The organism is Bacillus sp. FSL P4-0334, assembly GCF_038004825.1.
GTDB classification, from domain to species: domain Bacteria; phylum Bacillota; class Bacilli; order Bacillales; family Bacillaceae; genus Bacillus; species Bacillus velezensis.
On sequence record NZ_JBBORX010000001.1, the window covers coordinates 2,734,169 to 2,791,839 of the forward strand.

Genomic DNA, 57,671 nt, shown 5'->3' on the forward strand with positions numbered 1-57,671 from the left:
GACTGGAATGACCGGGGGTTAACATGAATCGTACTCTAATGCAAATGAAAACCAAAACGGCAGCGTTTTGGAACAACAGATCAAAAACACAGAAGATACTCATGGTAAGCGGCTTGGCCGCATTCATTATTTTACTCATCGTCGTTATTATTTTTACTTCGTCTGAAAAGATGGTGCCTCTTTATAAAGATTTGTCCGCGGAAGAAGCGGGGAAGATTAAAGAAGAGCTCGATACGAAAAAGGTGTCTTCTGAACTTGCTGACGGCGGCACGGTCATTAAGGTTCCTGAGAGCCAAGTGGATTCGCTTAAAGTCCAGCTTGCCGCGGAAGGCCTGCCGAAAACGGGATCAATTGATTATTCGTTTTTCGGACAAAATGCGGGCTTCGGCCTGACGGATAATGAGTTTGACGTTTTAAAGGTTGAGGCGACTCAGACCGAATTGGCAAACCTGATAAATGAAATGGACGGTATTAAAAGCTCGAAGGTCATGATCAATATGCCGAAAGAAGCCGTGTTCGTCGGTGAAGATCAGCCGGCAGCGTCCGCATCAATCGTTTTGCAGATGAAACCGGGCTACTCGCTTGATCAAAACCAGATCAACGGGCTGTACCATCTCGTTTCTAAAAGTGTTCCGAACTTAAAAGAAGATAATATCGTCATAATGGATCAAAATTCTACATATTATGACAAAAGTGACAGCGGTGCAGGGTCCGTTTCTGACAGTTATGCTTCTCAGCAAGGTATTAAGTCGCAGGTCGAAAAGGACATTCAAAAACATGTTCAGTCACTGCTCGGCACAATGATGGGGCAGGATAAGGTCGTTGTTTCCGTGACGGCGGATGTTGACTTCACGAAGGAAAAACGCACTGAAGACACTGTCGAACCTGTCGATAAAGATAACATGGAAGGCATAGCGGTAAGCGCCGAAAAAGTTGCGGAAACGTATAAAGGCGACGGCGCGGCCAACGGCGGCACGGCCGGAACGGGAAGCAATGACACCGCGAACTATGCCGAGACAAACGGCGGTTCAAACAGCGGGGACTACGAAAAAAGCAGCAATAAAATCAACTATGAAGTCAACCGCATTCATAAAGAAATCGCTGAAAGCCCGTATAAAGTGCGTGATTTAGGCATTCAGGTCATGGTGGAGCCGCCTAATCCGAAAAATGCCGCTTCCTTATCAGCACAGAGACAGGCTGATATACAGAAGATTTTAGGAACGGTCGTCAGAACGTCTCTTGATAAAAACGAAACGCAAAATCAAAACCTGACAGACAATGATATCAACAATAAAATCGTTGTATCCGTTCAGCCGTTTGACGGAAAAACAAGCCTGAACACAGATTCGGCACAATCTTCAGGTCTTCCGATCTGGGTATACATTACAGGCGGCGTACTGCTTGCGGCCATTATTCTGCTTATTATTCTCCTCATCAGAAAGAAACGCTCACAAGAGGATGAATACGAAGAATATGAATATGAAACACCGCCCGAGCCGGTTCGATTGCCTGATATCAACGAAGAGAAAATTGAAACGGAAGAAACAGTCAGACGAAAACAGCTTGAAAAAATGGCTAAAGAAAAACCGGAAGACTTTGCTAAATTGCTTCGAAGCTGGCTGGACGAGGATTAGGGGGAATGGAAAATGGCGAAACGTGATCAGAACAAGCTTACAGGAAAACAAAAAGCAGCCATCCTCATGATTTCCTTAGGCCTTGATGTATCAGCTTCTGTGTACAAGCATTTGTCTGAAGAAGAAATTGAAAGATTGACACTCGAGATTTCGGGAGTCAGAAGCGTCGATCATCAAAGAAAAGATGAAATCATTGAAGAATTTCATAATATCGCAATCGCTCAGGACTATATTTCACAAGGCGGTTTAAATTACGCCCGCCAAGTGCTTGAAAAAGCGCTCGGAGAAGACAAAGCGGTAAGCATTTTAAACAGGCTCACCTCTTCTTTGCAGGTAAAGCCGTTTGATTTCGCGAGAAAAGCGGAGCCCGAACAGATTTTAAATTTCATTCAGCAGGAACATCCGCAAACGATGGCGCTGATTTTATCCTACCTTGACCCGGTGCAGGCCGGACAGATTTTGTCTGAGCTGAACCCGGACGTTCAGGCTGAGGTGGCAAGAAGGATTGCGGTTATGGACAGAACGTCTCCTGAAATCATAAATGAAGTGGAGCGGGTCCTTGAACAAAAGCTGTCCTCCTCCTTTACGCAGGATTATACGCAGACCGGCGGCATAGAAGCCGTTGTTGAAGTGTTAAACGGCGTAGACAGAGGAACGGAAAAAACGATCCTTGATTCATTAGAAATCCAAGATCCTGAATTGGCGGATGAAATCAAAAAACGGATGTTTGTCTTTGAAGATATTGTCACCCTTGATAACCGTGCGATTCAGCGCGTGATCAGAGATGTTGAAAACGACGACCTCCTGCTTTCATTGAAGGTTGCGAGCGAGGAAGTCAAAGAGATCGTCTTCAGCAATATGTCACAGCGTATGGTTGAAACGTTTAAAGAGGAAATGGAAATTATGGGGCCTGTGCGTTTGCGTGATGTGGAAGAGGCGCAATCAAGAATCGTGGGCGTCGTCCGCAAGCTGGAAGAAGCCGGAGAAATTGTAATCGCGCGAGGCGGAGGAGACGATATTATTGTCTAATATCATTAAACAGCAATCATCATTTTCTCCTGAACAAAAACGGCGCAAGCTTTCCTTGCAGGAAGTCAGGAAAACACATTCCCATCCAGACCGGGAGGAACCCGAAAATCCGGAGGCTCTCATGGCTTTTGCCAAGGCCGAAGCCGACAGGGTGTCTGAAGAAGCGAAAAATCAATTAGAGCACACTCTTCTGCAGATTGAAGAAGAGAAAAACCGCTGGGCGGAAGAAAAACAAAGATTGATAGAAGAAGCAAAGGCAGAAGGATATGAAGAAGGCATGGCATTGGGAAAAGCCGAGGCTCAAGCTGAATACGCCAATCTCATCAGCCGGGCCAATGCCGTTATGGAAATGGCGAGACAGTCAGTCGAGGAAAAACTGGAAAGCGCTGAGGAAGAAATCATTGAGCTTTCCGTTGCGCTCGCTAAAAAAGTATGGCGGCAAAAAAGTGATGATAAAGAGGCTTTCCTTCTGCTGGTCAAACAGGTAGTAGCCGAAGTAAAAGATTATGATGACATCTCCATCTATGTGGACCCTGAATATTATGAGACGGTTCATCAGCATATGGACGAAATTCAGCAGCTGTTATACAAAGAATGCAGATTAAGCTTATATGCCGATGAAAAAGCCGCGAAGGGAACGTGCTCGATAGAAACTCCGTTCGGACGGGTTGATGCAGGCATAGACACCCAGCTGATGCAATTAAAGCAAAAGCTTTTAACGGCGCTTGAGGCGGGAGCGGAGCAATGAAGACACAGTATTTAATAGACTCAATTGAAACAGCGGATCCGTACAAACGCTACGGCAAGGTTAAACGGGTCATCGGGCTGATGATTGAATCAAAAGGGCCCGAAAGCTCAATCGGAGATGTTTGTCTCATTTATCCGAAAGGCCATGCGAGAAAAGCGATTAAAGCTGAGGTTGTAGGCTTCCAAGATGAAAACATTCTGTTAATGCCTTATCTGGAAGCGGCCAGCATCGCGCCGGGCAGCATTGTGGAGGCCACTGGCGAGTCGCTCCGCATCAAAGTAGGCGCGGGTTTAATCGGACAAGTTGTCGACGCGTTCGGCGAGCCTCTTGACGGCCGGGCGCTTCCGAAAGGTTTGTCCCCCGTTTCGACGGAACAGCCGCCGCCAAACCCGATGAAACGCCCGCCGATACGGGAAAAGATGGGTGTCGGTGTCAGATCGATTGACAGTCTGCTGACGGTAGGAAAAGGGCAGAGAATCGGGATTTTTGCCGGAAGCGGAGTCGGAAAAAGCACCCTGATGGGAATGATCGCGAAGCAGACTGAAGCTGATTTAAACATTATCGCACTCGTCGGGGAACGGGGGCGCGAGGTGCGTGAATTCATCGAGAAGGATTTAGGTGAAGAAGGCCTGAAACGCTCGATAGTCGTAGTCGCGACCTCTGATCAGCCTGCCTTAATGCGTTTGAAAGCGGCGTATACGGCCACCGCCATTGCAGAGTACTTCCGCGATAAAGGCCGGAATGTGATGTTCATGATGGACTCTGTCACGAGGGTCGCGATGGCTCAGCGGGAAATCGGCCTGGCAGCGGGAGAACCGCCGACAACAAAAGGATATACACCTTCTGTGTTCGCTATTTTGCCCCGTTTGCTGGAAAGAACGGGCGCGAATGAACAAGGAACGATAACCGCTTTTTATACGGTTCTCGTAGACGGAGATGACATGAACGAACCGATTGCCGATACGGTGCGCGGAATATTAGACGGGCATATCGTTCTCGATCGGGCGCTTGCCAACAAAGGGCAGTTCCCGGCCGTGAACATCCTGAAAAGCATCAGCAGGGTCATGTCTAATATTTCAGACACATCGCATATAGAGGCGGCCAACAAATTCCGCGATCTTCTGTCAACTTATCAAAACTCTGAAGATCTCATTAATATCGGAGCTTACAAAAGAGGATCATCAAGAGAAATTGATGAAGCGATTCAGTTTTATCCGCAGCTTATTCAATTTTTAAAACAAGGAACGGAAGAACCTGCTCAATTGGAAGACAGCATTGCGGCATTGACGAGTCTGACAGGAAAAGAGGAATAAACATCGTGGCATACCAATTCAGATTTCAAAAGCTGCTGGAATTAAAAGAAAATGAAAAAGACCAAACATTGACTGAATACAGACAATCGGTTTCTGAATTTGAGACAGTGGCTGAAAAACTATATGAAAATATGAGCAAAAAAGAATTGCTCGAAAAAGACAAAGAATCAAAGCTGAAATGCGGGATGAGTGTTCAGGAAATGAGACATTATCAGCAATTCGTTTCCAATCTTGAGAACACCATCTATCATTATCAAAAGCTTGTCATCATGAAACGAAATGAAATGAATGAGAAGCAGGAACAGCTCACCGAAAAAAACATTGAAGTAAAGAAATTTGAAAAAATGCGGGAAAAACAATTTAATATGTTCGCACTTGAAGACAAAGCTGCAGAGATGAGGGAAATGGACGACATTTCAATCAAGCAGTTTATGATTCAGGGGCATTAGGAGCGAATGAAATGGCCGATAAAGAAAAGAGATCTGGAAAGTTCGGTTCAATCCTGCTTTTTATCATGATCCCGCTGATTTTTCTGATCATCGTCGCAAGCATCATCCTTTGGGCTGCCGGCGTTGATGTAATGAAGCCGATTCAGGAAACAGCCGCTAAAACGCCTGTTTTAAAAGAATTGGTTCCCGAAACGAAAGAAATGAAAAGCGCGGCGGAAAAGCAGAAGGAAGACAGAACGGCTTCTCTTGAAAAGACCATAAAGGAACAAAAAAGTGAAATTAACATTTTGAATAAAGATTTAGACACAAGCAAGTCCGAAATCGATAATCTGAATCAGAAAATCCGTTCACTGAAACAGGAAGCTGAACAGCAGCAGAAAACGAAGACGGATGAAACGAAAAAAGACGCTGCGGATTCAGCCGGAAAAGATAAAATGATCAACATCTATAAAAGTATGGACAGCGGTAAAGCGGCAAGCATTATCGTAAAGCTGAAAGAAAAAGAAGCCCTCGATATTTTAAACGGATTAAGTAAAAAGCAGCTTGCTGAAATCTTGACGAAAATGACTCCTGAACAAGCGGCTAAATATACAGAAAAACTATCCGCTGACGGAAATAAGGAGTGATGTAAGTTGAAGCTGCTTGAATTAACGGGTAATCGTACGCAGACTGTGCAAAACAGCAATGTGAAGATGAATGTAAACAGCTTAGGTCTATTTCAGAACTGGCTCCTGTCGGAAATCACTTCTCCCCGGCAGCCCGGAGATGAAACAAAAACAAGTGACGCTGAGCTGAATGATGCCCTATCGAAAATCGGTGATTGGCTGAAAGCCGGCCCGGAAGATAAAGAATTGCGGCTAAAACAGCTGCTTGAGGCGTTAAAAGCTCTTGAAGGAAAGCAGACGGCTGAAACAGCTCTTCCTTTATTGAAACAGCTTGCCGGATCTGTTGAAGACATGTTAGCGGGAAAACAGCATGGGGCGAAGCCTGAAACGGATGAGACGGATTCTTCCGCAAAAGACGGGGATTCCGTCAAGGATGCGCTTGAGAAGGGGCTGCTTTTCATTCAAGAAGCCGTATCCCAGCTCTTCACATCTCAGCAGGAACTGCCTGACAGCGCGCAGGCAAAGGCGGTTTACCAGGAAGGCGCCCGTTTATTAGAGGCATTGAAAAAACAAGGCGTTCCGGACCGCGTGATTCAAGACCTGCGGCAGACATTTTTTCCGAAAAACGAATCTGCATCTAAACTTTACTCCATGACAGCCGCTGAGCTGAAGAGCTTTCAAAGCGTCGCGGAGCAGCTTGCGGGCCTTTCTCAAAAGGGAACAAAGGAATGGGATATGGCTGAAACTGAGCTGAAAGCTTTTGTGTTATCTCAATCATCTGAATCATCCCAAGAGTCAGCCGGGAAAACAGAACAGCAAAACGGCGGCACGGTTTCTCACGCAAAGGCGCCTGACAGCAAATTGTCTGCACATATACTGTTTTCGGGAACGAGAAGCCTTGCCGGCATTCAGCAAACGTCCGCAGGAGCTGAACAGCAGCCGGCAGAAAATAAACCGTTAACGGAACAGGTCATCAGCGGCTGGAAACAGATGAAATACACGCCTTTCGGGAAAACAACCGGAAGCTTTACGATTCGTCTTAATCCCGAGAACCTCGGATTTGTCACAATTAAGGTGACAAATGAAAACGGGATGTTTCAAAGCAAAATAATCGCATCCAGCCAGTCCGCGAAAGAGCTGCTGGAACAGCATCTTCCTCAGCTGAAACAGTCGCTTCCGAATATGTCGGTCCAGGTCGACCGTTTTACAGTCCCGCTTCAAAGCGGGGATCAGCAGCCTGTTTACGGGCAGACGGCCGATCACAATAAACAGCAGCATCAGGGACAGAGAGAGCAGAAGAACCAGCAGCAGTCAGGCGATTTCGGAGATATGCTGGAGGAGCTTTCTCTCAATGAAATGGAGGAAGAATAGTTGACATCAGTAAACTCGGATTATGCCGCGGCGGGCGCTTCAACCACTTCAAGCGCGAAGAGCACCTCCGCAGTAAACAGCAGCACGAATTTAGGGAAAGACGAATTTCTGAAGATCTTAATGACACAGGTTCAAAACCAGGACCCGCTCAATCCGGTTGATGACAAAGAATTCATCAGCCAGATGGCGACATTTTCTTCATTGGAGCAAATGATGAATATGAATACGACGATGACTAAATTTGTAGAAAATCAAGATCCGTTTACGATGTATGTGAACTGGATCGGCAAAAATGTCACATTCAGCGACAGCGACGGGAAGGATCAGACAAGCCCAGTCAATTCAGTCAAGCATTCAAACGGCAATTACGTGCTCGTGCTTGAAAACGGCAAAGAGGTCAGTCCGTGGAATGTCACGGCCGTCAGCGAAACATCTAAATAATAAGAAACTCAGGGGGAATTTAACATGTTACGTTCATTATATTCCGGTATCAGCGGCATGAAAAACTTTCAGACAAAACTAGATGTAATCGGCAATAATATCGCCAACGTCAACACAGTGGGATTTAAGAAAAGCCGCGTTACATTTAAAGATATGATCAGCCAGACAGTCGCCGGCGGTTCAAACGTGACCAATTCAAAACAAATCGGCTTGGGTGCCGCGACTTCTTCCATTGATGTTGTTCATTCAACCGGCGCCCCGCAGGCTACACAGAATAAAACCGATCTAGCCATTGACGGAGACGGCTACTTTCAGATTAATACAGGTGCGGGAATTGTTTACACACGTGCGGGGAATTTCGGAAAGGACAATCAAGGGAACCTTGTTACGACTGACGGGTACTATCTTGAAAAAATCGGCGGCGGCAAAATCAATATTCCGACTGATGCGAAAGATTACAGCATCGGTGCAGACGGAACCGTTACATACACTGATGCAGGGGATGAGGTTCATGATGCCGGACAAATCGGTCTGGTCACGTTCCCTAACAGCGCCGGTTTGGAAAAAATCGGAGGAAACCTTTACAGAGAATCATTAAGTTCAGGAGCTGCAAGCGCAGTCACCACTCCGGGCGAAAACGGAACGGGTAAGCTTTTGGCAGGCTATCTTGAAATGTCAAACGTAGATCTGACAGATGAATTTACCGAAATGATCGTTGCTCAGCGGGGTTTCCAATCAAACTCAAAAATCATTACGACTTCAGATGAAATCCTTCAGGAGCTGGTTAATCTGAAACGGTAAGGAGGGAGGAGAGGCGGTTAGGCCGCTTCTCCGGATTGCATGATTCAAGTCACCCGTTTAAACGGCCAGCCTTTTACGCTGAACGCGCTGTTTATCGAACAGATTGAGTGCTTCCCCGACACGACGATTACACTGTCCAACGGCAAAAAGTTCGTAGTGAAAGAACCGGAAGAAGCAGTTCTCAAAAAAGTCATATCGTTTTACCATAGCATACAAATATTTTCACTGGATCAGGGAATAGAGGAAGAAGAATGAAGAAAAAATTAGTCATCATTTTGCTGATTATTTTAATTGTCATCGCCGGCCTCGGAACGGCAGCATATTTTGTCGTCAGCGGACATTCCGGCAAAGATAAAAAGCCGACAATTGACGAAGTCGTTGCAGCCACTGTGTCTGTCGACGATATCACGACAAACTTAAAGTCTGACAGCATCATCCGTATCGGCATCAAGCTTGAAACCGACTCGGCTAAAGCGAAGGAAGAACTTGAAAAACGCGATTTTCAGGTGAAAGACAACATCATTTCCATTTTAGCCGGCACAAGCGCCGGAGAGATTGAGGGAGATAAAGGAAGAGAAGCGTTTAAACAATCATTAAAAGAGAAAGTAAACAGCTATCTCCAAGAAGGAAAAGTTCAGAAAGTGTACATTACCTCCTTTAATCTGCAATAAAAACAAATTTGACAGAATACGGAGGTGAAGAAAATGTCAGGAGAAGTTCTCTCCCAAAATGAAATAGACGCACTGCTTTCCGCCATTTCCACGGGTGAGGCGGATGCGGAAGAGCTGAAAAAGGAAGTTAAAGAGAAAAAAGTAAAGGTATATGATTTTAAACGGGCTCTCAGATTCTCGAAAGATCAGATACGCAGTTTAACCCGGATACATGATAACTTTGCGAGGCTTCTCACAACACACTTTTCCGCCAAGCTCAGAACGTATATTCATATATCCGTCAGCTCAGTTGACCAGGTGCCGTATGAAGAATTTATCCGTTCCATACCGAACATGACGATTTTAAATTTATTCGATGTTCATCCGATGGAAGGCAGAATCATGATGGAGGTTAATCCCACCATCGCATACGCAATGCTTGACCGCGTCATGGGAGGCATCGGCATCACTCATAACAAAGCTGACAGCCTTACGGAAATTGAAACGAATATTATTTCTAACTTATTTGAAAATGCACTGGGCAACTACAAAGAAGCGTGGCAATCAATTGCTGATATTGACCCTGAAATGACTGAATTTGAAGTGAATCCTCAGTTTGTACAGATGGTTTCCCCAAATGAAACAGTCGTTGTCATTTCTCTCAATACACAGATAGGTGAAATCAGCGGTGTCATTAATCTTTGTATTCCCCATGTCGTACTTGAGCCGATTATCCCTAAGCTTTCCGTACATTATTGGATGCAATCAGACCGGAATGAAGCGAAGCCCGAAGAAACGAAGTTGCTTGAAAAGCGCATCATGACGGCTCAAATTCCCGTTGTGGCTCTCTTGGGCGCTTCTGAACTGACAATAGAAGAATTTTTAAGTTTGGAAGTCGGGGACTGTATAACTCTGGACAAATCAGTGACTGATCCTCTTACTGTATTGGTCGGAAACAAACCGAAGTTTTTAGGGCAGGCCGGCCGGGTGAATCGAAGACAGGCAGTGCAAATTTTAGATCACGACATAAGAGGTGAACAAGATGAACAATAGATTATCTCAAGATGAAATCGATGCTCTTCTTAACGGCACAAGCAGTCAGTCAGAGGATACAGAACAGCCTCAAGGGGCGAACTTGTCTGAACTTGAGCGCGATGCGATCGGAGAAATCGGGAATATTTCGTTCGGCAGCTCGGCTACGGCGCTGTCCACTCTTTTAAATCAAAAAGTGGATATTACGACGCCGAGTGTGACCGTCATTTCAAAAAGCAAAATCAGTGATGAATTTCCTCATCCGTATGTTGCCATTGAAGTGAACTACACAGAAGGCTTTGACGGCAGCAATTTGCTCGTCGTCGAACAAAGCGACGCGGCCATCATCGCGGATTTGATGATCGGCGGGGACGGCCGGGGCGCCGATCCGTCACTCGGTGAAATCCACCTGAGCGCCGTGCAGGAAGCAATGAATCAAATGATGGGCTCGGCTGCTACGTCAATGTCGACCGTGTTCAGTAAAAAGATTGACATTTCTCCGCCAAGGGTTGAACTTCTGGATGTGACGGAAGAAAAAGGGACTGACAGAATACCTGAGGATGACCTGCTCGTAAAAGTGTCATTCCGTCTGAAAGTCGGCGAATTAATCGATTCGAGCATCATGCAGCTTTATCCGATTACGTTTGCGAAAGATCTGATCGCAGACCTGATGACTGCAGACCAGCATGAGTCAGAGGCCGCAGAAACCGTATCAGAACCACAGGAAACATACGAAACGCCGCAGCCGGAAACTGCCATGCAGCCGGAGCCGCAGGCAAAACCCGAGCTTCCGAAGAGACAGGGAACCGCAAAAAAAGCTGCTCCTGTTCAAGTCGCTCCGGTAGAATTCCAGGCGTTTGATCATAACGAAGCGGCGCAAGGATCAAGGAATAACCTTGATATGCTGATGGATATTCCGCTTTCCGTTACGGTTGAGCTCGGCAGAACGAAGAGAAGCGTCAAAGAAATCCTTGAACTTTCTGCGGGAAGCATTATTGAGCTTGACAAGCTGGCTGGTGAACCTGTTGACATCCTGGTCAACCAGCGGATCGTGGCAAAGGGCGAGGTCGTTGTCATAGAAGAAAACTTCGGCGTGAGAGTCACTGATATTTTAAGTCAGGCAGACCGCCTTAACAATTTAAAATAAGCGAACATAGAGGAGAGAAACAGATTATGGCACACAGAATTTTAATTGTAGACGATGCAGCATTTATGAGAATGATGATCAAGGATATTTTAGTGAAGAACGGTTTTGACGTTGTAGCTGAAGCTTCAGACGGAGCGCAGGCAGTCGAAAAATTCAAAGAGCATTCCCCCGACCTTGTGACAATGGATATTACAATGCCTGAAATGGACGGGATTACAGCTTTAAAGGAAATTAAACAAATCGATCCGCAGGCGAAAATCATCATGTGTTCGGCTATGGGCCAGCAGTCAATGGTTATTGACGCGATTCAAGCCGGCGCAAAAGACTTTATCGTGAAACCGTTCCAAGCGGACCGCGTGCTTGAAGCTATTAATAAAACATTAAGCTAAAGGGTGTACGACTGTTGAAAAAGAGTCATGGTTTACTAGCTTTGATTTGTTGTTTCGTTTTACTCAATGTACATCCGTTCCCTGCTTTTGCGGCGGAGTCTGACAATTCCACCGTCAACGAATGGTTTGACAAACAATCAACAAACAAAACAGAGAAAAAAAGCGATACATCGAAACAAACGGCTGATCAAGAGATAGGGGATGCTTCTGCATCTTCTGTCTCCGCTTTTGATTTTGTAAAGATGATTGGGGCGTTATTATTCGTCATTCTGCTGATCTATGGATTTGTCAAACTGATGAATAGAAGAAACCGTCTGCTGAAGCCGTTTCAATATGTAGAAAATATCGGCGGAACATCAGTCGGCCAAAACCGTTCCGTGCAGCTGATTAAAGTGGGAAACAGCGTTCTCGTAGTCGGTGTGGGCGAAACGATACAGCTTTTAAAAGAAATTGAAGATGAAAAAGAGCGCGAGGCGATTCTGAGCCAATACGAAGAGTCGATGTCTTCAAAAGTGGAATGGACCAAGCTCGTAAATCCGCGTAAGGATGGAGAAAAAAAGCCGCAAACGATGCTTCCGTCGTTTTCAAAAGCGCTGAAAGAACAGCTGAACGAGCTGAAACAAAGCCGTTCTGAAGGAAAGAAGAAAGGCCCTTATCACCATGAATGAATTCATTAATCTTTTTAATTCAAACAGTCCGACCGAAGTCAGCTCCACTGTTAAATTACTGCTGCTTTTGACTGTCTTTTCAGTAGCGCCGGGGATTCTGATTTTGATGACCTGCTTTACGAGAATCGTCATCGTCCTGTCTTTTGTAAGAACCTCACTGGCGACGCAGAACATGCCTCCCAACCAGGTTTTAATCGGCCTTGCGCTGTTTTTGACGTTTTTTATTATGGCGCCGACTTTTTCAGAGGTTAATAAGGAAGCCTTAACGCCGCTGATGGACAATAAAATCAGTCTCGATGAAGCATATACAAAAGCCGAGAAGCCGATTAAAGAGTATATGAGCAAGCATACAAGGCAGAAGGATCTGGCGCTGTTTATGAACTATGCCAAAATGAAAAAACCTGAATCGATTCAGGATATTCCTTTGACGACGATGGTGCCCGCTTATGCGATATCAGAACTCAAAACCGCTTTTCAAATGGGCTTTATGATTTTTATTCCGTTTTTAATTATCGATATGGTCGTGGCGAGCGTCTTAATGTCAATGGGAATGATGATGCTACCGCCGGTTATGATCTCTCTGCCCTTTAAAATATTGCTTTTCGTTTTGGTCGATGGATGGTATTTAATCGTGAAATCTTTGCTTGACAGCTTTTAGGGTAGGTGCTAATTGTGAGTTCAGAATTTGTAATTTCCATGGCGGAAAAAGCCGTATATGTAACACTAATGATCAGCGGGCCGCTGCTTGCGATCGCGCTGATTGTCGGTTTGCTCGTCAGTATCTTTCAAGCGACAACTCAAATCCAGGAACAGACGCTTGCGTTCATTCCGAAAATCGTGGCGGTGATGCTTGGACTGATCTTTTTCGGTCCTTGGATGCTGTCGACGATTCTTTCGTTCACAACTGATCTGTTCTCTCATCTGAACCGATTTGCAGGGTAGAATCAAATGAATTCCATCATTGATTTATTTCCCGCTTTTTTATTGGTCTTTATCAGAATCTCTGCTTTTTTTGTAACGGTGCCGGTGTTCGGGCATCGGAATCTGCCGGCGGTTCACCGAATCGGCTTTGCTTTTTTTCTTTCGGTGATCTGCTTCAGCACGCTGAAACATGCGCCGGAAATAGAAATAGGGGAACAGTATATGCTGCTTGTCATAAAAGAGGCCGTTGTGGGCTTGAGCCTCGGGCTGATCGCTTTCATGATGATGACAGCCATTCAGATAGCAGGTTCCTTTATTGATTTTCAGATGGGCTTTTCCATCGCCAATGTCATTGATCCGCAATCAGGAACGCAAAGCCCGCTGATCGGACAATTCGTTTATACGCTGGCGCTGTTATTTATGCTCAGCGTAAACGCCCATTATCTTTTATTGGACGGGATTTATTACAGCTTTCAGTATATCCCGCTTGATCAGGCATTTCCGTCGTTTGGAAATGATCACTTTGGACTTTTTATCGCAAAAAGCTTCAATGCCATGTTTATTATCGCTTTTCAAATGTCTGCGCCGGTTGTGGCCAGTCTGTTTTTAGTTGATTTGGCGCTCGGTATCGTGGCGAGAACGGTGCCGCAGCTGAATGTTTTCGTTGTCGGGCTTCCTCTGAAAATAGCTGTGAGCTTTATTATGCTGATCGTTTGTATGGCGGTGATGTTTGTCGTTGTCCGCAACATCTTCAGCCTTACCGTTGAAACCATGCGGAATCTATTGGCATTGGTCGGTGTGACATGATGAGGCTCAGACTGAATCTGCAATTCTTTGCCGGTGAAAAAACGGAGAAAGCCACGCCGAAAAAACGGAAGGATACAAGAAAGAAAGGACAGGTCGCGAAAAGTACGGATGTGAATACAGCCGTTTCTTTACTGATTATCTTTCTTTCGCTGATCGCGCTCGGTCCTTATATGCGGGACAGGCTGCTGTCCTTTATTAAAACGTTTTATACGAAATCGATATCATTACATCTGTCTGCATCTGCCGTGCATGAACTGTTCGTGGATACGGTGAAAGATATCAGCCTCATCCTCGCGCCGATTATGCTGGTCGCGCTTGTGGCAGGTGTCGTGAGCAATTACATGCAGGTGGGTTTTCTGTTTTCTGCGGAAGTCCTCAAGCCTGACTTGAATAAGCTCAGCCCGCTGAAAGGATTTAAGCGGATTTACAGCATGAGGGCGATTGTTGAACTGGTCAAATCCATTTTGAAGATTACTGTGGTCGGTTTTGCCGCCTTTATGGTGCTCTGGCTGCATTATGGCGATATTCTCCGCCTTCCGCTTTTGACTCCTGCGGAAGTGCTCACTTTCGTTTCCAAGCTCACTCTTTGGATGGGGCTTGCGGGATCAGGGGCTTTAATGCTGCTGGCCGGGCTTGATTACTTATATCAGCGTTTTGATTATGAGAAAAATATCAGAATGTCAAAACAGGATATAAAAGATGAATACAAAAAATCGGAGGGTGATCCGATAATCAAGTCCAAAATTAAGCAGAAGCAGCGGGAAATGGCGATGAGGCGGATGATGCAGGAAGTGCCGAAAGCGGATGTCATCATTACCAACCCGACCCATTATGCGATAGCTTTAAAATATGATGAAAAGAAAATGGACGCCCCTTACATTGTTGCCAAAGGGGTCGACCATCTCGCATTAAAAATCAGACAGATCGCCAAAGAACACGATGTCATGACGATTGAAAACAGGCCGCTCGCACGTGCGTTATATGATCAGGTTGACATTGACCAGGCCGTGCCGGAAGAGTTTTTCAAAGTCATTGCGGAAATTTTGGCTTATGTATATAAAACGAAACAAAAAGTATAGTGAATTTCAGATTCAAAAGGAGAGAAAAACAGCATGTCAACAAGAGATTTATCGGTTTTAATAAGTGTTGTCCTCATTGTGGCAATGCTGGTGATTCCATTCCCTCCATGGTTGTTAAGTATTTTGATCATCATTAATATCTCTCTTGCGTTGATCGTGCTTCTCACCACAATGAATATGCAAGAACCGCTGCAATTCTCGATATTCCCGTCATTGCTGCTGTTATTGACGCTGTTTCGGCTTTCGCTCAATGTGTCGACGACACGTTCGATTCTTTCTCACGGAGAAGGGGGAAAGGTTGTTGAGACATTCGGGAATTTCGTTGTCGGCGGAAATGTGCTGGTAGGGCTTGTTGTCTTCATTATCTTGATTATTATTCAGTTTATCGTCATTACAAAAGGCGCCGAGCGGGTATCGGAAGTGGCGGCGAGATTTACGCTCGATGCGATGCCCGGAAAGCAAATGAGTATTGACGCGGATTTAAATGCCGGCATGATTACGGAGCAGGATGCAAAGCACAGACGTGAAAAAGTCGCCCGGGAAGCGGATTTTTACGGCGCTATGGACGGTGCGAGCAAATTCGTCAAAGGGGATGCCATCGCGGGGATCATCATCGTGATGATCAATATTATTTTCGGAATCGTAATCGGCATGCTGCAGCAGGGGATGAGCATACAAGAAGCTGCGTCTCACTTTACAATGCTGACGGTCGGTGACGGTATCGTTTCTCAAATGCCGGCCTTGCTCATTTCAACAGCTACGGGGATTGTCGTGACGAGAGCGGCATCTGAAGGAAACCTCGGTCATGATATTACAGGCCAGTTGTTTGCTTATCCGAAGCTCTTGTATGTAGCCGCGGGAACTGTACTTTTGCTCGGTCTTCTTACACCGATCGGCATTCTGCTGACGGGGCCGATCGCCGGTCTGCTTGCATTCGGCGCTTACATGCTGTCCAAAGCGGATAAGCCGAGCGAAGAAGAGGAAGAAATTCTTGAAGAAGAGGCTCAGGCGGATGAACTGAAAAGCCCGGAAAGCGTTGTGCAGCTTTTACATATTGATCCGATTGAATTTGAGTTCGGATACGGACTCGTGCCGCTTGCAGACGCGGGGCAGGGCGGTGATCTTCTTGACCGCATCGTCATGATCAGACGTCAGCTTGCGCTTGAATTGGGACTTGTCATTCCGGTTGTGCGCATCAGAGATAACATCGCGCTCCAGCCGAATGAATACAGATTGAAAATTAAAGGCAATGAAGTCGCTAAAGGAGAGCTCCTGCTGGATCATTACTTAGCGATGTCACCGACGCCTGAAGATGACGTCATTGAAGGAATTGAAACGATAGAGCCGTCGTTCGGACTTCCCGCAAAATGGATCAGCGAAGCTGCAAAAGATGAAGCGGACATGCTGGGATATACAGTTGTTGATCCGGCGTCAGTCGTATCTACGCATATTACAGAAAAAATTAAGCAGCATGCCCATGAACTGGTCGGCAGACAGGAAACAAAGCAGCTGATCGATCATCTGAAGGAAAATTATCCTGTGCTTGTTGAGGAAGTCACGCCAAATCCTCTTTCTGTCGGCGATATTCAAAAGGTGCTTGCCAAATTGCTGAGAGAAAAAGTTTCAATCAGAAACTTGGTGACCATTTTTGAAACTCTTGCCGATTACGGAAGATTAACGACAGATTCAGACCTTTTGACAGAATACGCGAGACAGTCGCTTGCCAAACAAATCACGGCACAATATGCGAGAGAGCATGAAACGCTGAAGGTCATCACATGCTCAGGCCGGGTGGAAAAAGCGATTGCAGACGGGGTACAGCAGACTGAACAGGGCAATTACCTGTCACTCGACCCTGAGGTTTCAGACAGCATCATCCGTTCTGTCGCTAAAGAGGCCGAGCAGCTTTCCATCCGCCAGGAGTCGGCGATTCTTCTTTGCTCGCCTGCTGTCAGAATGTATGTAAAACAGCTGTTAGAACGGTATTTCCCTGATCTTCCGGTTCTTTCTTATAATGAGCTGGAAGCAAATGTTGAAGTACAAAGCATTGGAGTGGTGGATATTTAATGAAAATAAAAAAATTTACAGCCGCTTCAATGCAGGATGCCGCGAAGCAAATCAAAAAGGAACTCGGCAATGATGCCGTTATTTTACATTCCAAACAAGTAAAGAAACGAAAATGGCTGGGGCTGCGGTCGCAGCAGGCAGTCGAAGTGATAGCGGTTTTAGATCGTGACGTCAGGGAAGCGAGAAAAACGCCGCCGGCTGCCGCTGAAGAAATGAAAAAGACGAAAACGGCGGAGAAAGCTGAGCCTGTTCAGCCGCCGCGTCTTCCGGATCAAAGTATTTCCGGCGAACTGGCGCATTTTAAAGAAGTGCTCCCTGAACCATTAAAAAAAGCCGAGAGACTATTGAAGCAAGCCGGGCTTCCTGATCATACGCAAAACGCCGTACTCAGTGAACTGCTCCGTTCTTCAATTGTTTCCGGAGATTTAACTGAAGATAATGTCAGCTCCAAACTGCAGGATTTGTTAGTGAAAAAACTCCCTTCGGCAGACAGGTGGCAGGAAGGGATTCAATCAAAATACGTCGTGCTTTTCGGTTCAACCGGGGCCGGCAAAACGACTACACTTGCGAAACTCGCGGCCTCATCAATGCTGACAGAGCATAAAAAAATTGCCTTTATGACGACGGATACTTACCGGATTGCCGCGGTCGAGCAGCTGAAGACATATGCGGAGCTGCTTCAGGCTCCTCTTGAAGTATGCTATTCAAAGGAAGAATGTCTGAAGGCGCTGGAAAAATTCGCTGAATATGACCATGTTTTCATTGATACAGCCGGTAGAAACTTTAAAGAAGAGCAGTATATTACGGAATTACAAGAGATGATTCCGTTTGAATCAGGCTTACAATCCTTTCTCGTATTATCGGCATCTGCAAAATATGAAGATATGAAACAGGTGCTGAAACAGTTTTCAGGTGTGCCGGTCAATCAATTCATTTTCACGAAAACGGATGAAACCGCCTCACTCGGCTCCGTGTTTCAAGTGCTGTCGGAATCAAGAATCGGCGCCGCCTATTTGACAAATGGACAGGATGTGCCTGAAGACATCCTATCGGCTTCACCAAAAGAGTTTGTAAGGATGCTTTTGACATGAAACCCGATCAGGCAGAGTCATTAAGAAGGAAAATGAGAGAGCGGCAAATGATCAAGCCGGAGCTTTATGAGAAAAAAGCGAAGACATTAGCCGTCATCAGCGGTAAAGGCGGCGTCGGAAAATCTAATTTAACATTAAACATGGCAGTTGCCCTGCAGGAAAAAGGAAAAAAAGCACTCATCATTGATCTTGACATCGGAATGGGCAACATTGATGTGCTGATCGGCGCTGCTTCTTCCCGCACCATTATTGATGTGATGGAGAATCGGCACGCATTGGCGCAATCACTGTCCTCCGGTCCGAAAGGCCTTCGCTACATATCCGGAGGAACGGGGCTTGAGGCGATCTATCAAGCAGACGGAGAGAAGTGGGCGGCTTTTATGAATGGTCTTTCCGCTGTATTAAGCGATTTTGATTACGTTCTGTTTGATATGGGAGCGGGACTTTCAAAAGAACAGCTGCCGTTTATTTTATCGGCGGAAGACATTCTCGCCGTGACAACGCCTGAGCCGACGGCCATTATGGATGCCTACAGCGCGATCAAACATCTCTTGCTCGCGGATGAACGGCTGACCGTAAACATTGCCGTCAATCGCGCCCGCGCCCAAAAACAGGCGCTGGACACGTACAACCGCCTTTCTCATGCAATTCACACGTTTTTAGGCGCGGAGGTGCGTTTCGCCGGCTCCATACCCGATGACCCGCTAGTAAGTCAAGCCGTCATTGACCAGGTGCCTTTTTTAGTAAAAAGTCCTCAAGCAAAAGCCAGCAGGTCCGTCCGTCTTCTGACGGATGTCTTGTTTCAAACGGAAGAAAACAAACCAAGAGAAGAGAAACCGGCATTTATTGAGAGATTATCTTCTTTTTTATTGAGGAGGACTTTACAGTGATTCGTGTGCTTGTCGTTGATGACTCAGCTTTTATGAGAAAGATGATTACCGATTTTCTGGCTGCGGAAGTGCAGATAGAAGTCATCGGGACAGCCAGAAACGGGGAAGAGGCGCTGAAGAAAATAGAGCTTCTCAAGCCTGATGTTGTCACGCTTGATATTGAAATGCCGGTCATGAACGGAACGGACACATTGCGGAAGATCATCAGCATATATAAACTTCCCGTAATCATGGTATCGAGCCAGACACAGCAAGGGAAGGACCAAACGATCAACTGTCTGGAAATGGGCGCTTTTGATTTTATCACCAAGCCTTCCGGAGCGATTTCACTTGATCTTTATAAAATTAAAGAGCAGCTGATTGAGAGGGTGATTGCAGCCGGGCTGTCCTGCGCACAAAAACCTGAGGCGGCAGTGAAAGAGTCTTCTATCCCGGAACGTCCGGCTTTGGCGGGATTTGAAAGACCGAAAGCAAAATCCGCCAAACAGGCCGTATTCATCGCGACCTCTACAGGCGGACCGCGGGCTCTGCAAAAGGTGATTCCGAAACTGCCGAAGGATTTAAAGGCGCCTGTATTTGTCGTTCAGCACATGCCTGAAGGCTTCACCGCTTCACTTGCAGACAGACTCAACCATTTGTCAGATATTCAGGTCAAAGAAGCGGAAAACGGTGAAGAAGCGAAAGACGGATGGGTGTACATCGCACCCGGCGGAAAAAATATGACGGTTGCAGAGGAAGGCGGAAGGCTCCGCATCATTCTTGACGTTCATGATACGGAAAGCCGGCATAAACCGTCAGCCGATTATTTGTTTCGGTCGGCAAGCCGCTTATCCGATTACGAAAAGGTAGCCGTCATTATGACCGGCATGGGCAGCGACGGAACCGAGGGCGTAAAAGAAATGCTCAGAACAGGCGGCGTTAAAACGATTGCGGAATCGGACGAATCCTGTGTTGTGTTCGGAATGCCGAAGTCAGCGATAAAGGCGGGCCTCATTCATGAGATTAAACATGTGGAAGATATCGCGGCATCCATCACCGGATGTGTGAAAAAAGAGAGGGTGTGAATCAATTGGATATGAATCAATATTTAGATGTCTTTATTGATGAAAGTAAAGAGCACTTACAGACATGTAACGAAAAGCTGCTGCTGTTGGAAAAAGATCCGGCAGACCTTCAGCTTGTGCATGACATCTTCAGAGCTGCCCATACGCTGAAAGGCATGAGCGCAACGATGGGATATACAGATCTGGCGCATTTAACCCACCTGATGGAAAATGTGCTGGACGCTATCCGTAATGGAGAAATGTCCGTTACATCGGATTGGCTGGACGTGCTGTTTGAAGCGCTTGATCATCTTGAAGAGATGGTGCAGTCCATTATTGATGGTGGAGACGGCAAACGTGATATTTCTGAAGTGAGTGCGAAGCTCGACGTAAATGCGGTGCATGAGACTGCGGCTTCAGCCGAAACAGCAGAACCGCCGGCTTCAAAACAACAGGCTTCAACTGAATGGAATTATGATGAGTTCGAACGGACTGTTATTGAAGAGGCGGAAGAGCAAGGATTCAGCCGCTATGAAATAACGGTTTCCCTGAATGAAAGCTGCATGCTCAAAGCCGTGCGCGTGTACATGATATTTGAAAAGCTGAATGAAGCCGGGGAAGTCGCAAAAACGATACCCGCCGCGGAAGTGCTTGAGACGGAAGATTTCGGAACGGATTTTCAGGTGTGTTTCTTAACAAAGCAGCCTGCTGAAGAAATTAAAGAACTCATCAGCGGCATTTCAGAAGTGGAGAATGTCGAAATTTCTGCCGGTGCGCCGTTAAAAACGGCCGAAAAACCGCAAGCGGCTGAACCGGTGAAGGAAGCTCCGGTTAAAAAGGCTGAGAAACAGCCTAAGCCGCAAGCGAAAACGGAAGAACAGCCGAAGCATCACAGCGGCTCGAAAACGATTCGCGTCAACATTGAAAGACTGGATTCTTCAATGAACCTTTTTGAAGAACTTGTCATTGACCGCGGACGTCTTGAGCAGATCGCCAAAGAGCTTGACCACAATGAGCTGACTGAAACCGTTGAACGCCTGACCAGAATCTCGGGCGACCTTCAGTCTATTATTCTTAATATGCGGATGGTGCCGGTAGAAACCGTCTTTAACCGTTTCCCGAGAATGATCCGCCAGCTTCAAAAAGAATTAAACAAGAAAATCGAATTGTCCATCATCGGAGCTGAAACGGAGCTGGACCGCACGGTGATTGATGAAATCGGCGATCCGCTTGTCCATTTAATCAGAAACAGCATCGATCACGGCATTGAATCGCCTGAAGTGCGGGTGAATAAAGGAAAACCGGAATCAGGTCATGTCGTGCTTAAGGCATATCACAGCGGCAACCACGTCTTTATTGAGGTTGAAGATGACGGGGCCGGCCTGAACAGAAAGAAAATTCTTGAAAAAGCGCTCGAGCGGAGTGTAATCACCGAACGTGATGCTGAAACGCTTGAAGATAATGAGATTTACGAGCTTATTTTTGCTCCGGGCTTCTCGACTGCCGATCAAATTTCTGACATTTCAGGGCGGGGCGTCGGCCTGGATGTCGTAAAAAATAAACTCGAATCACTCGGCGGCTCTGTCAGTGTCAAATCCGCGGAAGGCCAAGGTTCTCTTTTCAGTATCCAGCTTCCGCTGACACTTTCAATTATATCCGTTCTTCTCATTAAACTGGAAGAAGAGACGTTTGCGATACCGATTTCTTCTATTATAGAGACGGCTGTTATTGATAAGAAAGATATCCTGCAGACGCATGACAGAGAAGTGATTGATTTCAGAGGCCAAATCGTTCCGATCGTCTATCTGAAAAAAGAATTCGGCATTACGGATTCAAAACAGGATGCCGATCAGTTCCATGTAATCGTCGTGAAAAAGGGCGATAAATCCACTGCTTTTGTCGTGGACTCTTTTATCGGACAGCAGGAAGTCGTACTGAAATCACTCGGCGACTATTTGACGAACGTCTTTGCGATTTCCGGCGCTACGATTCTCGGAAACGGAGAAGTGGCGCTGATTATTGATTGCAATGCGCTGATCTACTAAAACGACACGAGGAGGTGCCCGAATGACTGCTGAAATCAAAACAGGTGAAAAAATGATTGTGTTTATGATAAACGGGAAAGAATACGCTATCTCAGTTTCCCAGGTGAAATCAATTGAAAAGTGGCAAAAACCGACGAGGGTCCCGGGTGTGGAATCTTATATCCGCGGCGTTATCAATCTGCGCGGAGTGATTACCCCGGTTCTTGATTTAAGAAAACGTCTGAATCAGCCTGAACAGGACATCACAGAAGAGACTCGGATTATCATCATTTCTTACCGTGACGCTGATGTCGGATGGGTCGTGGATGAGGCCAATGACGTCATCACCGTGCATGAAAATGAAATCGAATCCGCGCCTGAAAGCCAGACAAAGGAAACGGATGTGTGGATTAAACAGATCGTCAAGCAAGATAACAGGCTCCTCAATATTATCGATGCGCATGCGGTGCTGGATAAAGGTGCTTCAGCATCTGCGTCCGGAGAGCCTAATGCTTAAAGGGGAAAAGACAACATGAGTAAGTTTGAAGCGATCAAAGAAGAGCAGATGGATATTTTGCGGGAAGTCGGAAATATCGGGGCGGGTCACTCGGCTTCTGCAATGGCTCAGCTGCTGAACAGAAAGATAGACATGGAAGTGCCGTTTGCGACTTTATTGACATTTGATGAGCTCGCTGATTTTTTCGGCGGGGCTGAAACGCCGGTCGCCAGTATCTTTTTAAGAATGGAAGGCGACATGACCGGCTCTATCTTTCTCATCATGCCTTTCCATCAGGCGGAACAGTTTATCAGAGAGCTGATCGGAAATCCGGATTTTGATATTGACCAGTTGGGTGAAGATCATTTGAGTTCTTCTGCTTTACATGAGTTCGGCAATATTTTAGCAGGTTCCTATTTAACGGCATTGGCTGATTTGACAAAACTTGAGATTTACCCGAGCGTGCCGGAAATCTCACTTGATATGTTCGGCGCGGTTATCAGTGAAGGGCTGATGGAGCTCAGCCAAGTCGGAGAGCATGCCATTGTCGTGGATACTTCTATTTTTGACCAGGGCAGCCGGCAGGAGCTCAAAGCTCACATGTTTATGCTCCCGGACTATGATTCTTTTGAAAAGCTCTTCGTCTCATTGGGTGCGGCTTTATGAGCCGTGCGGAAGCCGCAGTCGTTAAAGTGGGGATTGCGGATGTTCAAGTCGCGCGTTACCCGGATAAAATCCGAACCTCGGGACTCGGTTCATGCGTGGGGCTGGTTTTATACGATAAAGACAAACAAACGGCAGGACTCGTTCACGTCATGCTGCCGGACTCCGGTTTATCAAAAACGGCGGAGCTCAACCGTGCAAAATACGCGGACACCGCCGTTAAGATGACGATTGATATGCTTTTGAAAGTCGGCTGCCGCAAGTTTGCCCTGAAGGCAAAACTCGCCGGGGGAGCGGAGATGTTTAAGTTTAAAATGACAAACGACCTGATGAAAATCGGTCCGAGGAATGTAGCGGCCATCAAAGAGCAGCTTTCATTGTATAACATTCCGGTCATCAGTGAAGATACGGGCGGCTCAAGCGGCCGGACGATTGAATTTGAGCCAAAGTCCTGCATGCTGCACATTCGAACTGTTAAACAAGGTGAAACAACGATTTAATAAAGGTATGAGGTAGGGGGATAACAATGCAATCCTTGAATTATGAAGATCAGGTGCTTTGGTCGCGCTGGAAAGAGTGGAAAGATCCTAAAGCCGGTGATGATTTAATGCGCCGTTACATGCCGCTGGTCACATATCATGTCGGCAGAATTTCCGTCGGACTGCCGAAATCGGTGCATAAAGACGATCTAATGAGCCTTGGTATGCTTGGTTTATATGATGCCCTGGAAAAATTTGACCCCGGCCGGGATTTAAAATTTGATACCTATGCCTCGTTTAGAATTCGCGGTGCAATCATCGACGGGCTGCGTAAAGAAGATTGGCTGCCCAGAACTTCACGGGAGAAGACAAAAAAAGTCGAAGCGGCGATCGAAAAACTTGAACAGCGCTACCTTCGGAATGTGACGCCTTCAGAGATCGCAGAAGAGCTGGGGATGACGGAGCAGGACGTAGTATCAACGATGAATGAAGGGTTTTTTGCCAATCTCTTATCCATTGATGAAAAGCTTCATGACCAGGATGACGGTGAGAATATTCAAGTGATGATCAGAGATGACAAAAATGTGCCGCCGGAAGAAAAAATCATGAAGGACGAGCTGATCACTCAGCTTGCGGGCAAAATTCACGAGCTCTCCGAAAAAGAGCAGCTTGTCGTCAGTTTATTCTATAAAGAAGAACTGACTTTGACCGAAATCGGACAAGTCCTGAACCTTTCGACGTCGCGGATTTCACAGATTCATTCAAAGGCGCTGTTTAAATTAAAGCATCTGCTTGAAAAAGTAATTCAATAATGAACTCATGGTTAGCGAGTGAAAAACATGTCAACACTATTATGGCTTTTAAGCTTTGTGCTTCACGGCGTACTGCTTTATGCCGTCATTATTCTGTACACGAGGTTTTCAGCCCTCAAGGAGACGGAGCGCCAGCAGAAGAAGATTCTTGAAGAGACGGAAAACACCCTTGCAGCGTTTCTGCTTGAGCTGAAAGAAGAAAATGAAAGACTCGAAGACGCAAAAAGCCGTCAAGCGCCGGACGCAGAAGACGCCGAACCCCTGGCGGAACCGAAAGAAGAGCCTGATATTCCGGACCACATGGAAAAGCTCATCAGTGCAACGGAACGGGCTGAAAGTGATGAAAACAACGGCGCGCATTCGTTTGAAGAACGTGTTTCAGAATTATATGAACAAGGGCTCACCCCCGCGGAAATCGCCAAACGGATGCAGAGCGGAAAGACAGAAATCGAGCTGTTTTTAAAATTTCGCGGCAAAGCTGTAAAGGATTCTTGATTGTCGCATAAAGCTGTGTTATATTATGTCTTGGTGTTAAATACACACGCTTAACGATTTATGCAGAGGGTGCTGCAAACGGCAGTTCTGCACAAAAATGACCTAAGCGGAGGAAAAAAACCATTTTATTAGGAGGAAATCACATGTCAGTTATTTCTATGAAACAATTGCTTGAAGCTGGTGTTCACTTCGGCCACCAAACACGCCGCTGGAACCCAAAAATGAAGCGTTACATTTTCACGGAGCGTAACGGAATCTACATCATTGACCTTCAAAAAACAGTGAAAAAAGTAGAGGAAGCTTACAACTTCACGAAAAACCTTGCTGCTGAAGGCGGAAAAATCCTTTTCGTCGGCACAAAAAAACAAGCTCAGGATTCTGTTAAAGAAGAAGCTGTACGCTCTGGCATGTACTATGTCAACCAACGCTGGTTGGGCGGTACACTGACAAACTTCGAAACAATCCAAAAACGCATTAAGCGTCTGAAAGACATCGAGAAAATGCAAGAAAACGGTACATTTGAAGTACTTCCGAAAAAAGAAGTTGTTCAATTGAAAAAAGAATTAGAGCGTCTTGAAAAATTCCTCGGCGGAATTAAAGACATGAAGGATCTTCCTGATGCATTATTCATCATCGATCCTCGCAAAGAGCGCATCGCTGTTGCGGAAGCTCGCAAATTGAACATTCCTATCATCGGAATCGTAGATACAAACTGTGATCCTGATGAAATTGATGTCGTAATCCCTGCAAACGATGACGCAATCCGCGCTGTCAAACTTCTTACTTCTAAAATGGCAGATGCTATTCTTGAAGCGAAGCAAGGCGAAGAAGAAGCGGAAGCTGCTGAAGAGACTGCACCTGAAACAGAAACGACAACTGCGTAACCTAATCAAAAGGTGATAAGAGGGACTGCCTTTTATCACCTTTTTTCAAGAAAAATGTATCTATACATATCTTGTTTACACATATAAGGAGGAATTCAAATGGCTATTACTGCACAGCAGGTAAAAGAACTGCGTCAAAAAACAGGCGCTGGTATGATGGACTGTAAAAAAGCATTGACTGAAACTGACGGAGATATGGACAAAGCAATCGACCTTCTGAGAGAAAAAGGAATTGCGAAAGCGGCTAAAAAAGCTGACCGTATCGCTGCTGAAGGTTCTACTCTTATTAAAACTGACGGCAACAAAGGCGTTATCTTAGAAGTAAACTCTGAAACTGATTTCGTTGCGAAAAACGAAGGCTTCAAAGAGCTTCTGAACACGCTTGCTGACCACCTTCTTGCAAACGCTCCTGCTGATCTTGAAGAAGCAATGGGTCAAAAGATGGAAAACGGTTCTACTGTTGAAGAATACATCACAAGCAACGTTGCTAAAATCGGAGAGAAAATCACTCTTCGCCGTTTTGCTGTTATTACAAAAGAAGACAGCGAAGCGTTCGGTGCTTACCTTCACATGGGAGGCCGCATCGGCGTATTATCCGTTCTTAGCGGAACAACTGACGAAGATCTTGCAAAAGACATCGCGATGCATGTTGCAGCGGTAAATCCTCGTTACATTTCCCGCGACCAAGTGTCTGAAGAAGAAGCAAACCATGAGCGTCAGATTCTGACTCAGCAAGCTCTTCAAGAAGGCAAACCGGAAAACATCGTAGCTAAAATGGTTGAAGGCCGTCTGAACAAATTCTTCGAAGAAATTTGCTTATTAGACCAAGCTTTCGTTAAAAACCCAGACGAAAAAGTGAAACAAGTTGTGGCTGCGAAAAACGCATCTGTTAAAACTTACGTCCGCTACGAAGTTGGAGAAGGTATTGAAAAACGCCAAGAAAACTTTGCTGAAGAAGTTATGAACCAAGTGAAAAAATAATGGCGGAAAGCCTTGGCGAATCTTTCGCGGCTTTTCAGGCAGTATAGGGGACACTACTTGTGTTCCCTATTTTTAAAACTATATTTACAAACCTTTTTTTCTCTTGCATAATAGGAAACGGCAATGTTTACACTTGGAGGTTATTATGGAAAAACCAAAATACAATCGTATCGTTTTAAAGCTTAGCGGAGAAGCATTGGCAGGAGAGCAGGGAAACGGCATTAATCCGACTGTCATCCAATCCATCGCTAAACAGGTAAAAGAAATCGCTGAGCTTGACGTCGAAGTGGCCGTAGTCGTAGGCGGCGGCAACTTATGGCGCGGAAAAACGGGCAGTGACTTAGGAATGGACCGTGCGACGGCCGATTATATGGGCATGCTTGCTACTGTCATGAACTCACTTGCCCTGCAGGACAGCCTGGAAACGCTCGGAATTCAGTCCAGAGTGCAGACATCAATTGAAATGCGTCAGGTCGCTGAGCCTTACATCAGAAGAAAAGCCATCCGCCACCTGGAGAAAAAACGCGTTGTTATTTTTGCCGCGGGAACAGGAAATCCTTATTTCTCTACGGACACAACCGCAGCGCTGCGTGCCGCTGAAATCGAAGCGGACGTGATCTTAATGGCGAAAAATAATGTCGACGGTGTGTATAATGCTGATCCGAGAAAAGATGAGTCAGCCGTTAAATACGAAAAATTATCTTATCTCGATGTGTTAAAAGACGGGCTGGAAGTCATGGATTCTACGGCTTCTTCACTATGTATGGATAATGATATTCCGCTGATCGTCTTTTCTATTATGGAAGAAGGAAATATTAAGCGTGCCGTAATCGGCGAATCAATCGGAACGATCGTAAGGGGGAAATAACGTTGTCAAACGAAGTATTAACACAAACAAAAGAACGCATGGAAAAAGCGGTTGCCGCTTATTCACGTGAATTGGCGTCAGTCCGCGCAGGACGTGCCAACCCATCTCTATTGGATAAAGTGACAGTAGAATACTACGGTGCCCAAACACCTTTAAACCAGCTGTCTTCCATCAATGTGCCTGAAGCGCGTATGCTTGTTGTCACACCGTATGACAAAACGGCAATCGGCGATATTGAAAAAGCGATTCTGAAAGCTGATCTTGGCGTAACGCCGACAAGTGACGGCACAATTATCCGCATCGCGATCCCTGCTCTGACGGAAGAAAGACGTAAAGAACTTGTCAAAGTCGTGAAAAAATACGCGGAAGAAGCGAAAGTAGCAGTCCGTAATGTCCGCCGTGACAGCAACGATGACCTCAAAAAACTTGAGAAAAACGGAGACATTACAGAAGACGAGCTTCGTGCTTCCAGTGAAGACGTTCAAAAGCTGACAGATGAATATGTGTCAAAAATTGACAGCGTCACGAAGGACAAAGAAAAAGAAATCATGGAAGTTTAATGAAAAACTATGTACAATAGATAATGTGAAAAGACCCTCTCATGTTTACAGGGGGTTTTTTTGTTAATACTGTTGATTACATTGATCATCAGCAACGCAACCTTTTTGGGTGACGGAGGAATCTCATGCTCAACATACTCAAAAATTGGAAGAATCAGCAGAATGCGGCTTCCAACTTAGAACGGTATACAAAAGAAGACATACTGAAGGGTGAAATTCCCGCACACATTGCCATTATTATGGACGGAAACGGACGCTGGGCGAAGAAGCGCTCACTCCCTCGGATTGCAGGACATCATGAAGGAATGAAAGTGGTAAAAAGGGTGACAAAGCTCGCAAGTCAGCTCGGCGTTAAAGTTCTGACTCTTTATGCGTTTTCAACGGAGAACTGGAAGCGCCCGAAGATGGAAGTCGACTTTTTGATGAAGCTTCCGGAAGAGTTCCTGAATACGTATCTTCCTGAATTAATAGAGGAAAATGTACAGGTGAAAATTATCGGAGATGAATCCGCGCTCCCTTCTCATACGTACAGGGCGATTGAGAAGGCCGTAAAAGATACAGAACAAAATGACGGGCTGATTCTCAATTTCGCTTTGAACTACGGCGGACGCACGGAAATCGTCAATGCGGCAAAAGCACTGGCTGAACAGGTGAAAAGCGGCACGCTGAATATCGAAGACATTGATGAAGCGCTCTTTTCCGGGCATTTAATGACAGAATCAATCCAGGACCCGGAGCTGCTTATCAGAACGAGCGGAGAAATCAGATTGAGCAACTTTATGCTTTGGCAGGTGGCTTACAGTGAATTTGTTTTTACAGATGTCCTGTGGCCCGATTTTAAAGAAGATCACTTTCTGCAGGCAGTGGGAGAATTTCAGCAGCGGGGCCGGAGGTTTGGCGGAATTTAGAGGATGGTGGAAATGAAACAAAGATTGTTAACAGGTGTTCTGGCAGCGGCACTATTTTTATTTTTGGTTATTTTCGGAGGATTGCCGTTCACCGTATTTGTTTACGTGATGGGAAGTATAGCGCTTTTTGAGCTTTTGCGGATGAAAAAGCTCAGATTTTTTTCTTTTCCGGGTCTGATCAGCCTCTTGTTGTTATGGCTGTATATGATGCCGGACAAGTATCATTTTTTCGATGCGAAAATGGAAGTAACGATTTTCGCCGTATTGATTCTGCTCAGCTATACGGTGCTCGTGAAAAACACTTTTACGTTTGACGAAGTCGGGTTTATCGTTCTCGCGACGGTATATATCGGACTGTGTTTTCATTATTTTATTGAAATCAGAAACATTGAAACAAACGGGCTTTTGTATATCTTTTATGCCTGCGTTGTCATATGGTCAACGGACTCAGGCGCATATTTCGTCGGAAAGTCGCTCGGGAAGCGGAAGCTGTGGCCCGAAATCAGTCCCAACAAAACGGTGGAAGGGTTTCTCGGCGGTATTGTCATCGCCCTTATTTTTACGGCTGTTTTTCAGCTGTTTGCGCACCTTCCGATTTCATACCCGGTTCTTTTGGTCATCACGCTTGTTTTGTCTGTGTTCGGACAGATCGGGGATTTGGTTGAATCAGCGCTTAAGCGGCACTATGATGTGAAGGATTCGGGAAAAATCCTTCCCGGGCACGGCGGCATTTTAGATCGATTTGACAGCTTTTTGTTTGTCATGCCGTTCTTATACTTTCTGCTTGCGCTTTTTTCATGAGAAAGGCTAATATGAAAATAAGACCGATCTGGACGCATAGAATGGGAGTGGCATTTTGAAGAATATTTGTCTTTTAGGAGCAACAGGATCAATAGGGGAGCAGACGTTAGACGTATTGCGCATGCATCAAGATCAGTTCCGTCTCGTCTCGATGACTTTCGGTAAAAACGCCGAGAAAGCGATCCCGTTGATCAGAACGTTTCAGCCGAAATATGTAGCAGTCGGCGACATGGATACATACCAAAAAGTGAAAGAAGCGTCTTTTTCTCATGAATGTCAAATCGGCATCGGAGAAGAAGGCCTGATTGAAGCGGCAGTCATGGACGAAGTCGATATCGTGGTCAATGCGCTGCTTGGAAGCGTCGGTTTAATCCCGACTTTGAAAGCGATTGAACAGAAAAAAACAATTGCGCTTGCAAATAAGGAAACTCTCGTCACTGCCGGGCATATAGTGAAAGGACACGCAAAACGATACGGTGTTCCTCTTCTTCCGGTCGACAGCGAACATTCCGCTATTTTTCAGGCGCTGCAAGGCGAACAGAGCAAAAATATCGAGCGCCTGGTCATTACGGCATCCGGCGGCAGTTTCAGAGATAAAACACGGCAGGAGCTTGAGTCTGTAACGATTGCCGACGCCCTTAACCACCCGAACTGGTCGATGGGTGCAAAAATTACGATTGACTCGGCTACAATGATGAATAAAGGACTTGAAGTCATTGAGGCGCATTGGCTGTTTGACATTCCGTATGAACAGATTGACGTTGTATTACATAAGGAGAGCATCATTCATTCGATGGTTGAATTTCACGACAGAAGCGTCATCGCCCAGCTCGGAAATCCGGACATGAGGGTGCCGATTCAATATGCGCTGACATATCCGGACCGTCTGCCTCTGCCTGAAACTAAAAGGCTTGAATTATGGGAGATCGGAAACCTCCATTTTGCGAAAGCTGACTTTGAAAGGTTCCGCTGCTTACAATTTGCCTTTGAATCAGGTAAAATAGGGGGAACGATGCCGACGGTTTTAAATGCGGCCAACGAAGAAGCCGTTGCCGCTTTTCTTGCCGGACGGATTTCATTCTTATCGATTGAGGACCTGATTGAAAAAGCATTGGACCGCCACAGCGTAATTCAGGATCCGAGTCTTGCGGATATCCAAGAAGTGGACAAAGACACCCGGGGATACGTTAATTCAATACTCACATAAGGTGGTATGTTCGTGAATACAGTTATCGCGTTTATTATTATTTTCGGAACGCTCGTTTTTTTCCATGAGCTCGGGCATTTATTGCTCGCCCAAAGAGCGGGAATCCTTTGCCGTGAATTTGCGATCGGCTTCGGCCCTAAAATCTTTTCATTTAAAAAGAATGAAACCGTGTATACGATCAGACTCCTTCCGGTCGGCGGGTTCGTCCGCATGGCCGGTGAAGACCCGGAGATGATCGAAGTCAAACCCGGTTATACCGTCGGGCTTCTTTTTAATAAAGATGACGAAGTGGAAAAAGTCATCATTAATCAAAAGGAAAAATATCCCGACGCTTTAATTATCGAGGTGGAGACGGCTGATCTTGAGCACGAAATGAAGATTACCGGGTACGAGCAGGGGAAAGAAGATGAACTGGCGGGCTTTACTGTCAGTCAGACCTCTTTTTTTATCGTAGACGGAGAAGAAGTGCAGATTGCGCCTTACAATCGACAATTCGGGTCTAAACCCGTATGGAAGCGGATTAAGGCGATTGCTGCCGGTCCGATAATGAACTTCATCTTAGCGTATGTCATTCTCGTCATGCTTGGATTCATTCAAGGCGTGCCTTCGAATCAGCCTGAGCTCGGGAAGCTGACAGACAATGGACGCGCAGCGGCTGCCGGTTTAAAAGAAGGCGACTATATCCAGAGCATTAACGGTGAAAAAATGAGGTCATGGACCGACATCGTGACAGCGGTAAAAGAAAATCCCGGAAAAAAAATCGATGTCGCCGTCAAACGGGACGGCAAATCGTTTCATATCTCGGTTACACCTGAAGCTGTAAAAGATGAAAATAAAAAAACAATCGGCCGCTTCGGCTCTTATGCGCCGACTGAAAAAGGCGCGCTTGCAGCGATTGCCTACGGCGCGACATCTACCGTTGATGTCACAAAAGCGATCCTGACCAATCTGAGCAAACTTGTGACAGGCCAGTTTAAGCTTGATATGCTTTCGGGTCCTGTCGGCATTTATGATATGACGGATCAAGTTGCAAAAACCGGTATTATCAACCTATTCCAGTTTGCGGCGTTTTTAAGCATCAACCTGGGAATTGTCAACCTGCTGCCGATACCGGCGCTTGACGGTGGGCGGCTGCTGTTTTTATTCATTGAAGCAATCCGCGGCAAGCCGATAAACCGTGACAAGGAAGCATTTGTCGTATTTATCGGCGTAGCTTTCTTAATGCTTCTTATGCTGGTTGTCACATGGAACGATATCCAGCGTTTATTCTTATAATTGACTAGTAAAAAATCAGAGGTGCGAAGACATGAGACAAAGTTTGACGCTTATTCCGACCCTGAGAGAAGTGCCGGCTGATGCTGAAGCAAAAAGCCATAAGCTTCTGCTGAGAGCGGGATTTATCAGACAAAATACGAGCGGGGTTTACAGCTACATGCCCCTGGCTTACAGGGTCATTCAAAACATTCAGAAGATCGTGCGTGAAGAAATGGAAAAAATCAACGCGGTGGAAATGCTGATGCCGGCCCTTCAGCAGGCTGAAACATGGCAGGAATCAGGCAGGTGGTATACGTACGGGCCTGAATTAATGCGTCTGAAAGACCGCCACGGCCGTGAATTTGCTTTAGGCGCGACACATGAAGAAGTCATTACTTCTCTCGTGCGCGATGAGGTGAAATCTTATAAGCGTCTGCCGCTCACTCTTTACCAGATCCAGTCTAAATTCAGAGATGAAAAACGCCCGCGTTTCGGGTTATTGCGCGGACGCGAATTCATCATGAAAGATGCGTATTCTTTCCATGCTTCTGAAGAAAGTCTGGAGGAAACATACCAAAACATGTACGGCGCATACAGCAGCATTTTCGCACGCTGTGAATTAAACGTCCGTCCCGTTATTGCCGACTCGGGCGCGATGGGCGGAAAAGACACGCATGAATTTATGGCTCTTTCTGAAATAGGGGAAGATACCATCGCTTATTCCGATGGATCCTCTTACGCAGCCAATACGGAAATGGCGGAAGTTGTCATGAACAGCGAGCCGTCAGATGAAACACCCGAGGCATTGGAGAAAATTGATACGCCTAATGTCAAAAGCATTGAAGAGCTCGCTTCGTTCTTGCAGATCGAGCCGAGCGCCTGCATCAAGTCCATGCTGTTTAAAGCTGATGACCGATTTGTTCTCGTGTTAGTAAGAGGCGATCATGAGGTCAATGACGTGAAAGTGAAAAACCTTCTGAACGCGGAAGTGGTTGAGCTTGCGTCTCATGAAGAAGTAGCAGAGAAACTTGGCACGGAGCCGGGATTTGCGGGGCCGATCGGCGCTGCCGGCGACATTGAGATTTATGCCGACCAAGCCGTAAAAGTAATGGTAAACGCCGTTAGCGGCGCGAATGAAAAAGACCGTCATTACCGAAACGTAAACATCGAACGTGACGCGTCAGTAAAAGCGTATGCCGATCTTCGAATCATTCAGGAAGGCGATCCGTCACCTGACGGAAAAGGCACGATCCGTTTCGCTGAAGGGATTGAGGTCGGACAAGTCTTTAAACTCGGCACGCGTTACTCTGAAGCGATGAATGCGACATACCTTGATGAAAACGGGCGTGCGCAGCCGATGCTGATGGGATGTTACGGAATCGGCGTGTCCAGAACGCTTTCAGCCATCGCTGAACAGCATCACGACGAAAAAGGCTTGATCTGGCCGAAAAGCGTTGCTCCGTATGACCTTCATATTTTGGCGCTGAATATGAAAAACGAAGCGCAAAAAGAGCTTGCTGAACAGCTTTACGGCAAATTCCAGGCGGAAGGTTATGAGGTATTATACGATGACCGCGCTGAACGCGCAGGCGTGAAGTTTGCTGATTCTGATCTGATCGGCCTTCCGATCCGCATCACTGTCGGAAAACGTGCCGACGAAGGCATCGTAGAAGTGAAAATCCGCAAAACCGGTGAATCTGCCGAAGTTTCAGTGGATGAGCTTTCTGAATTTATCAAGACGAAGTAATCACCATAACGAATCATACAAAATCATGTTAAAATAGAGAAAAAAGAAGGTACCTCATCACCTGCGGAGGTACCTTCACTTATGATGTTTTAAGGGAGGGATACTGTCTGAATGGAACAGTTATCAGTAAACAGAAGACAGTTTCAGATTCTTCTGCAGCAGCTTAATATGACAGATGATACCTTCATGACATACTTTGAAGACGGAGAGATTGATAAACTGACAATCCATAAAGCAGAAAAAGCCTGGCATTTCCAATTTCGCTTTAAGGCTCTTTTGCCGTATCAAATATATGATTCATTCATGATGAGGTTAACACAATCGTTTGCTCACATCGCCCGTGTCACATCGTCTGTTCAGGTCATCGACCCTACAGTGACAGAGGAGCTTGTACAGGATTATTGGACACGCTGTATTGAAGAGCTTGAAGGAACCTCGCCGCCGATGGTGGCTCTTTTGAATCAGCAGAAGCCGAAGCTCAAGGGAAACAAACTGATCGTGAAAACAAAAACAGATACAGAAGCATCTGCGCTCAAAAATAAATACAGCGCACTGATTCAGCACAGCTACCGCCAATTCGGCTTTCCGGAACTGCAGCTGGATACCGAAATTTTCGTATCTGACCAAGAAGTCCAGAAATTCCGCGAGCAAAAGCTTGCTGAAGATCAGGAGCGGGCGATGCAGGCGCTTATCGAGATGGAGAAGAAGGAAAAAGAGGGCGATGAGGATCAGGCACCGTCCGGACCGCTTGTCATCGGCTATCAAATTAAAGAGAACGAAGAAATCCGGACGCTTGACAGCATCATGGATGAAGAAAGAAGAATTACGGTGCAGGGGTTTGTGTTTGATGCTGAAACACGCGAGCTGAAAAGCGGACGCACGCTCTGCATTTTCAAAATCACGGACTATACAAACAGCATTTTAGTAAAAATGTTCGCCAGAGAAAAAGAAGACGCCGCTTTGATGAAAACGCTGAAAAAAGGCATGTGGGTGAAGGCGCGGGGAAGCATTCAAAACGATACATTCGTTAGAGACCTCGTCATGATTGCAAATGACGTGAATGAAATAAAAGCCAAAACCCGTGAAGACACCGCTCCTGAAGGCGAAAAACGGGTTGAGCTTCATCTGCATTCTCCGATGAGCCAAATGGATGCTGTAACGAGCATCGGAAAGCTTGTCGAACAGGCGAAAAAATGGGGACATGAAGCGATTGCGTTAACTGATCATGCCGTTGTGCAGTCTTTCCCAGATGCCTATTCCGCCGCGAAAAAACACGGCATTAAAATGATTTACGGAATGGAAGCCAATATCGTAGATGACGGCGTTCCGATCGCATACAATCCAGCTCACCGTCTTCTGGAAGAAGACACATACGTTGTCTTTGACGTTGAAACGACAGGTCTGTCCGCAGTGTATGACACCATCATTGAGCTTGCCGCAGTCAAAATAAGAGGCGGAGAAATTATCGATAAATTCGAAGCGTTCGCCAATCCGCACCATCCGCTGTCAGCAACGACGATAGAGCTTACCGGGATTACGGACGACATGGTCCGCGACGCTTCCGATGTCGTTGACGTCGTCCGGGATTTTAAAGAATGGATCGGCGATGACGTGCTTGTGGCTCATAACGCCAGCTTTGATATGGGATTTTTAAATGTGGCGTACAAGCGTCTTTTGAAAACGGAAAAAGCGAAAAATCCGGTCATTGATACGCTGGAACTCGCGCGTTTCCTGTATCCTGAGTTTAAAAATCACCGCTTAAATACGTTATGTAAGAAGTTTGATATCGAATTAACCCAGCATCACCGAGCGGTTTTTGACGCTGAAGCAACGGGCTACCTGCTGTTGAAAATGCTCAAAGATGCCGCTGAAAAAGACATTTTTTATCATGATCAGCTGAATGAGAATATGGGACAATCCAATGCTTACCAGAGATCAAGACCTTATCACGCTACATTGCTTGCCGTAAATGAGACCGGCCTTAAAAATCTGTTTAAGCTCGTGTCCATTTCTCATATTCAATATTTCTACAGAGTGCCGCGCATTCCGAGGTCGCAGCTTAATAAATACAGAGAAGGTCTGTTAATCGGTTCTGCCTGTGACAGGGGAGAGGTCTTTGAAGGCATGATGCAAAAATCTCCTGAAGAGGTTGAAGATATCGCATCCTTCTATGATTATCTTGAAGTGCAGCCGCCGGAAGTATACAGACACCTTCTGCAGCTTGAGCTCGTCCGGGATGAAAAAGCGCTGAAAGAAATCATCGCCAACATTACAAAGCTCGGAGAAAAATTGAATAAGCCGGTCGTGGCTACGGGAAATGTCCACTATTTAAACGATGAGGATAAAATTTACCGGAAGATCTTAATATCTTCCCAAGGCGGCGCCAACCCGTTAAACAGACACGAACTGCCTAAAGTGCACTTCAGAACGACAGATGAAATGCTGGAGGCTTTCTCCTTCCTCGGTGCGGAAAAAGCGAAAGAAATCGTGGTTGACAATACGCAGAAAGTCGCTTCGATGATTGATGAGATCAAACCGATCAAAGACGATCTGTACACGCCGAAAATTGACGGAGCCGATGAAGAGATCCGTGAAATGAGCTATCAGCGCGCCAGAAGCATTTACGGTGAAGAGCTTCCCGAAATTGTGGAAGCGAGAATAGAAAAAGAATTAAAAAGTATCATCGGTCATGGATTCGCCGTTATTTATCTCATCTCTCATAAGCTTGTAAAACGGTCTCTGGATGACGGTTATCTCGTCGGCTCCCGGGGGTCCGTCGGTTCATCGCTTGTGGCGACCTTAACGGAAATTACTGAAGTGAACCCGCTCGCTCCGCACTACGTGTGCCCGAGCTGCCGATATTCCGAATTCTTTAATGACGGATCAGTCGGTTCCGGTTTTGACCTTCCGGATAAAAGCTGCCCGTCTTGCGGCACCCCTTTGAAAAAGGACGGACATGATATCCCGTTTGAAACGTTCTTAGGCTTTAAAGGTGACAAAGTACCCGATATCGACTTGAACTTCTCAGGTGAGTACCAGCCCCATGCCCATAACTACACGAAAGTATTGTTCGGTGAAGATAACGTGTATCGCGCGGGAACGATCGGCACCGTCGCGGAAAAGACGGCTTACGGATATGTGAAAGGCTATGCGGGCGATCACAACCTACACATGCGCGGCGCGGAGATCGACCGTCTGGTTCAAGGCTGCACCGGCGTTAAGAGAACGACCGGCCAGCACCCGGGGGGGATTATCGTTGTCCCGGATTACATGGATATTTACGATTTTTCACCGATACAATTCCCGGCAGATGCGACGGGGTCTGAATGGAAAACGACTCATTTTGACTTCCACTCCATTCATGACAACCTGCTGAAGCTTGATATATTAGGGCACGATGATCCGACCGTCATCCGGATGCTCCAGGATTTAAGCGGAATTGATCCGAAGACGATTCCGACAGATGATCCGGAAGTTATGAAGATTTTCCAAGGCACAGAATCGCTCGGCGTCACTGAAGAGCAGATCGGCTGTAAAACGGGGACGCTCGGCATTCCTGAATTCGGGACGCGATTTGTGCGGCAGATGCTTGAGGATACAAAGCCGACGACGTTCTCCGAGCTTGTCCAGATTTCCGGGCTTTCTCACGGAACGGACGTATGGCTCGGCAATGCGCAGGAACTGATACACAACAATACGTGTGAACTGAGCGAAGTGATCGGCTGCCGTGATGACATTATGGTTTACTTGATCTATCAGGGCCTTGAGCCTTCACTGGCCTTTAAAATCATGGAATTCGTCCGTAAAGGCAAAGGCCTGACGCCGGAATGGGAAGAAGAAATGAAAAAGAACAATGTGCCGAACTGGTATATTGATTCATGCAAAAAAATCAAATACATGTTCCCGAAAGCCCACGCCGCCGCATACGTGCTGATGGCGGTGCGGATTGCATACTTTAAAGTGCATCACGCGCTTTTATATTATGCTGCGTATTTTACCGTCCGCGCAGATGACTTTGACATTGATACAATGATTAAAGGCTCGACTGCCATCAGAGCGGTGATGGATGATATCAGCTCTAAAGGGCTTGATGCTTCGCCGAAGGAGAAAAACCTCCTTACCGTGTTAGAGCTTGCGCTTGAAATGTGTGAGCGCGGCTATTCCTTCCAGAAGGTCGATCTATACCGTTCGAGCGCTTCGGAATTTATCATTGACGGCAACAGTCTCATCCCGCCGTTCAACTCAATTCCGGGACTCGGAACCAACGCCGCTCTCAATATTGTGAAAGCGCGGAAGGAAGGGGAGTTCCTTTCAAAAGAGGATCTTCAAAAACGCGGAAAAGTGTCAAAAACCATTTTAGAGTATTTAGACCGTCACGGCTGTCTTGAGTCGCTTCCGGACCAAAATCAGCTGTCTCTGTTTTAAGCTTTGTGCACAGCCTCCGAGCGGAGTTTGATTTGCATTAAATATATGGTTATGGTATAGTTTTATTGGAAATGCTAACGATTACCGAGGCAAAGAGTGGGGAAACCCGCTCTTTTGTATTGAACAGGCAATTTTGCCTCGACATGTCCATCGTTTTCTCAATGCCCCTGCTCTTTTGAAGCAGGGTTTTTATGCAGAGGAACGGCTGATATGATATCGACAGCACAAGGAGGAAAAACATGAGCAAAAAAGTGACTGATACCGTTCAAGAAATGGCTCAGCCCATACTGGATGACCTTCAGCTTGAACTCGTAGACATTGAATTTGTCAAAGAGGGTCAAAACTGGTTCCTTCGCGTGTTTATTGATTCCGAGAACGGTGTTGATATTGAGGAGTGCGCCAAAGTCAGCGAAGCGTTAAGCGAAAAGCTGGATGAGGCCGATCCGATCACCCAGAACTACTTTCTTGAAGTATCTTCTCCTGGAGCCGAGCGTCCATTAAAGAAAAAAGCCGACTTCGAAAAATCACTGGGCAAAAATGTGTACATGAAAACGTACGAACCGATTGACGGTTTAAAAGTGTTTGAAGGCAAATTGGCTGAATTCGATGGACAAACTGTTACAATAGAGATGACGGTCAAAACAAGAAAGAAACGGGTCAATATTCCGTATGAAAAAATAGCTAACGCAAGATTAGCTGTAACATTTTAATGAATGAAGTATTAGTGTTTAAGGGGGGAGACCGCTAACATGAGCAGTGAACTATTAGATGCTCTCACTATTCTTGAAAAAGAAAAAGGCATCAGTAAAGACATTATCATCGAAGCAATTGAAGCTGCCTTAATTTCCGCGTATAAGCGAAATTTTAACCAGGCGCAAAACGTACGGGTCGATCTGAACCGTGAGACGGGCACGATCCGCGTGTTCGCAAGAAAGGATGTCGTAGACGAGGTATACGATTCAAGACTTGAAATCTCGCTTGACGACGCCCAGCACATCCATCCGAACTACCTTGTCGGAGATGTCGTTGAAATAGAAGTAACGCCGAAAGACTTCGGCCGCATTGCTGCGCAGACGGCGAAACAAGTGGTGACGCAGCGTGTCCGTGAAGCTGAGCGCGGCGTGATTTACTCAGAATTTATCGATCGTGAAGAAGACATCATGACGGGAATTGTACAGCGCTTAGACAGCAAGTTTATTTACGTGTCTCTCGGCAAGATTGAAGCGCTGCTGCCCGTCAATGAACAAATGCCGAATGAGAGCTATAAACCGCACGATCGGATTAAAGTATTTATCACAAAAGTCGAAAAAACGACAAAAGGGCCGCAGATCTATGTATCAAGAACGCATCCTGGTCTGTTGAAGCGTCTTTTTGAAATCGAAGTGCCGGAAATTTATGACGGAACGGTCGAACTGAAATCCGTTGCCAGAGAAGCGGGCGACCGCTCTAAAATCTCCGTCCGCACTGATGATCCTGACGTTGATCCGGTCGGTTCATGCGTCGGTCCTAAAGGCCAGCGCGTGCAGGCGATCGTCAATGAACTGAAAGGCGAAAAAATTGATATCGTCAACTGGTCTGATGATCCGGTTGAATTTGTTGCCAATGCGCTCAGCCCGTCTAAAGTGCTGGATGTCATCGTCAGCGAAGAAGAAAAAGCCACGACTGTCATCGTTCCTGATTACCAGCTTTCTCTGGCAATCGGAAAAAGAGGGCAAAACGCCCGCTTAGCCGCGAAACTGACAGGCTGGAAAATCGATATCAAAAGTGAAACGGATGCAAGAGACCTTGGCATCTATCCGAGAGAGCATGAAGAAGATGACGATTTAGAGCCGCTCTTTATGGAGCCTGAAACAGCCGAATCGGATGAATAAGAGGTGACTTTAGGTGAATAAGCGAAAAAAAATTCCTCTGCGCAAATGCGTGGTAACGGGGGAAATGAAGCCTAAAAAGGAACTGATCCGAATTGTCCGTTCTAAAGAAGGAGAGATTTCAGTCGATCCGACCGGAAAGAAGAACGGACGGGGTGCCTATATCACCCTTGAGAAAGAATGCATCTTAGCTGCGAAAAAGAAAAACACATTGCAAAATCAATTTCAATCACAAATCGATGACCAGATTTTCGAAGAATTGCTGGAACTGGCGGAAAAGGTGAAAAAATAACATGTCTGGAATGGAATGGTTTCCCTTGCTGGGTCTGGCCAATCGAGCTCGTAAGGTCGTGTCGGGCGAGGACTTGGTTATAAAAGAAATTAGAAATGCGCGTGCAAAACTTGTTCTGCTGACAGAAGATGCATCTGCGAATACTGCAAAAAAAGTATCCGATAAATGCAATTATTATAAAGTGCCTTATAAAAAAGTCGAAAGCCGCGCTGATCTCGGCCGCTCTATCGGCAAGGAATCACGTGTCGTTGTCGCCGTCACTGACCAAGGTTTTGCGAATAAGCTGATCAGCTTGCTCGATTAATATTTTTGGGGGTGAACGAATGGCTAAAATGAGAGTTTACGAATATGCAAAAGCCATCAATGTTTCAAGCAAGGAAATTTTGACTGCGCTGAAAAACATGGATATAGTAGTAAATAACCATATGGCAATGCTTGAAGAAAAGACCATTAAGCAGCTTGATGCGAAATTTAAAAAAGGCGGCGCCGGCGTTACATCTCAGAAGCCTGCGGAAACGAACAAAAACAAGCCGCAAGGGATTAATCAGCAGCCTGCTGGGAATCAACCAAACAAAATTCGAGACGGAAAGAAGAATGACGTGCAGAATAATCAATTTAACAAAAACAAGAAGAATAACAACAACAACAAAAACAAAAACAAACGCAATCATAACAACAAAAATCAGTATCAGCAAAAACCGCTGAAGCCGAAAAAAGAGCTTCCTGAGAAAATTACGTTTTCCGGCTCTTTAACAGTCGGAGCTTTAGCCGAGGAACTGGGCAAAGAGCCGTCTGAACTCATTAAAAAACTGATGCTTCTGGGCGTAATGGCTACCATTAACCAGGAGCTTGACAAAGACACAATCGAACTGATCGCATCTGAATACGGTGTAGAAACAGAAGAAGTGATTGTGCTTGAAGAAACTGAGCTTGAAAAATATGAAGAGGCTGACAAAGAAGAAGATCTTCAAATCCGTCCGCCTGTCGTGACGATCATGGGCCACGTTGACCACGGGAAAACGACCCTCCTTGACAGCATCAGAAAAACAAAAGTTGTTGAAGGTGAAGCCGGCGGAATCACCCAGCATATCGGGGCTTACCAGATCGAAGAAAACGGCAAAAAAATCACGTTCTTAGATACTCCGGGACACGCGGCGTTCACAACAATGCGTGCGCGCGGTGCGGAAGTAACTGATATTACCATTTTAGTCGTAGCGGCTGATGACGGCGTTATGCCGCAGACAGTCGAAGCCATCAACCATGCGAAAGCGGCTGAGGTTCCGATTATCGTTGCCGTGAATAAAGTGGATAAAGAAAGCGCGAACCCTGACCGTGTCATGCAGGAGCTGACTGAATACGGACTCGTTCCTGAAGCATGGGGAGGAGAAACGATTTTCGTTCCTCTGTCCGCTCTTACAGGCAAGGGAATTGACGAGCTTGTCGAAATGATTCTGCTTGTCAGTGAAGTGGAAGAGCTGAAAGCCAATCCGAACCGTCAGGCAAAAGGAACGGTTATTGAAGCTGAGCTCGATAAAGGAAGAGGATCTGTCGCGACACTTCTCGTTCAAACGGGAACATTGAATGTCGGAGATCCGATCGTTGTCGGAAATACATTCGGCCGCGTGCGGGCCATGGTCAATGATCTCGGCCGCCGCGTGAAAACAGCCGGACCGTCCACACCTGTAGAAATTACTGGCTTAAACGACGTACCGCAGGCTGGCGATCAATTCCTCGTCTTTAAAGACGAAAAAACAGCCCGTTCTGTCGGTGAAGCACGCGCTTCCAAGCAACTGGAAGAACAGCGCAGCGACAAAGCGAAGCTGAGCCTCGATGATCTGTTTGAACAAATTAAACAAGGCGATGTCAAAGACATCAATTTAATCGTAAAAGCTGACGTTCAAGGTTCAGCCGAAGCGTTAACAGCCGCTCTTCAAAAAATTGAAGTAGAAGGCGTAAAAGTGAAAATCATTCACACAGGCGTCGGTGCGATTACGGAATCAGACATCATTCTCGCATCTGCTTCAAATGCAATCGTTATCGGGTTTAATGTGCGCCCAGACGGAAATGCTAAGAGCACGGCTGAAGCTGAAAATGTAGATATCCGTCTTCACCGTATCATTTACAAAGTCATCGAAGAAATTGAAGCGGCGATGAAAGGAATGCTTGATCCTGAATACGAAGAAAAAGTCATCGGCCAGGTTGAAGTGCGCCAAACATTCAAAGTGTCGAAAATCGGTACGATTGCCGGCGGATATGTAACAGACGGCCACATTACACGTGACAGCGGACTCCGCCTGATCCGTGACGGCGTGGTCATCTTCGAAGGGGAAGTAGACGTTCTGAAACGCTTCAAAGATGATGTGAAAGAAGTTTCACAAGGATATGAATGTGGTATTACAATTAAGAAATACAATGACATTCGCGAAGGCGACATCATTGAAGCGTATGTCATGCAGGAAATCGAAAGAAAGTGATCGGATTTGCGGAATGTGAATGCATCATTTATGATGCGGGATCATTAAAGGAGAAACGAGCCGTTCTGAAGCGGATTATAACGAGGGTTCAGAATAAGTTCAACGTGTCGGCCGCAGAAATCGGCTATCAGGACACTTGGCAGCGGACCAGCTTCGGAATCGCCGTCGTCTCCTCCTCTCACGTTCAGGCGGAAAAGGAGATCCAGCGTGTACTCGCGTTTATTGACTCCTTTCCCGAAATAGAACGGACGATCACTAGAACAGAGTGGTTTTAACTTAGAGGTGATTGAATTGAGTATGAGAGCAAACCGTGTCGGCGAGCAGATGAAAAAAGAGCTCGGGGATATTATCAGCCGAAAGCTGAAAGACCCGAGAATCGGATTTCTCACTGTAACAGACGTACGTGTTTCAGGTGATTTACAAATAGCGAAGGTGTATATCTCCGTTCTCGGCGGAGAGAAAAAGAAAGAGGAGGCGCTGAAAGGGCTTGAGAAAGCGAAAGGATTTATCCGTTCCGAAATCGGCAGCCGAATCAGACTCCGCAAAACGCCTGAGCTTGAATTTGAATTTGATGAATCAATTGAGTACGGCAACCGTATTGAAACATTGATTCACGAACTGCATTCAGATAAACCGTCTGAATAACAAGGAAAGAGGATGGGCGAGTGTCGTCTGTCCTCTTTTCTGCGTTTTACGGGATACAATTGATAACAAAGGAGCGAAAGACAGATGGTTAACGGAGTTCTCCTTTTACATAAACCGGTCGGCATGACTTCTCACGACTGTGTAATGAAAATAAGAAAACTGTTAAAAACAAAGAAAGTCGGACATACGGGAACGCTTGATCCGGAAGTGTCAGGCGTACTGCCGATCTGTGTCGGACGGGCCACAAAGATTGTTGAGTACGTCACCGACAAGTCAAAAACGTACGATGCTGAGATCACTCTCGGCTTCTCCACATCGACCGAAGACCAGACTGGAGAAACGGTCAGCGTAAAACCTGTCAAGGAGCCGCTGAAAGAAGCGGATATCAAAGCCGTTTTAGACGAACTGAAGGGACCGCAGGAGCAAGTGCCGCCGATGTATTCCGCTGTAAAGGTCAACGGGAAAAAGCTCTATGAATACGCCAGGGCGGGTATTGAAGTGGAGCGGCCGAAGCGGAATATCACGATTGAAGATATCGCGCTCACTTCCCCTGTCACTTATAAAGAAGACATAGCATCATTCCGCTTTACAGTCACGTGCTCAAAGGGCACTTACGTGAGAACATTGGCGGTGACAATCGGTGAAAAACTCGGCTATCCCGCGCATATGTCGCATCTCATCCGCACCGCTTCCGGCGATTTCAGCCTTGATGAGTGTTTCACGTTTGAGGAACTTGAACAGCAGGTTTCAGACGGCACGGTTGCAGAGCATGCCGTGCCGATTGAAAGAGCGCTCAATCATTTGCCGAAATGGGTCATAAGTGATACATTAGCTAAGAAAGCTGAAAACGGGTCAGTGTTTGACATCCCGGCGGAATTTTCTGCAATGACAGCTGACGCCCGTATAGCGGTCTGTACTGAAGACGGAGAATGTGTGGCCATTTATATGCCGCATCCTTCAAAAAAAGGACTGCTGAAACCGGCTAAAGTGCTCATGCAAAAAAGCGAACAATAAGAAAAAAGGTGACCGTTCTGTGAAGACGATACATATTTCTCATCCGCATCATTTACAAAAAGAAGAGCAGCCGGCGTCTGTCATGGCGCTCGGCTACTTTGACGGCGTTCATTTGGGACACCGGAAAGTAATCGGAACAGCCAGACAAATTGCCGAAGAAAAAGGCCTGTCGCTGGCCGTTATGACGTTTCATCCCCACCCTTCCCATGTGTTGGGCAGGGACAAAGAGCCAAAGGATCTGATTACGCCGCTTGAAGATAAAATCAGCCAGATCGGGCGTTTAGGCGCTGATGTGCTGTATGTCGTAAAGTTTGATGAAGCGTTTGCGTCTCTTTCTCCAAAACAGTTTGCCGAGGAGTATATTTTAGGGTTAAACGCGCGGCACGCTGTGGGAGGCTTCGATTTTACGTACGGAAAATACGGAAAAGGCACGATGGAGACGCTGCCGGACGATTTAAACGGCAAGGCCGGATGCACGACTGTCGAGAAACAGACCGAGCAGGACAGAAAGATCAGCTCCACTTATATCCGGTCAGCGCTGCAGGATGGTGACGTTGAACTTGCGCACACTCTTCTCGGCCAGCCGTATTTTATCCGGGGCACTGTGATTCACGGAGACAAAAGAGGCCGCACCATCGGTTTTCCGACCGCGAATGTCGGCCTGCACAACAGCTATATCGTGCCTCCGACAGGCGTGTATGCAGTGAAAGCCGAAATAAAAGGCGAGGTGTATGAAGGCGTCTGCAACATCGGCTACAAACCGACCTTTTATGAAAAGCGCCCCGATCAGCCGTCAATTGAAGTCCATTTGTTTAATTTTCAGCAGGATGTATACGGAGAAGACGTTAAAATCGAGTGGTACAAACGAATCCGAAGCGAACGGAAGTTTAACGGCATCGATGAACTGACGGCTCAGATCGGGAAAGACAAACAAGAAGCGATCCGTTTTTTCAGCAAATAACGGAAAAAACATCAAAAGTACACAAATTTTCTTCTAAAAGATTTGCATATGGGCGCGATTTTTAGTATCATATGTTTCGTAGTCTTAAAACCATTGCTTGGCAATCCGAAGTCACCGACGGTTGCTAGGTAACTGGGGCTAATTATGATATGGAGGTGAAACAGGATGGCAATTACTCAAGAGCGTAAAAATCAACTCATCAGTGAGTTCAAAACACACGAATCTGATACTGGATCTCCAGAAGTTCAGATCGCTATCCTAACAGACTCAATTAACAACTTGAACGAGCATTTGCGTACTCACAAGAAAGATCACCACTCACGTCGCGGTCTTCTTAAAATGGTAGGTAAACGTCGTAATCTTCTTACGTATCTGCGTAATAAAGACGTAACTCGTTACCGTGAGTTAATTAACAAACTAGGCTTACGTCGATAATCGTAAAAAGCGGGAGGATTCCCGCTTTTTTATCGTATTAAAGCGAAAAAAATAATAATAAAAAAACAATGAAATCCTTTTACATACTACTTTGACATTGATATGTTCAATTCATTTCGTTCATAATAGGAGTAATTGATTATTTCACACATTAAGAGAGGAGCTCGTAATCGAATGGGACAAGAGAAACATGTCTTTACCATAGATTGGGCCGGCAGACAGCTTACAGTAGAAGCCGGCCAGCTTGCCAAACAGGCAAACGGCGCTGTCATGGTCCGCTACGGCGATACTGCAGTGCTCAGCACAGCAACCGCATCAAAAGAACCGAAACCGCTAGATTTTTTCCCGCTTACTGTTAACTATGAAGAAAGATTATACGCAGTAGGTAAAATTCCGGGCGGTTTTATTAAAAGAGAAGGCCGTCCAAGTGAAAAGGCCGTTTTAGCCAGCCGTCTGATCGACCGTCCGATCCGCCCGCTTTTCGCAGACGGATTCCGTAACGAAGTACAGGTCATCAGCATTGTCATGAGTGTTGATCAGGACTGCTCATCTGAAATGGCTGCAATGTTCGGTTCATCACTCGCTCTTTGCGTTTCCGATATCCCGTTTGAAGGCCCGATCGCGGGTGTGACGGTAGGCCGCATTGACGGGAAATTCGTCATCAATCCGACGGTTGACCAGCTTGAAAAAAGTGATATCAACCTCATCGTTGCAGGCACAAAAGACGCCATCAACATGGTGGAAGCCGGAGCGGATGAAGTACCTGAAGAAATCATGCTTGAGGCGATTATGTTCGGTCACGAAGAAATTAAGCGCCTGATCGCATTCCAAGAAGAAATCGTCGCAGCAGTCGGCAAAGAGAAAACAGAAATCCAACTGTATGAAATTGACGAAGAGCTCAGCGAAAAAGTAAAAAGCCTTGCGGAGCCGGATCTTCTCAGCGCCATTCAGGTTCACGAAAAACATGCTCGCGAAGACGCGATTAATGAAGTGAAAAATGCAGTTGTCGCGAAATTCGAAGAAGAAGAGCATGATGAAGATACGATTAAAAAAGTGAAACAGACACTGTCTAAACTTGTGAAAAACGAAGTGCGCCGTTTGATCACAGAAGAAAAAGTCCGTCCGGACGGCCGCGGCGTTGATCAGATCCGCCCGCTTTCTTCAGAAGTCGGCCTTCTGCCGAGAACGCACGGCTCCGGGCTGTTTACGAGAGGACAGACGCAGGCGCTCAGCGTATGTACATTAGGCGCCCTTGGGGACGTTCAGATTCTTGACGGTTTAGGCGTGGAAGAATCAAAACGCTTTATGCATCATTATAACTTCCCGCAGTTCAGCGTAGGGGAGACAGGCCCGATGCGCGGACCGGGACGCCGTGAGATCGGTCACGGTGCTCTTGGAGAGCGTGCGCTTGAGCCGGTCATTCCGAATGAAAAAGACTTCCCGTATACGGTCCGCCTCGTATCCGAAGTGCTTGAATCAAACGGTTCCACTTCACAGGCCAGCATTTGCGCGAGCACGCTTGCCATGATGGACGCAGGTGTTCCGATTAAAGCCCCTGTTGCGGGTATCGCGATGGGACTTGTGAAATCAGGCGAGTACTATACGGTATTAACGGATATTCAAGGGATGGAAGACGCCCTCGGTGACATGGACTTTAAAGTAGCCGGCACGGAAAAAGGCGTGACAGCGCTGCAAATGGACATTAAAATTGAAGGCCTTTCAAGAGAAATTCTTGAAGAAGCGCTTCAGCAGGCGAAAAAAGGAAGAATGGAAATCTTGAACAGCATGCTCAGCACGCTTGGTGAATCAAGAAAAGAACTTTCTCAATATGCGCCGAAAATTTTAACGATGAACATTAATCCGGATAAAATCCGTGATGTTATCGGACCGAGTGGTAAACAAATCAACAAAATCATTGAAGATACCGGTGTTAAAATTGACATTGAACAAGACGGCACCATCTTTATTTCTTCTACTGATGAAAGCAGCAACCAAAAAGCGAAAAAAATCATCGAAGATCTTGTCAGAGAAGTCGAAGTCGGCCAGCTTTACCTCGGTAAAGTCAAACGGATTGAGAAATTCGGCGCTTTCGTTGAAATCTTCAGCGGAAAAGACGGTCTCGTTCACATCTCTGAACTAGCGCTCGAACGGGTCGGCAAGGTTGAGGATGTTGTGAAAATCGGTGACGAAATCCTTGTGAAGGTAACTGAAATTGACAAACAGGGACGAGTGAATCTGTCGCGTAAAGCAGTGCTGCGCGAAGAGAAAGAAAAAGAACAGGAACAACAACAATCTTAAATGAAAACCTAACAAGGAGCCTGGGAGACCCGGCTTCTTTATTTTGAGAAAGACAACAGACGGGTTCTACCTTGTCCTCCTCATACATAATGTGTGAGGAGGGGGGAAGGACATGTTGAAAAAATTCGTGCCGTTTGCCGTTTTTTTATTTCTTTTTTTTGTTTCGTTTGAAATGTTAAAAAATCCGTATACAGTTGATTACATAGACGCAATGAAAAAAGACGCTGTAACTGTGTCAGCATCAAAAGATCCGCTCTATGAAGAATTACTGCAAAAAGCGTCAGAGTATGAAGTGAAGCCGCAAGACGCGCGGATTGATAAAATATGGAAGAGTATACCGGGATATAACGGTTTAAAAGTCAATGTGGAAAAATCCTATAAACAAATGAAAAAGGACGGAGAATTTCACGAAGACGGCCTTGTCTATGAGCAGGTAAAACCGAAAGTCCATCTTGATTCTCTCGCGCCCGAACCCATTTATAAAGGAAATCCCGACAAACCGATGGTCGCTTTCCTGATAAATGTCGCCTGGGGAAATGAATACGTGGAGCAAATGCTGCCTATTCTGAAGCAGCACCAGGTCAAAGCAACTTTCTTTCTTGAAGGGAAATGGCTGAAAAACAATCAGGAGCTGGGGAAAAAAATAGCGGCAGACGGACATGAAATCGGAAATCATTCATACAATCACCCTGATATGAGCAAACTGACTTCAGGAAGCATTTCCGAGCAGCTTGACAAAACCAATGCACAAATCAGCGAGACGCTCGGCATAAAGCCGAAATGGTTTGCGCCGCCAAGCGGCAGCTTCAGAAAAGCTGTGGTCGATCTTGCGGCGGAAAAAGGAATGGGCACCATCATGTGGACCGTGGACACCATTGACTGGCAAAAACCGTCTCCGGCTGTTTTACAAACAAGGGTGTTGAGCAAAATACATAATGGAGCCATGATTTTAATGCATCCGACTGATCCGACTGCGAAAAGCCTGAATACACTGATTGCAAAAATCAAAGAAAAAGGCTACGCGCTCGGCTCAGTGTCTGACTTAATGGATGAAAACAGGCTGATGAAGTAGCAGGCGGCAGTTGCCTGTCTTTGAATAGGAGGAACAGACTTGATAAAACGCTATACATGCCAAAACGGTGTAAGAGTTGTGCTTGAAAATAATCCAACGGTGCGGTCTGTGGCAATCGGCGTATGGATCGGGACGGGATCACGTCATGAAACGCCGGATACAAACGGTATTTCGCACTTTCTTGAGCATATGTTTTTTAAAGGAACAAATACCAGGTCCGCACGTGAAATCGCAGAATCCTTCGATCGGATAGGCGGCCAAGTGAATGCCTTCACTTCAAAAGAATATACGTGCTATTACGCCAAAGTGCTGGATGAGCATGCAAACTACGCACTTGATGTGCTGGCTGATATGTTCTTTCATTCTGCTTTTGACGAAGATGAGCTCAAAAAAGAAAAGAACGTCGTATATGAAGAAATCAAAATGTATGAAGACGCGCCGGATGACATTGTCCACGATCTGCTGAGCAAAGCGACATACGGCAATCATTCGCTCGGCTACCCGATTCTCGGGACGGAGGAAACGCTTTCGTCATTTAACGGCGATTCTCTCAGACAGCATATGGATGACTTTTACACGCCGGACCGCGTCGTCATTTCTGTCGCCGGAAATGTAACGGAACAATTCATTAAAGACGTGGAGAAATGGTTCGGTACATACGAAGCGAAGGGCAAAGCAAGCGGCATCAGCGAGCCTGAGTTTCATTATGAAAAGCTGACCAGAAAAAAAGACACCGAACAGGCGCATCTCTGTCTCGGTTTCAAAGGCCTGAAAGTCGGAGATCCGGACATTTACGATTTGATCGTCTTAAACAACGTGCTGGGCGGAAGCATGAGCAGCCGTCTTTTCCAGGATGTGCGCGAAGATAAAGGACTGGCCTATTCTGTATACAGTTATCACAGTTCCTATGAAGACAGCGGTATGCTGACGATTTACGGAGGCACCGGCGCGAATCAGCTCGGACTTCTGTCTGAAACCATTCAGGAAACGTTATCGGTTCTAAAACGTGAGGGTATCACTCCGAAAGAGCTGGAAAACAGCAAAGAGCAAATGAAGGGGAGCTTAATGCTCAGCTTAGAGAGCACAAACAGCAAAATGAGCCGGAACGGGAAAAACGAACTCCTGCTCGGAAAGCATAAGACCATGGATGAAATTATCACTGAATTAAATGCGGTCAGCCTGGAAAGCGTCAACGGCCTCAGCCGCCGCTTATTTACGGATGATTACGCACTATCGCTCATCAGCCCGACCGGCAATATGCCGGCCTCGTCTTAATCGGAAAAGCAGTCTGCCTCTATACGGGGCAGGCATTTTTTTTTGCTCCGGGTCATATAGTACAAGGGGGTGGCTATCATGAGGCTCAGTGAACTTTCAGGTAAAGAAATTGTGGACATTAAACGGGCAGAGCGGCTCGGCGTGCTCGGCCAGACCGATTTGGAAATTAATGAACAGGACGGACAAATTACCGCGCTGTTGATACCGACGGTAAAATGGTTCGGATTGCGAAAACAAGGCCACGACATCCGCGTCCCCTGGAACCATATCCAAAAAATCGGGTCAGACATGATCATTTTAGACGTTCCGGGGGAGATCACGCCTCCCGAAGAGTAGATCTTATTCATTTTTTGCAAGCACCGGCTCATACAGCCGGTGCTTTTTTCATGAAAAAGAACGCTGTACATTCACCGCCCTTTCTCTTTGCACATACGATGAAGAGGAGGATGACACTTAAAAGATCCAGTAACTGTAAAGAAGGTGAACGTTTCAGATGTTAACCGGATTGACAATTGCGATCATTGGCGGTGACGCAAGACAGCTTGAGATTATAAGAAAGCTGACAGAACAGCATGCCGATATTTATCTTGCAGGGTTTGACCAATTGGATGACGGTTTTACAGGAACCGTCAAATGCAAAATTGATGAGATTCCCTTTCGAAAAATAGACAGTATCATCCTGCCCGTATCGGCAACGACCGGAGAAGGCGTTGTTTCCACGGTTTTTTCAAATGAAGAAGTGGTATTAAAGCAGAGCTATCTTGAGCGGACACCGGAGCATTGCGTCATTTATTCAGGCATCTCCAACGCGTATCTTGAGGGGATCGCCAGCGAAGCCGGCCGCAAACTTGTGAAATTATTTGAACGGGACGATATCGCGATATTCAACTCGATTCCCACTGTTGAAGGAACAATCATGATGGCGATTCAGCATACGGATTATACCATTCACGGATCAAATGTCGCCGTTCTCGGCATGGGGCGCACCGGTATGACGATCGCCCGGACGTTTGCGGCGTTAGGAGCGAAGGTAAAAGTGGGCGCGCGGAGTTCGGCTCATTTGGCCCGTATAACGGAAATGGGGCTTTCTCCTTTTCAGCTTGAAGAGCTTACTGAACATGTAAATGATATTGATATCTGCATTAACACCGTACCGAGCTTGATTCTGAATCAAAGCGTTTTATCGCGCATGACGCCGAAGACCTTGATTTTGGATTTAGCATCCCGTCCGGGCGGAACGGATTTCAAATATGCTGAAAAACAAGGCATTAAAGCGCTGCTTGCTCCGGGTCTTCCGGGAATTGTGGCCCCGAAAACAGCCGGACAGATTATTGCGAACGTATTGAGCAAGCTTTTGGCAGACTTAAAGAAAGAGGGGAAATAACCATGTCTCTGAAAGGGAAAAGAATCGGATTCGGATTAACCGGCTCGCATTGCACATATGAGGAAGTTTTTCCGCAAATAGAGGCGCTTATCAGTCAAGGAGCTGAAGTCCGGCCGGTCGTGACATCAACCGTTCAATCGACCGATACCCGCTTTGGGGAGGGGGGAGATTGGGTCAGAAAAATTGAAGAAGCAACAGGCTTTGAGGCGATTGATTCCATCGTAAAAGCGGAGCCTCTCGGGCCGAAACTTCCGCTCGACTGCATGGTCATCGCCCCTTTAACCGGAAATTCAATGAGCAAACTCGCAAATGCGATGACTGACAGCCCCGTCCTTATGGCTGCGAAAGCCACGATCCGCAACGGCCGCCCGGTCGTGCTCGGAATTTCGACAAACGACGGACTCGGTTTAAACGGAACGAACTTAATGAGGCTGATGTCCGCAAAAAACATATATTTCATCCCGTTCGGCCAGGACGACCACGTGAAAAAACCGACATCGCTCGTCGCCAGAATGGATCTCCTTCCGATTACGGTAGAAAAAGCTCTTTTGCACCAGCAGGTTCAGCCGGTGCTCGTACACCACCAAGAATAAAAAATCATGATGACAGAAAATCATTCCGGAATAAAAAAATTCGATCAATCCGTGACTATTCTATGGTAAAATAAAACGTAAAATGCAAAGTCAATTCAACAAATGATGCTTAATTGGCGGAAGGAGTTTTACAGATGGGAAGAGGATTACACGTAGCAGTTGTCGGAGCGACGGGAGCCGTAGGACAGCAAATGCTGAAAACACTGGAAGACAGAAACTTTGAAATCGAAACACTCACACTACTATCCTCAAAGCGTTCTGCTGGTACGAAAGTAACGTTTAAAGGCGAAGAATATACAGTGCAGGAAGCTGTTCCTGAAAGCTTCGAAGGCGTTCATATCGCGTTATTCAGCGCCGGCGGAAGCGTATCACAAAGCTTGGCGCCTGAGGCTGTAAAACGGGGAGCCATCGTGATTGACAATACCAGCGCATTCCGTATGGACGAAAATACACCGCTCGTGGTGCCTGAGGTGAACGAAGGTGATCTGCACAAACATAACGGCATTATCGCCAACCCTAACTGTTCAACGATTCAGATGGTGGCTGCGCTTGAACCGATCCGCAAAGCGTACGGATTGAAAAAAGTCATTGTATCTACTTACCAAGCTGTGTCCGGGGCCGGCAATGAAGCGGCGAAGGAATTGTACAGCCAGACAAAGGCGATTTTAAACAATGAACCCGCAGAACCGTCCATTATGCCGGTTAAAGGCGACAAAAAGCATTATCAAATCGCATTTAACGCCATTCCGCAAATTGATAAATTCCAAGATAACGGCTATACGTTTGAGGAAATGAAAATGATTAATGAAACGAAAAAAATCATGCATATGCCGAATCTGGAAGTGGCTGCGACATGTGTCAGACTGCCGATTGAAACAGGGCACTCAGAATCTGTTTACATTGAGCTTGACCGTGATGACGCAACCGTTGAAGATATGAAACAGCTTTTAAAAGAAGCTCCGGGTGTTACGCTTCAGGATGATCCGGCGGAGCAGCTTTACCCGATGCCTGCTGATTGCGTCGGCAAACGCGATGTATTTGTAGGAAGAATCCGGAAAGATTTGGACAGAGCAAACGGTTTTCATTTGTGGGTTGTTTCTGATAACCTGTTAAAAGGCGCCGCTTGGAACTCAGTCCAAATCGCGGAAAGCCTGCAAAAACTGAACCTCGTATAAATAAACGTATTTTCTATAGGCGAACAGAAGAGAGTAAGGCTCTGCCTGCTCTCTTCTGTTACGTCAGACTAATTTGGAGTGAAAATAGTGAAGATCATTGTTCAAAAATTCGGCGGAACATCCGTAAAAGATGACAAAGGCCGCAAGCTTGCGCTAGCACACATTAAAGATGCCATCAGTGAAGGTTATAAAGTTGTCGTTGTCGTATCGGCGATGGGAAGAAAAGGAGACCCGTACGCGACAGATTCTTTAATCGGGCTCCTTTACGGCAGCCAGTCCGACATTTCTCCGAGAGAGCAGGATATGCTTCTGTCTTGCGGAGAAACGATTTCGTCCGTTGTTTTTTCCAGCATGCTGAAGGAAAACGGCATAAAAGCCGCAGCTTTAACAGGAGCCCAGGCCGGCTTTTTAACCAATGCCCAGCATACTGACGCCAAAATTATAGAAATGAAAACAGAGCGGCTTTTCGCTGCACTTGCCAGCCATGACGCTGTCGTTGTCGCAGGATTTCAGGGAGCGACTGAAAAAGGCGACACGACGACAATCGGCAGAGGAGGAAGCGATACTTCAGCAGCGGCGCTCGGCGCGGCGGTTGATGCTGAGTTTATCGACATTTTTACGGACGTGGAAGGCGTTATGACAGCCGATCCGAGAATCGTGGAAAATGCTAAGCCGCTTCCGAACGTCACATATACGGAAATCTGCAACCTTGCCTATCAAGGCGCGAAAGTCATTCATCCGCGCGCGGTGGAAATCGCCATGCAGGCAAAGGTGCCGATCCGCGTGCGCTCCACTTATTCAAAAGACAAAGGCACTTTGGTGACGTCCCATCATTCGTCTAACATCGGCAGCGATGTATTCGAACGGCTGATCACGGGGATCGCCCATGTGAAAGATGTGACGCAATTTAAGGTTCCCGCCAAAATGGGGCAATACAACGTTCAGACTGAAGTCTTTAAAGCAATGGCAAATGCCGGAATCAGCGTAGATTTCTTTAACATTACGCCGAGTGAAATCGTATATACCGTAGCCGGCAGTAAAACGGAAGCCGCGCGCAGCATTTTGGCTGAATTAGGATATGAGCCGACAGTGACGGAGAGCTGTGCGAAAGTGTCAGCGGTCGGCGCCGGGATAATGGGTGTTCCGGGTGTCACGTCAAAAATCGTCTCCGCACTTTCTGATAAAGGCATTCCGATTCTGCAATCTGCCGACAGCCATACGACGATCTGGGTGCTCGTTCATGAAAAAGATATGGTAACGGCCGTAAATGCGCTGCATGAAGTGTTTGAACTTTCAAAGTAAATGTGATTGAATCATGATGAGGTGAAAAAAATGAATGTCGGAAATATATCTACAGCGATGATTACCCCCTTTGACAGTAAAGGGAATGTAGACTTTCAAAAACTGTCTACATTAATCGACTATTTGTTGAAAAACGGTACGGATTCTTTAGTCGTCGCAGGCACGACCGGCGAATCTCCGACACTTTCAACGGAAGAAAAAATTGCACTCTTTGAATTTACAGTCAAAGAAGTGAACGGACGCGTGCCTGTTATTGCGGGTACGGGAAGCAACAATACGAAAGACTCCATTAAACTGACAAAAAAAGCTGAAGAAGCCGGCGTCGATTGCGTTATGCTTGTCACGCCGTATTATAATAAGCCTTCCCAAGAGGGGATGTACCGTCATTTTAAAGCCATAGCTGAAGAAACGTCTCTTCCTGTGATGCTTTACAACGTGCCGGGCAGAACGGTCGCTTCGCTTGCGCCGGAAACGGCCATCAGACTTGCGGAGATACCGAATATCTCTGCGATTAAAGAAGCGAGCGGCGATCTTGATGCCATTACGAAAATCATTGCCGAAACACCGGAAGATTTTTACGTCTATTCAGGTGATGACGGGTTAACGCTTCCTATTCTCGCAGTCGGCGGAAGAGGAGTCGTGTCAGTGGCCAGCCATATCGTAGGTTCTGACATGCAGCAGATGATTAAAAACTATACGAACGGGCAGACGGCAACCGCGGCACTGATTCATCAGAAGCTTCTGCCGATCATGAAGGAGCTCTTTAAAGCGCCTAATCCGGCTCCGGTCAAAACGGCGCTACAGCTGAAAGGCCTTGATGTCGGATCTGTGCGTCTTCCTCTTATCCCGCTGAATGAAGATGAACGTCTGAGCCTGAGCAGCGTCATCAGCGAACTGTAAGAAAAAATTTATACAGTTAAAATACGCGGTCATTCTCATTTTTATCGTGAGTTTGACCGTTTTGTATACATATTGGTTTTCCCTAAACCTTCCGCTTCTTCTTGTTTTCTAAAATTGATATCAGTTATAATAGGAACAAGTGATGATGGACGGGTATGAGACTAGGAGGATACAGATTTTGAAAAAGAAAAATACAGAAAACGTCAGAATTATCGCCCTTGGCGGCGTCGGAGAAATTGGGAAGAACCTATATGTCATTGAAATTGACTCAGACATATTTGTAGTGGATGCAGGGCTGATGCACCCTGAAAATGAAATGCTCGGTATTGATGTCGTCATTCCGGATATTTCCTACTTAGTAGAACGGGCTGACCGCGTGAAGGCCATCTTTCTGACACACGGGCACGATGAAAACATCGGGGGCGTCTTTTATTTATTGAATAAGCTGTCGGTGCCGGTATACGGAACGAAGCTTACGCTTGCATTACTGAGAGAAAAACTCAAGCAGTACGGGCATAATCGAAAAGCTGATTTGCGTGAAGTTCACTCTAAATCAGTCATTACATTTGATTCAACGAAAGTATCGTTCTTTAAAACGATTCACAGTATTCCGGATTCAGTGGGAGTCAGCTTCAAAACATCACTTGGCTCTATTGTATGCACGGGAGACTTTAAATTTGACCAGACGCCTGCTTATCACCAATCATGTGATATTGGCGAAATTGCCAAAATCGGAAACAGCGGCGTGCTCGCCCTGCTTTCTGACAGCGCCAATGCGGAGCGCCCGGGGTATACTCCGTCAGAAGCATATGTAAGCGGTGAAATTTCCGATGCGATGAACAATTCAGAAAACCGTGTCATCATTGCTGTATTCGCGTCTAATATCAACCGGATCCAGCAAGTGATACAGGCTGCCGTCCAGAACGGCCGCAAACTTGCAATCGCCGGAAAAAATCTGCAAAACGTGCTTCAGCTTGGGCGCAAGCTCGGCTATATTGAAGCCGAAGATGAAATGTTTATTCCTGTGCAGGATGTGAAAAAATATCCGAAGCGGGAAGTGGCAATTGTTACAGCCGGAAGCCATGGTGAGCCGCTGGCCGCTCTTACGCGGATGGCCAAGCAGGCGCATAAGCAGCTTAACATTGAAGAAGGAGACACCGTTGTCATTGCATCAACACCGATTCCGGGGCATGAATTGATATAT

Annotated in this window: 59 protein-coding genes (1 of these 59 cut by a window edge); all 59 read left to right on the forward strand. The window is 46.3% G+C overall.

Annotation, left to right across the window (positions count from 1 at the left end):
- Positions 1-23 precede the first annotated feature (23 nt).
- Complete coding sequence (gene fliF / locus NSQ37_RS14015) at positions 24-1,634, forward strand: flagellar basal-body MS-ring/collar protein FliF (protein ID WP_251248457.1); 1,611 nt, start codon at positions 24-26, stop codon at positions 1,632-1,634.
- Positions 1,635-1,646: 12 nt separating this feature from the next.
- A complete protein-coding gene (gene fliG / locus NSQ37_RS14020; RefSeq protein WP_003154256.1) occupies positions 1,647-2,663 on the forward strand; it encodes a flagellar motor switch protein FliG in 1,017 nt (338 codons plus the stop codon).
- On the forward strand, positions 2,656-3,411 hold the full coding sequence (fliH, locus tag NSQ37_RS14025; protein WP_015239852.1) for a flagellar assembly protein FliH: 756 nt from the start codon (positions 2,656-2,658) through the stop codon (positions 3,409-3,411). Before fliG ends, fliH begins: the two co-directional genes overlap by 8 nt.
- Positions 3,408-4,724 carry a flagellar protein export ATPase FliI gene (gene fliI / locus NSQ37_RS14030; protein WP_015239853.1) on the forward strand — a complete coding sequence of 439 codons (1,317 nt, stop codon included), beginning with the start codon at positions 3,408-3,410 and terminating at the stop codon, positions 4,722-4,724. The genes fliH and fliI overlap by 4 nt, the downstream gene beginning before the upstream one ends.
- Positions 4,725-4,729: 5 nt before the next feature.
- Positions 4,730-5,173, forward strand: coding sequence for a flagellar export protein FliJ (fliJ, locus tag NSQ37_RS14035; protein WP_003154253.1), 444 nt, complete (start codon positions 4,730-4,732; stop codon positions 5,171-5,173).
- Between the two features lie 11 nt (positions 5,174-5,184).
- On the forward strand, positions 5,185-5,799 hold the full coding sequence (locus NSQ37_RS14040; protein ID WP_007409780.1) for a MotE family protein: 615 nt from the start codon (positions 5,185-5,187) through the stop codon (positions 5,797-5,799).
- A gap of 6 nt (positions 5,800-5,805) precedes the next feature.
- Positions 5,806-7,149 carry a flagellar hook-length control protein FliK gene (locus NSQ37_RS14045; RefSeq protein ID WP_168984996.1) on the forward strand — a complete coding sequence of 448 codons (1,344 nt, stop codon included), beginning with the start codon at positions 5,806-5,808 and terminating at the stop codon, positions 7,147-7,149.
- Positions 7,150-7,590 carry a flagellar hook assembly protein FlgD gene (gene flgD / locus NSQ37_RS14050; protein ID WP_007409782.1) on the forward strand — a complete coding sequence of 147 codons (441 nt, stop codon included), beginning with the start codon at positions 7,150-7,152 and terminating at the stop codon, positions 7,588-7,590.
- 24 nt (positions 7,591-7,614) lie between these two features.
- Positions 7,615-8,391 (forward strand): flagellar basal body rod protein FlgG, encoded by a 777-nt coding sequence (gene flgG / locus NSQ37_RS14055; RefSeq protein WP_007409783.1) that lies wholly within the window; start codon positions 7,615-7,617, stop codon positions 8,389-8,391.
- Between the two features lie 39 nt (positions 8,392-8,430).
- Positions 8,431-8,646 carry a flagellar FlbD family protein gene (locus NSQ37_RS14060; RefSeq protein WP_003154243.1) on the forward strand — a complete coding sequence of 72 codons (216 nt, stop codon included), beginning with the start codon at positions 8,431-8,433 and terminating at the stop codon, positions 8,644-8,646.
- A complete protein-coding gene (gene fliL / locus NSQ37_RS14065) occupies positions 8,643-9,062 on the forward strand; it encodes a flagellar basal body-associated protein FliL (RefSeq protein WP_007409784.1) in 420 nt (139 codons plus the stop codon). Before NSQ37_RS14060 ends, fliL begins: the two co-directional genes overlap by 4 nt.
- Before the next feature lie 33 nt (positions 9,063-9,095).
- Complete coding sequence (gene fliM, locus NSQ37_RS14070; protein WP_003154240.1) at positions 9,096-10,094, forward strand: flagellar motor switch protein FliM; 999 nt, start codon at positions 9,096-9,098, stop codon at positions 10,092-10,094.
- On the forward strand, positions 10,084-11,220 hold the full coding sequence (fliY, locus tag NSQ37_RS14075) for a flagellar motor switch phosphatase FliY (RefSeq protein ID WP_076424141.1): 1,137 nt from the start codon (positions 10,084-10,086) through the stop codon (positions 11,218-11,220). Before fliM ends, fliY begins: the two co-directional genes overlap by 11 nt.
- A 26-nt stretch (positions 11,221-11,246) precedes the next feature.
- Complete coding sequence (gene cheY, locus NSQ37_RS14080) at positions 11,247-11,609, forward strand: chemotaxis protein CheY (protein ID WP_003154238.1); 363 nt, start codon at positions 11,247-11,249, stop codon at positions 11,607-11,609.
- A gap of 14 nt (positions 11,610-11,623) precedes the next feature.
- Positions 11,624-12,277 carry a flagella biosynthesis regulatory protein FliZ gene (fliZ, locus tag NSQ37_RS14085; protein ID WP_003154237.1) on the forward strand — a complete coding sequence of 218 codons (654 nt, stop codon included), beginning with the start codon at positions 11,624-11,626 and terminating at the stop codon, positions 12,275-12,277.
- The gene (gene fliP / locus NSQ37_RS14090) at positions 12,270-12,935 is read left to right on the forward strand and encodes a flagellar type III secretion system pore protein FliP (RefSeq protein ID WP_094031706.1); all 666 of its coding nucleotides are present in this window, start codon (positions 12,270-12,272) and stop codon (positions 12,933-12,935) included. The genes fliZ and fliP overlap by 8 nt, the downstream gene beginning before the upstream one ends.
- A 14-nt stretch (positions 12,936-12,949) precedes the next feature.
- On the forward strand, positions 12,950-13,219 hold the full coding sequence (fliQ, locus tag NSQ37_RS14095; RefSeq protein ID WP_003154234.1) for a flagellar biosynthesis protein FliQ: 270 nt from the start codon (positions 12,950-12,952) through the stop codon (positions 13,217-13,219).
- Between the two features lie 6 nt (positions 13,220-13,225).
- On the forward strand, positions 13,226-14,005 hold the full coding sequence (gene fliR / locus NSQ37_RS14100; protein ID WP_003154233.1) for a flagellar biosynthetic protein FliR: 780 nt from the start codon (positions 13,226-13,228) through the stop codon (positions 14,003-14,005).
- Entirely contained in the window at positions 14,005-15,084 is a 1,080-nt protein-coding gene (gene flhB, locus NSQ37_RS14105; RefSeq protein WP_007409787.1) for a flagellar biosynthesis protein FlhB, read from the forward strand. The genes fliR and flhB overlap by 1 nt, the downstream gene beginning before the upstream one ends.
- 33 nt (positions 15,085-15,117) lie before the next feature.
- Positions 15,118-17,151: a flagellar biosynthesis protein FlhA gene (gene flhA / locus NSQ37_RS14110; protein ID WP_007409788.1), complete on the forward strand. Its 2,034-nt coding sequence runs from the start codon at positions 15,118-15,120 to the stop codon at positions 17,149-17,151.
- Positions 17,151-18,242: a flagellar biosynthesis protein FlhF gene (flhF, locus tag NSQ37_RS14115; RefSeq protein WP_015417475.1), complete on the forward strand. Its 1,092-nt coding sequence runs from the start codon at positions 17,151-17,153 to the stop codon at positions 18,240-18,242. The genes flhA and flhF overlap by 1 nt, the downstream gene beginning before the upstream one ends.
- Positions 18,239-19,132 carry a MinD/ParA family protein gene (locus tag NSQ37_RS14120; RefSeq protein ID WP_341123950.1) on the forward strand — a complete coding sequence of 298 codons (894 nt, stop codon included), beginning with the start codon at positions 18,239-18,241 and terminating at the stop codon, positions 19,130-19,132. Before flhF ends, NSQ37_RS14120 begins: the two co-directional genes overlap by 4 nt.
- Positions 19,129-20,196 (forward strand): protein-glutamate methylesterase/protein-glutamine glutaminase, encoded by a 1,068-nt coding sequence (locus tag NSQ37_RS14125; protein WP_015239861.1) that lies wholly within the window; start codon positions 19,129-19,131, stop codon positions 20,194-20,196. Before NSQ37_RS14120 ends, NSQ37_RS14125 begins: the two co-directional genes overlap by 4 nt.
- Positions 20,197-20,201: 5 nt before the next feature.
- Positions 20,202-22,220, forward strand: a complete 2,019-nt coding sequence (cheA, locus tag NSQ37_RS14130) for a chemotaxis protein CheA (RefSeq protein ID WP_251248454.1) — start codon at positions 20,202-20,204, stop codon at positions 22,218-22,220.
- Positions 22,221-22,242: 22 nt separating this feature from the next.
- Complete coding sequence (gene cheW, locus NSQ37_RS14135; RefSeq protein WP_003154225.1) at positions 22,243-22,716, forward strand: chemotaxis protein CheW; 474 nt, start codon at positions 22,243-22,245, stop codon at positions 22,714-22,716.
- 15 nt (positions 22,717-22,731) lie between these two features.
- Entirely contained in the window at positions 22,732-23,361 is a 630-nt protein-coding gene (gene cheC, locus NSQ37_RS14140; RefSeq protein ID WP_003154222.1) for a CheY-P phosphatase CheC, read from the forward strand.
- On the forward strand, positions 23,358-23,858 hold the full coding sequence (gene cheD, locus NSQ37_RS14145) for a chemoreceptor glutamine deamidase CheD (protein ID WP_060561686.1): 501 nt from the start codon (positions 23,358-23,360) through the stop codon (positions 23,856-23,858). The genes cheC and cheD overlap by 4 nt, the downstream gene beginning before the upstream one ends.
- A 26-nt stretch (positions 23,859-23,884) precedes the next feature.
- Positions 23,885-24,649, forward strand: a complete 765-nt coding sequence (gene sigD / locus NSQ37_RS14150; RefSeq protein WP_025284732.1) for an RNA polymerase sigma-28 factor SigD — start codon at positions 23,885-23,887, stop codon at positions 24,647-24,649.
- A gap of 27 nt (positions 24,650-24,676) precedes the next feature.
- Entirely contained in the window at positions 24,677-25,144 is a 468-nt protein-coding gene (locus tag NSQ37_RS14155) for a DUF6115 domain-containing protein (RefSeq protein WP_012117563.1), read from the forward strand.
- Positions 25,145-25,287: 143 nt separating this feature from the next.
- A complete protein-coding gene (gene rpsB / locus NSQ37_RS14160) occupies positions 25,288-26,028 on the forward strand; it encodes a 30S ribosomal protein S2 (protein ID WP_003154215.1) in 741 nt (246 codons plus the stop codon).
- 99 nt (positions 26,029-26,127) lie between these two features.
- Positions 26,128-27,009, forward strand: a complete 882-nt coding sequence (gene tsf / locus NSQ37_RS14165) for a translation elongation factor Ts (RefSeq protein ID WP_007409794.1) — start codon at positions 26,128-26,130, stop codon at positions 27,007-27,009.
- Between the two features lie 145 nt (positions 27,010-27,154).
- A complete protein-coding gene (pyrH, locus tag NSQ37_RS14170) occupies positions 27,155-27,877 on the forward strand; it encodes a UMP kinase (protein WP_003154213.1) in 723 nt (240 codons plus the stop codon).
- A 2-nt stretch (positions 27,878-27,879) separates the two neighbouring features.
- Entirely contained in the window at positions 27,880-28,437 is a 558-nt protein-coding gene (gene frr, locus NSQ37_RS14175; RefSeq protein WP_003154212.1) for a ribosome recycling factor, read from the forward strand.
- A gap of 125 nt (positions 28,438-28,562) precedes the next feature.
- A complete protein-coding gene (locus NSQ37_RS14180; protein ID WP_007611457.1) occupies positions 28,563-29,345 on the forward strand; it encodes an isoprenyl transferase in 783 nt (260 codons plus the stop codon).
- 3 nt (positions 29,346-29,348) lie between these two features.
- The gene (locus tag NSQ37_RS14185) at positions 29,349-30,146 is read left to right on the forward strand and encodes a phosphatidate cytidylyltransferase (RefSeq protein WP_007409796.1); all 798 of its coding nucleotides are present in this window, start codon (positions 29,349-29,351) and stop codon (positions 30,144-30,146) included.
- A 55-nt stretch (positions 30,147-30,201) separates the two neighbouring features.
- Positions 30,202-31,353: a 1-deoxy-D-xylulose-5-phosphate reductoisomerase gene (gene dxr, locus NSQ37_RS14190; protein WP_015239865.1), complete on the forward strand. Its 1,152-nt coding sequence runs from the start codon at positions 30,202-30,204 to the stop codon at positions 31,351-31,353.
- 6 nt (positions 31,354-31,359) lie between these two features.
- Positions 31,360-32,628 carry an RIP metalloprotease RseP gene (rseP, locus tag NSQ37_RS14195; RefSeq protein ID WP_007611459.1) on the forward strand — a complete coding sequence of 423 codons (1,269 nt, stop codon included), beginning with the start codon at positions 31,360-31,362 and terminating at the stop codon, positions 32,626-32,628.
- A 31-nt stretch (positions 32,629-32,659) separates the two neighbouring features.
- Positions 32,660-34,354 (forward strand): proline--tRNA ligase, encoded by a 1,695-nt coding sequence (gene proS, locus NSQ37_RS14200; RefSeq protein ID WP_007611460.1) that lies wholly within the window; start codon positions 32,660-32,662, stop codon positions 34,352-34,354.
- A 111-nt stretch (positions 34,355-34,465) separates the two neighbouring features.
- Positions 34,466-38,779, forward strand: a complete 4,314-nt coding sequence (locus NSQ37_RS14205) for a PolC-type DNA polymerase III (RefSeq protein WP_341123951.1) — start codon at positions 34,466-34,468, stop codon at positions 38,777-38,779.
- A 239-nt stretch (positions 38,780-39,018) separates the two neighbouring features.
- Positions 39,019-39,489 (forward strand): ribosome maturation factor RimP, encoded by a 471-nt coding sequence (gene rimP, locus NSQ37_RS14210; RefSeq protein WP_007409801.1) that lies wholly within the window; start codon positions 39,019-39,021, stop codon positions 39,487-39,489.
- A gap of 39 nt (positions 39,490-39,528) precedes the next feature.
- Complete coding sequence (gene nusA / locus NSQ37_RS14215; protein ID WP_003154195.1) at positions 39,529-40,650, forward strand: transcription termination factor NusA; 1,122 nt, start codon at positions 39,529-39,531, stop codon at positions 40,648-40,650.
- A 13-nt stretch (positions 40,651-40,663) separates the two neighbouring features.
- Positions 40,664-40,939, forward strand: coding sequence for a glucose-induced regulator RulR (gene rulR, locus NSQ37_RS14220; RefSeq protein ID WP_003154193.1), 276 nt, complete (start codon positions 40,664-40,666; stop codon positions 40,937-40,939).
- A gap of 1 nt (position 40,940) precedes the next feature.
- Positions 40,941-41,243, forward strand: coding sequence for a YlxQ family RNA-binding protein (locus NSQ37_RS14225; protein ID WP_003154192.1), 303 nt, complete (start codon positions 40,941-40,943; stop codon positions 41,241-41,243).
- 19 nt (positions 41,244-41,262) lie between these two features.
- On the forward strand, positions 41,263-43,413 hold the full coding sequence (gene infB, locus NSQ37_RS14230) for a translation initiation factor IF-2 (protein ID WP_007611462.1): 2,151 nt from the start codon (positions 41,263-41,265) through the stop codon (positions 43,411-43,413).
- Positions 43,410-43,688 (forward strand): DUF503 domain-containing protein, encoded by a 279-nt coding sequence (locus NSQ37_RS14235; protein WP_003154188.1) that lies wholly within the window; start codon positions 43,410-43,412, stop codon positions 43,686-43,688. The genes infB and NSQ37_RS14235 overlap by 4 nt, the downstream gene beginning before the upstream one ends.
- 16 nt (positions 43,689-43,704) lie before the next feature.
- Positions 43,705-44,058, forward strand: coding sequence for a 30S ribosome-binding factor RbfA (gene rbfA, locus NSQ37_RS14240; protein ID WP_003154185.1), 354 nt, complete (start codon positions 43,705-43,707; stop codon positions 44,056-44,058).
- A gap of 84 nt (positions 44,059-44,142) precedes the next feature.
- The gene (gene truB / locus NSQ37_RS14245; RefSeq protein ID WP_341123952.1) at positions 44,143-45,072 is read left to right on the forward strand and encodes a tRNA pseudouridine(55) synthase TruB; all 930 of its coding nucleotides are present in this window, start codon (positions 44,143-44,145) and stop codon (positions 45,070-45,072) included.
- Between the two features lie 19 nt (positions 45,073-45,091).
- Entirely contained in the window at positions 45,092-46,033 is a 942-nt protein-coding gene (ribF, locus tag NSQ37_RS14250; RefSeq protein ID WP_007611467.1) for a bifunctional riboflavin kinase/FAD synthetase, read from the forward strand.
- A gap of 165 nt (positions 46,034-46,198) precedes the next feature.
- Positions 46,199-46,468 carry a 30S ribosomal protein S15 gene (gene rpsO, locus NSQ37_RS14255; protein WP_003154182.1) on the forward strand — a complete coding sequence of 90 codons (270 nt, stop codon included), beginning with the start codon at positions 46,199-46,201 and terminating at the stop codon, positions 46,466-46,468.
- Positions 46,469-46,642: 174 nt separating this feature from the next.
- On the forward strand, positions 46,643-48,766 hold the full coding sequence (gene pnp / locus NSQ37_RS14260; protein ID WP_015239868.1) for a polyribonucleotide nucleotidyltransferase: 2,124 nt from the start codon (positions 46,643-46,645) through the stop codon (positions 48,764-48,766).
- Between the two features lie 112 nt (positions 48,767-48,878).
- Positions 48,879-49,838, forward strand: coding sequence for a polysaccharide deacetylase family protein (locus NSQ37_RS14265; RefSeq protein ID WP_059366988.1), 960 nt, complete (start codon positions 48,879-48,881; stop codon positions 49,836-49,838).
- A 39-nt stretch (positions 49,839-49,877) separates the two neighbouring features.
- Positions 49,878-51,113 carry a M16 family metallopeptidase gene (locus NSQ37_RS14270; protein WP_007409807.1) on the forward strand — a complete coding sequence of 412 codons (1,236 nt, stop codon included), beginning with the start codon at positions 49,878-49,880 and terminating at the stop codon, positions 51,111-51,113.
- Positions 51,114-51,191: 78 nt separating this feature from the next.
- Entirely contained in the window at positions 51,192-51,449 is a 258-nt protein-coding gene (locus NSQ37_RS14275) for a YlmC/YmxH family sporulation protein (RefSeq protein ID WP_003154176.1), read from the forward strand.
- 157 nt (positions 51,450-51,606) lie between these two features.
- Positions 51,607-52,497: a dipicolinic acid synthetase subunit A gene (dpaA, locus tag NSQ37_RS14280; protein ID WP_076424153.1), complete on the forward strand. Its 891-nt coding sequence runs from the start codon at positions 51,607-51,609 to the stop codon at positions 52,495-52,497.
- A gap of 2 nt (positions 52,498-52,499) precedes the next feature.
- Positions 52,500-53,090: a dipicolinate synthase subunit B gene (dpaB, locus tag NSQ37_RS14285; protein ID WP_015239869.1), complete on the forward strand. Its 591-nt coding sequence runs from the start codon at positions 52,500-52,502 to the stop codon at positions 53,088-53,090.
- A gap of 134 nt (positions 53,091-53,224) precedes the next feature.
- Complete coding sequence (gene asd, locus NSQ37_RS14290; protein ID WP_012117572.1) at positions 53,225-54,265, forward strand: aspartate-semialdehyde dehydrogenase; 1,041 nt, start codon at positions 53,225-53,227, stop codon at positions 54,263-54,265.
- An 87-nt stretch (positions 54,266-54,352) separates the two neighbouring features.
- Positions 54,353-55,567 (forward strand): aspartate kinase, encoded by a 1,215-nt coding sequence (gene dapG / locus NSQ37_RS14295; protein ID WP_003154168.1) that lies wholly within the window; start codon positions 54,353-54,355, stop codon positions 55,565-55,567.
- Positions 55,568-55,597: 30 nt separating this feature from the next.
- Entirely contained in the window at positions 55,598-56,467 is an 870-nt protein-coding gene (dapA, locus tag NSQ37_RS14300; protein WP_003154166.1) for a 4-hydroxy-tetrahydrodipicolinate synthase, read from the forward strand.
- 178 nt (positions 56,468-56,645) lie between these two features.
- Positions 56,646-57,671, forward strand: the 5' portion of a protein-coding gene (rnjB, locus tag NSQ37_RS14305) for a ribonuclease J2 (protein WP_052827433.1). Its footprint extends 642 nt past the window's final position; the window shows 1,026 of its 1,668 coding nt (coding positions 1-1,026); the start codon lies at positions 56,646-56,648; its stop codon lies beyond the right edge, outside the window.

What these genes read in the sequence shown, in the direction of transcription:
- NSQ37_RS14155 (WP_012117563.1), top strand. Translation starts at nt 24,677, where the DNA reads ATGTCAACACTATTATGGCTTTTAAGCTTTGTGCTTCACGGCGTACTG.
- NSQ37_RS14120 (WP_341123950.1), top strand. Translation starts at nt 18,239, where the DNA reads ATGAAACCCGATCAGGCAGAGTCATTAAGAAGGAAAATGAGAGAGCGG.
- tsf (WP_007409794.1), top strand. Translation starts at nt 26,128, where the DNA reads ATGGCTATTACTGCACAGCAGGTAAAAGAACTGCGTCAAAAAACAGGC.
- NSQ37_RS14275 (WP_003154176.1), top strand. Translation starts at nt 51,192, where the DNA reads ATGAGGCTCAGTGAACTTTCAGGTAAAGAAATTGTGGACATTAAACGG.
- NSQ37_RS14265 (WP_059366988.1), top strand. Translation starts at nt 48,879, where the DNA reads ATGTTGAAAAAATTCGTGCCGTTTGCCGTTTTTTTATTTCTTTTTTTT.
- fliM (WP_003154240.1), top strand. Translation starts at nt 9,096, where the DNA reads ATGTCAGGAGAAGTTCTCTCCCAAAATGAAATAGACGCACTGCTTTCC.
- dpaB (WP_015239869.1), top strand. Translation starts at nt 52,500, where the DNA reads ATGTCTCTGAAAGGGAAAAGAATCGGATTCGGATTAACCGGCTCGCAT.
- dpaA (WP_076424153.1), top strand. Translation starts at nt 51,607, where the DNA reads ATGTTAACCGGATTGACAATTGCGATCATTGGCGGTGACGCAAGACAG.
- cheW (WP_003154225.1), top strand. Translation starts at nt 22,243, where the DNA reads ATGACTGCTGAAATCAAAACAGGTGAAAAAATGATTGTGTTTATGATA.
- truB (WP_341123952.1), top strand. Translation starts at nt 44,143, where the DNA reads ATGGTTAACGGAGTTCTCCTTTTACATAAACCGGTCGGCATGACTTCT.
- pyrH (WP_003154213.1), top strand. Translation starts at nt 27,155, where the DNA reads ATGGAAAAACCAAAATACAATCGTATCGTTTTAAAGCTTAGCGGAGAA.
- infB (WP_007611462.1), top strand. Translation starts at nt 41,263, where the DNA reads ATGGCTAAAATGAGAGTTTACGAATATGCAAAAGCCATCAATGTTTCA.
- dapA (WP_003154166.1), top strand. Translation starts at nt 55,598, where the DNA reads ATGAATGTCGGAAATATATCTACAGCGATGATTACCCCCTTTGACAGT.
- fliI (WP_015239853.1), top strand. Translation starts at nt 3,408, where the DNA reads ATGAAGACACAGTATTTAATAGACTCAATTGAAACAGCGGATCCGTAC.
- sigD (WP_025284732.1), top strand. Translation starts at nt 23,885, where the DNA reads ATGCAATCCTTGAATTATGAAGATCAGGTGCTTTGGTCGCGCTGGAAA.
- NSQ37_RS14205 (WP_341123951.1), top strand. Translation starts at nt 34,466, where the DNA reads ATGGAACAGTTATCAGTAAACAGAAGACAGTTTCAGATTCTTCTGCAG.
- cheC (WP_003154222.1), top strand. Translation starts at nt 22,732, where the DNA reads ATGAGTAAGTTTGAAGCGATCAAAGAAGAGCAGATGGATATTTTGCGG.
- cheY (WP_003154238.1), top strand. Translation starts at nt 11,247, where the DNA reads ATGGCACACAGAATTTTAATTGTAGACGATGCAGCATTTATGAGAATG.
- rimP (WP_007409801.1), top strand. Translation starts at nt 39,019, where the DNA reads ATGAGCAAAAAAGTGACTGATACCGTTCAAGAAATGGCTCAGCCCATA.
- NSQ37_RS14060 (WP_003154243.1), top strand. Translation starts at nt 8,431, where the DNA reads ATGATTCAAGTCACCCGTTTAAACGGCCAGCCTTTTACGCTGAACGCG.
- pnp (WP_015239868.1), top strand. Translation starts at nt 46,643, where the DNA reads ATGGGACAAGAGAAACATGTCTTTACCATAGATTGGGCCGGCAGACAG.
- rpsB (WP_003154215.1), top strand. Translation starts at nt 25,288, where the DNA reads ATGTCAGTTATTTCTATGAAACAATTGCTTGAAGCTGGTGTTCACTTC.
- asd (WP_012117572.1), top strand. Translation starts at nt 53,225, where the DNA reads ATGGGAAGAGGATTACACGTAGCAGTTGTCGGAGCGACGGGAGCCGTA.
- flhF (WP_015417475.1), top strand. Translation starts at nt 17,151, where the DNA reads ATGAAAATAAAAAAATTTACAGCCGCTTCAATGCAGGATGCCGCGAAG.
- NSQ37_RS14180 (WP_007611457.1), top strand. Translation starts at nt 28,563, where the DNA reads ATGCTCAACATACTCAAAAATTGGAAGAATCAGCAGAATGCGGCTTCC.
- nusA (WP_003154195.1), top strand. Translation starts at nt 39,529, where the DNA reads ATGAGCAGTGAACTATTAGATGCTCTCACTATTCTTGAAAAAGAAAAA.
- fliF (WP_251248457.1), top strand. Translation starts at nt 24, where the DNA reads ATGAATCGTACTCTAATGCAAATGAAAACCAAAACGGCAGCGTTTTGG.
- NSQ37_RS14185 (WP_007409796.1), top strand. Translation starts at nt 29,349, where the DNA reads ATGGTGGAAATGAAACAAAGATTGTTAACAGGTGTTCTGGCAGCGGCA.
- flgG (WP_007409783.1), top strand. Translation starts at nt 7,615, where the DNA reads ATGTTACGTTCATTATATTCCGGTATCAGCGGCATGAAAAACTTTCAG.
- cheD (WP_060561686.1), top strand. Translation starts at nt 23,358, where the DNA reads ATGAGCCGTGCGGAAGCCGCAGTCGTTAAAGTGGGGATTGCGGATGTT.
- proS (WP_007611460.1), top strand. Translation starts at nt 32,660, where the DNA reads ATGAGACAAAGTTTGACGCTTATTCCGACCCTGAGAGAAGTGCCGGCT.
- fliL (WP_007409784.1), top strand. Translation starts at nt 8,643, where the DNA reads ATGAAGAAAAAATTAGTCATCATTTTGCTGATTATTTTAATTGTCATC.
- flhA (WP_007409788.1), top strand. Translation starts at nt 15,118, where the DNA reads ATGTCAACAAGAGATTTATCGGTTTTAATAAGTGTTGTCCTCATTGTG.
- fliP (WP_094031706.1), top strand. Translation starts at nt 12,270, where the DNA reads ATGAATGAATTCATTAATCTTTTTAATTCAAACAGTCCGACCGAAGTC.
- NSQ37_RS14225 (WP_003154192.1), top strand. Translation starts at nt 40,941, where the DNA reads ATGTCTGGAATGGAATGGTTTCCCTTGCTGGGTCTGGCCAATCGAGCT.
- flhB (WP_007409787.1), top strand. Translation starts at nt 14,005, where the DNA reads ATGAGGCTCAGACTGAATCTGCAATTCTTTGCCGGTGAAAAAACGGAG.
- rpsO (WP_003154182.1), top strand. Translation starts at nt 46,199, where the DNA reads ATGGCAATTACTCAAGAGCGTAAAAATCAACTCATCAGTGAGTTCAAA.
- rseP (WP_007611459.1), top strand. Translation starts at nt 31,360, where the DNA reads ATGTTCGTGAATACAGTTATCGCGTTTATTATTATTTTCGGAACGCTC.
- fliR (WP_003154233.1), top strand. Translation starts at nt 13,226, where the DNA reads ATGAATTCCATCATTGATTTATTTCCCGCTTTTTTATTGGTCTTTATC.
- NSQ37_RS14040 (WP_007409780.1), top strand. Translation starts at nt 5,185, where the DNA reads ATGGCCGATAAAGAAAAGAGATCTGGAAAGTTCGGTTCAATCCTGCTT.
- fliG (WP_003154256.1), top strand. Translation starts at nt 1,647, where the DNA reads ATGGCGAAACGTGATCAGAACAAGCTTACAGGAAAACAAAAAGCAGCC.
- fliY (WP_076424141.1), top strand. Translation starts at nt 10,084, where the DNA reads ATGAACAATAGATTATCTCAAGATGAAATCGATGCTCTTCTTAACGGC.